Origin of the sequence: Roseofilum capinflatum BLCC-M114 (assembly GCF_030068505.1) — a bacterium.
GTDB classification, from domain to species: Bacteria; Cyanobacteriota; Cyanobacteriia; order Cyanobacteriales; family Desertifilaceae; genus Roseofilum; species Roseofilum capinflatum.
Map to the genome: position 1 here is coordinate 1 of NZ_JAQOSO010000074.1, position 57,671 is coordinate 57,671.

Consider the following 57,671-nt stretch of genomic DNA (forward strand, 5'->3'; position numbering starts at 1 on the left):
GTACATGGCTTTGAGCCTTTAAGACTGTACACCATAACAGCGAAAACTGCTGTATTACTGGAGTGGGAGCGTCTCGCTCCCTAGATTTTTAATTATGCAGACATGATATAATCAGCAACGCTCCTTCTAGCTACACCGTCTCCTGTTGAGCAGTCGCTTTCGGTTGAGTTTGGGGTTGGAACTGGAAGAGGGAATAGACCACATTCCGGCGAATCGAAATCATCATCTCTAAGAACAGCTCATAACCCTCACTCTTGTACTCAATCAGAGGATCTTTTTGCCCATAACCGCGCAACCCAACCGACTCTCTTAAGGCATCCATTTGTTGCAAATGCTCCCGCCAGAGGGTGTCAATTTGCTGGAGAATAAAGAACCGTTCCGCTTGACGCATTAACCCCGGTTGAATTTGGTCAACTTCCGCTTCTTTCAAGTCGTAGGCAATGCGGACTTGTTCGTGCAAGAAGGTTTTCATCTCGCTAAAGCTCAGGTCTTCGAGTTGCTGCGGTTGCAGGTCTCGAAGCAGATACACAAACTCCTGCACCTTACTAACGAGTTGCCCTAAATCCCACTCTTCAGCCGGCAATTCTGGATTCACGTAGGCTTCTACAATATCGTCCATCGTCCGTTCCGCATAGGCAATTACCTGTTCCTTCAAGTCTTGCCCTTCCAAGACGCGGCGACGCTCGGCATAAATGGCGCGGCGTTGGTTATTCATCACCTCGTCATATTCAAAGACCTGCTTACGGATATCGTAGTAGTAAGTCTCAACCTTCTTCTGCGCCCCTTCTAGGGAACGGGTGAGCATACCCGACTCGATGGGCATATCTTCCTCTACGCGGAAGGCATTCATCAGACCGGCGACGCGATCGCCCCCAAAAATTCGCAACAAGTTATCCTGTAAGCTCAGGAAAAACTTCGTCGTTCCAGGGTCACCTTGACGACCGGCCCGACCTCGGAGCTGATTATCAATCCGTCGAGAATCATGACGTTCCGTCCCCACCACAAACAACCCACCAAGGGAAATCACCTCCTCATGTTCTCGGTCAGTCCACTCCTCATACTCCGAGCGAATCAGATTAAACACTTCCCGCAATTTTTGCACCACCGGGTCATTCGTCGGCGCTTTTTCCGCCGCTACCGCCACCTTATCCTCCGCCAACAACTCCGGTAAAGAGCGCTCCCCATACTCAGCCACCGCAAAATCAACCACCTCTTTTAACTTCGCTTCCGTACTCGCCGACAACTGGGTAGGGAAAATCTTGGGCGACACCTTCCAGGTTTTCACCTTCTTATCCAAACTAAACCCTTGGGCCGCCTTCCGTTTAGCCATACCGGGCACTTTAGCCATTTTCATTCCCTCATCATCTTCCGGCTTCACAATTCGGGGCATAAAATATTCCCGCAACTTCAACCGGGCCATATAATCGGCATTTCCACCCAAAATAATATCCGTACCCCGTCCTGCCATGTTCGTGGCAATCGTCACTGCTCCTTTGCGTCCCGCCTGAGCCACAATTTCCGACTCCCGCTCCACATTCTCCGGCTTCGCGTTCAGCAACTGATGGGGCACACTCAACTGACTCAACAGATTCGACAACACTTCCGACTTTTCTACACTCGTTGTTCCCACCAAAATCGGCCGCCCCTGGTGATGGAGTTCGGCACAATCTTGGGCCACCGCTTTCCACTTGGCCTCTTCTGTCTTGTACACCACATCCGCCATATCTTTACGTCCCGTAGGCCGGTTGGTGGGGACAATGGTCACCTCTAAGTTATAGATTTTCTCAAATTCCGCTTCCTCCGTTTTTGCCGTCCCCGTCATTCCCGACAGCTTAGGATAGAGCAAAAAGAAATTTTGATAGGTGATGCTCGCCAAGGTCTGGGTTTCCGGCTGAATTTCTACATGCTCCTTGGCTTCAATGGCCTGATGCAGTCCATCACTCCAGCGACGACCGGGCATGACCCGACCGGTAAACTCATCGACAATGACAATTTCATCCTCGCGGACAATATAGTTAACATCTTTAATAAACAACTCCTTAGCCTTAATCGCATTAAACACAAAATGGGCCCAAGGGTCATCCGGGTTAAACAAGTCGGAAACTTTTAAGAATTCTTCAGAGGCAATATACCCTTCATCGGTTAACAGTACATTGCGAGCTTTTTCATCCACTTCATAATGGCCCTGTCCGCTTTCCTCATCTAAGGCCGTCAAGGTTTGGGCTAGTTGAGCGGCTTTAATATACTTCTCGCTGGGCCTATCCACCTGGCCTGAAATAATCAGAGGGGTTCGCGCTTCATCGACTAAAACCGAATCCACTTCGTCAATAATGCAGAAGTTAAATGGCCGCTGGACGACTTCTGCCATGGAGGAAGCCATATTATCGCGCAGATAATCAAATCCAACTTCGGAGTTAGTGGCGTAGGTAATATCACAGCTATAGTTCTTGCGCCGTTCGGAGGGGGCCATACCTTGCTGAATTAAGCCGACGCTCAAGCCCAGGAAGCGATGAACTTGTCCCATCCATTCCGCGTCCCGACGGGCGAGGTAGTCGTTGACGGTAATAATATGAACCCCTTTGCCGCTCAGAGCGTTCAAGTAAGCAGGAAGTGTTGCCACCAGGGTTTTACCTTCCCCGGTTTTCATTTCGGCAATCTGGCCATCGTGGAGAACCATCCCCCCAATCATTTGTACGTCGTAGTGGCGCATTCCTAGGACGCGCTTGGAGGCTTCGCGGACGACGGCGAAGGCTTCGGGAAGGATTTCATCGAGTAATTCGTTCTGCGCTTGCTCAGAACCGGCTTTTTCTAAGCGCTGCTTAAATTCTCCGGTTTTACCCCGCAACTGGTCATCCGATAGACCTTGGATGTCTTCTTCGTAGAGACTAATTTCAGAAACGAAGGGCTGATATTTTTTGAGTTTGCGGGTGTTGGGGTCACCAAACAGGTTTTTCAGCATAATCGATATAACTCTACCAGACGACGCGCGGTGTAAAAGACTTTCCTTATGGTATCACTTCTAAGATGGGTAATGGGTAATGGGTAATCGCTCAATGGAAAAATCAAAGGTTAAAGATTTGGTATGAGAGATTTGAATAGCATAACTCAATCTACTGTAGAGCAATGGTTAACCGACATTGAACGGCTCGATTTGTCGGGGGAACTGCCCAGTTATATTCCTCAATTGGCTAAAGTCGATCCACAACATATGGGTATTTATATACAAAGTTTAGATCGTCCAGGGTATGGATGGGGGGAAAGGGATGTACCGTTGATGAGTGTGATTAAGCCATTTGTTTTGTTGTATGCTTTAGAACAGATGGGTATGGATAAAATCAAGGCAATTGTGGGTCATCTTCCTTCGGATTTTCCTTATAACTCGGTGGAGCAGTTGCAGCTCGATAAGGGATTTCCCCGAAATCCGATGATTAATAGTGGGGCGATCGCACTCTGTTCCCACTTGCCGGGTCTTACTGGTATAGAAAAATGCCAGAAATTCTGTGATTGGCTCAATGATTATGGTCAAACTGGCTTATTTTTGGATGGGCAACTTTTAGCGTCGGTAGAATCTTTACCCAATCGCATCAATCAGAATTTAACGAAAATGCTGGCACAATCGGGTAATTTGGGGAGTTCTGAAGCGGTGGCTTTAGATACCTATCAACGGGTTTGTTGTCTATCCTCAAGTCTGGCAGATTTAGTCAAATTGGGATTAGGATTAATTGACCCGCAAGCCCGCACGAACTCAGAGCATCAACTCTGGGTAACTGAGTTAATCCAAACCTGTGGATTATATGAATATTCCAGGGAATTTTCTCGTTTGGTGGGATTACCGACAAAATCGGGAGTCAGTGGAGTCTTATTGTCCTTAATTCCCCAGCAGGGGGCGATCGCGATTTATAGTCCTCTTCTTGATTCTACGGGAAATTCGGTTGTAGGCATGGCATTATTAAAACAAATAGCTGCTTATTTGCATGATTAAAACTATATATTTTGGGTGTCAATTAAACTTTGGCAAGATTCCCAAGGAGTCTTGACGGCCGCGACAGATGCGGTGACCTCTTGGGATTCGGGTTGATGAGAAACGAGAAAAACTCGATAGAGCGTGCCTCCAATTTCAATAAATTCCCCCATCATAGGAATGCGACTGACTTCAATGAACGTCGATAGGGGCTGACTTTGGGGAGAGTCCTTAAGATACAGACAGATTTGAATTGTGGTGTGTATAGGTCTGCTGGATTCGCTCGATAGAATGGGGGGAGTTGAGTTAGAGGATGTGGCCATAGCTAGGAAAGATTGAAGATAACAGTCAGAATGGGTGATTATAGGAAGGCCTCAACACTGGAGAGGCTTGATTCCGGTTTCAGTTAGATAAGTTTACACTTGTTGGGTGTTAAACAACACACTTATCATGGAAATCAACGGAACATCAGGATTAAAGAAGTGCAGGAACCCAGATTTGATCGATCGCCTTGAGAGAGGGACTCAACCAGATATAATGGTTAAGAATTATAAACCCCTAATGATCGATAGTGGCTATCTGCTGCCATTTTTCCGCAAGCGGACATGAAAAGGTTAAACCCGAACTCCATCGACTCATTATTCCCAATCCTGACGCTTACCCTGCCCTTGGAGGTTTCGATGCTGCGATTAGAGCATATCAGCAAAATTTATTCGACTGGCCAAGTGCTATATGATATCAACTGGGAAGTAAAACCGGGCGATCGCGTGGGTTTAGTCGGGGTCAATGGGGCAGGAAAATCGACGCAGCTTAAGATTATTGCCGGGGAAATTGAGCCGACTTCTGGGGAGGTGATCCGGCCGTCCAATTTGAAGATCGCCTATTTAACCCAGGAATTTGATGTGAATCCTGGGGATACGGTGCGGGAAGAGTTTTGGAAAGTGTTTCATGAAGCGAACCAGGTTCATCATGCGATCGCCGAAATTCAGCATCAAATGCAAACCGCTACCCCAGAAGAGCTAGACATCTTAATCCATAAGCTGGATAAGCAACAACGGCATTTTGAAGCCCTGGATGGTTATGGGTTAGACGCGCAGATCGAGAAGATGTTACCGGAAATGGGATTTGAACCCGATGATGGCGATCGCCTCGTCAGTGCCTTTTCTGGAGGCTGGCAAATGCGGATTCAACTGGGTAAAATCCTCCTACAATCTCCCGATCTACTCCTCCTGGATGAGCCAACCAACCATTTAGACTTAGAAACCATTGAATGGTTAGAAACCTATCTGAAAACCTCCACCCTGCCCATGGTGATCGTCTCCCATGACCGGGAATTTCTCGATCGCCTCTGCACCCAAATCGTAGAAACCGAGCGCGGAGTTTCCACCACCTACCTCGGCAATTATTCCGCTTATCTGGAACAAAAAGCCGAGCAAAAAGCCGCCCAACAGAGTGCCTACGAAAATCAGCAAAAAGAACTCGAAAAACAACAAGCCTATATCGAACGCTTTCGCGCCAGTGCCACCCGCAGCACCCAAGCCAAAAGTCGCGAGAAACAGCTCGACAAAATAGAACGGATCGAAGCGCCTGTCAGTGACCTCAAAACCCTGCATTTCCGCTTTCCTCCTTCCCCCCGCAGTGGTCGGGATGTGGTCAATATCAAGGATTTGACCTATCTGTATGATGAGAAAATCCTGTTTCTGGGGGCATCTCTGGGGATCGAACGGGGCGATCGCATCGCCATTTTAGGGCCCAATGGTTGCGGAAAATCCACCCTACTTAGATTAATGATGGGCTGGGAACATCCAGTTGAAGGGAGCGTCAGCCTAGGAAAACATAACGTTATTCCCGGCTATTTTGAACAAAACCAAGCGGAAGCCTTAGACCTGAAGAAAACTGTCATGGATACCATTCATGATGAAGTCCCCGATTGGACAAATGAGGAAGTGCGTACCCTCTTAGGTCGCTTCTTATTTAGTGGAGCTATGGTTTATAAACAGGTGCAAGCCCTCAGTGGAGGGGAAAAAGCCCGGTTAGCTCTGGCGAAAATGCTCTTACAACCGGCAAACTTGTTAATCTTAGATGAACCGACCAACCATTTAGATATTCCCGCCAAAGAAATGTTGGAGGAAGCCCTTCAACATTATGATGGCACAGCGATCGTTGTCTCCCACGACCGTTATTTTATTTCTCAAGTCGCTAATAAAATTGTAGAAATTCGCGACGGTGAATTTCAAGTGTATCTGGGGAACTACCATTATTATCTCGATAAAATCGCCGAAGAGAAAGAAAAGGCGAAATTAGCGGAAATTGCCAAAGCTAAGGCGGAAAAAGCGGCCGCTAAACGGGAGAAGCAGAAAGCGAAGCAAAAGGCGAGAAAGCAAGCCAAAGCGAATTAATATCCATTCTGAATTATGTGGAACTTTATACCCTATTTGACGCTCCGAAAAGATCCCTCCCAGCCCTTAAGAAAGGGGGAGTGTGAGAAAAGTCCCCCTTCTCAAGGGGGATTGAGGGGGATCGGGCAGTTCGCAAGACAAACCGATCCCCCCCAACCCCCCTTAGAAAGGGGGGAGAGCAAGAAAAGTCTCTCTTGTCAAGGGAGATTTAGGGGGATATTCATCTCTGGCGCGTGTTTAATTCTACCCTTACTTTGGACTCTCCCTAGCCTCGCCCAAATCCCCACAGACGAGCCATCGTTTATTCCCTTACGACCGAATCCAGAACAACTTTGCCCCAAAGAACCCGCTATAGATCGCTTTATTTATCACATCATTGCTCCGGGAGAAACCTTAAACCAGATTGCCGCCAACCATCAATTAATGCCCTCAACTTTAATGGGTCTCAATCGTTCCCTACGCAACGGAGAAGCCCCCGTAGGCACGCAAATTGTCATTCCGCCCTATGATGGGGTATTGGTACGGATTCCAGTGGGTAAAACTTGGCGAGATGTAGCGGAAGCTTACGGAGTGCCGGCCGATGCCCTGTTTGAGGTGAATGGATGTCAGCAGAACCCAGAAATGGTCTTTGTGCCAGGGGTAAACTGGTCTCCCGGTCGTCCATCCAGGGAAACACGAACCCGGCTCTCGGCCTATCCCCTGCCAGAGATTGCCCCCTTACTCAAGGGCTATGGTTGGTATTTAAATCCACAGACCTCTAAACGAGAATTTAGTAGTGGTGTAGATATTCGCGCTCCTATTGGTACTCCTGTGTCGGCGGTGGGGGATGGTATTGTGGCTTATGCTGGCGATCGCGGTTCCTATGGTCAACTGGTGGTCATTAACCATCCAGGAGGACGACAAACCCGTTACGCTCATCTGCAAACCCTTCAAGTTTCCCCCGGTCAAACCGTCCGTCAAGGAGACCGATTGGGAACTGTGGGAACCACGGGAAATCCGACATTTTCAATTCCCCATCTCCATTTTGAAATGCGCTATCGATCGGCTGTGGGTTGGGTGGCTGAAGATCCGGGGTTATATATTCAGGCTTTAGGTCGAAATCTACGGTACTGAATCAAGGCCTGATGGACTCCATTATGGTGTCTGAAACTCCCCTGCCGATGAAGCAGGGGATTGGGCGGATCGATATAGCGCTTTCTGCTTCGCGGACATGAACGCGCTAGGGAATAGGGAAACCCCCCCTGTGTCCCCCCAAGGGGGGAAGGGAATAGGGAATAGGGTTGTAGTACATGGCTTTGAGCCTTTAAGACTGTACACCATAACAGCGCGAAGCGCTGTAACGGGCAATTAATGTAGAAAATGGCGCATTCCGGTGAACGCCATCACAATGCCTAACTCATTGGCTGCGGCGATCGAATCCTTATCGCGCAGACTGCCCCCAGGCTGGACGATCGCCTCAATACCAGCCGCCGCAGCCGTCCGTACTGAGTCGTCAAAGGGGAAGAACGCATCACTACCGAGTATGGCCCCACGAGCCTTTTCTCCTGCCTGTTCTAGGGCGATTTGCGCCGCCCCTACGCGGTTCATTTGACCCGCACCAATCCCGCAGGTCGTTTGATTTTTCGTCACCACGATCGCATTCGATTTCACATGCTTGACCACCTTCCAAGCAAAAAACAGCTCTTCTAACTGTTCTGGAGTCGGTTGTTTTTCCGTCACCACTTGCCACTGATCCGGGGTGCTAATGGTGCGATCGCTCTGTTGCAACAAAAACCCACCGGCAATACTCTTAATCATCACTTCTGGCCCTTGCATCAGATCCGGTAAAACCAACACCCGTAGCTTCGATTTCTTGTGTAAAATCTCCTCAGCCTCCGGATCGCAACCCGGAGCCACCACACATTCTAGGAACATCTTCTTCAACTCCTGGGCCGTAGCTGCATCCAGGGGTTTATTCAGGGCTACAATCCCCCCAAATGCCGAAGTAGAATCCGCCGCTAACGCCTTCTGATAGGCTTCCAGCAAGGTATCCGCCACCGCCAGACCACAGGGATTCGTATGTTTCAAAATAGCCACGGCTGGCTGATCCGTAAACTCGGTAATAATTTGCCGCGCCGCTTCCAAATCCACCAAATTGTTATAGCTCAGTTCCTTACCTTGCAATTGGGTGGCTCCAGACCATCCCTCTTTTCCCGTCCCTGTCTGATACCAAGCCGCGCTCTGGTGGGGATTTTCCCCATAGCGCATGGTTTGCCGCTTCTGGCCCGATAGGCTAAATTCAGGGGGAAGAAGTTCCTCTTGCTGACCGGTTAAATAGGCAGTAATGGCTCGGTCATAAGCCCCAGTATGGGCAAAGGCTTTAATCGCCCGTTCTTTACGAAATTCTGCGGAGGCTTTGCCCCCTTGCTGACGCAGTTCTGTCAAATAAGCATCATAATCACTCGGATCGCAGAGGACAGTTAAATGGGCATAATTTTTAGCCGAAGCTCGCAGGAGCGTGGGGCCGCCAATATCGATATTTTCGATCGCCTCTTCTAAACTCACATCCGGTTTGGCGATCGTCTGTTCAAACGGGTATAAATTCACCACCACCAAATCAATCGGGCGAATCTCATTATCCGCCAACTCCTGAACGTCACTATGGAGATTTCGCCGCGCTAAAATTCCCCCATGAATGCGAGGATGAAGCGTTTTCACCCGGCCGCCTAAAATTTCCGGCGATCCCGTATAGTCAGAAACCTTAGTTACCGTTAAGCCAGACTCTTGTAGGGTTTTCGCTGTCCCTCCACTACTGACTAAATCAAATCCAAATTCTTCCACCAAACTCCGGGCCAGATCCACCAGTCCCGTTTTATCCGATGTGCTAAGAAGGGCGAGAGGAGCCATAATCTACTTGTTCCATGATTGATGCGCCATGTTTAAGGATACAGCAGGGGTTTATTACCAATTAGAAATTAAACCTTAAAATTCTTGCCAGTTGAGAATGGGTTGGAATTCAGGCATGTTTTGTGTTATGATGCTTTAGGTTAAGGGCACGTAGCTCAGTGGATAGAGCACCAGATTCCGGTTCTGGGTGTCGGGGGTTCAAATCCCTCCGTGCTCGTTATTTGAACCTAAACCGACCCTAACAGCCCAGACGCGGAGAGGACAGTCTCAATCTGCAACCTCCAACCAGCATCAGGAAATGGTAGGGGTCGTAAGGCGCAATTTTCGCACCTCGACCTATTGTTTAGTCCAGGTGCTGTATGGCAGATTCCATAAGGCTTTTGCCCCCAAAATTAGTCTTAGCTGGTGTCCGGAAATTGGGTTAGAGTCCTTTGTCCGCACCAGAAACACCTAACCAGTTGGCTCTTTATCCCGAAAGAGACCGGCTTGGGCTAATATTTAACCTCAAGAGGTAACCGGATAAACCCATCCCAATTACACCCAATTGAGCCGGAAATAGGTTAACCTAATAAGTAATATAAATCATAGGAGTCTTCTCATTCAATATACGGTTTAAACGTATTCATGAGAAACAAAGTATTTCTTTAGTATGGCAAGATTTCCATGCAATGAGGTATGCTTTAGGGCTTGGGGTGCGGAACAATCCAAAAAGGGGCAACTAAGATGGGACCTAGTTTAATGGATGAAAATTATCCACCTTCTGGTTTCAAGATAAAAGAACTCAAGAAAAATCTTGGTCAATACCAAGAAACAATTTATCGTTATTTCTTATCGATTGTCAAACAAGAAAGTCCAGAACAAGTTCTGAAAGAATTTAGGCAGTTATTTATTGCTCACCTAGAAGTTAGCAATAAAGCTGTTAATCAAGCCTTGTTTAATCTTGTCTTTGCCAATCAAGAAGAAGAGTTTACCCATACCTTAAAACGGTGTTGTTATATCTTAATTAATAACTGGGAAGCCAGTAGACATCATGAGGCAGTTCAGGATTTAGTCAACAGTTTTGACGATCAAACAATTGGTCGTCCTAGCCATTCTACACCCATCAAGAGATTGAGGAAGTGGACGCTCAATTTTGTCAAGAGCAGCGACTATGAAGAAATCAAACTCTTTTGTGCTAAGTTCGGTGTAGAAGAGCAGAATTGGAGTAATCGCTACACCTCCTATCTGTTAGTTCCCCAATATATTAATATCAAGAACTCTGCTGAACAACGGCAAGCCGCAAAAGTGAGATCCCGTGAACTCAAAGAAAAGTTTAAATTTGATTTAGCGATGTACACTACCCGGTCTCAGCTTACCCATAAACAGGACAGTGAACCGCCTCAAAATCCCACCCAGTTAGGGGACGAGGTATTACATCTAATTAAAACTATTCTTCTTAGACGCGGGCCATACAATTATCTAAATTTAGCTAATATTTTCCTGCAACAAACTCAGGATATTAGTTATCAAGAATTTAAGCAGGCTCTCCAGCGTTATTTGGTGTTTTCTGTAGATGATACGGCCTTTATCCATTTAATCGAAAACAAATTATCGGTTCAGTTAGATCATCTCTATACTGACTATGACGATCTGCCGGTCAATAAAGCTCTACTGCTGAGAACTTGTAACCGCGTTGTTGAATATCTGACCACGGAAGATCGGAAAACTCCCTCAAATTTATTTGTGCTGTGGGTGGCTCAAAATAATCCTCTGACGTTAGTCACCATGATGCTGAAGTTGATTTTGATCAGTAAACCGACTAGAGTTCACCTGGAAGCCAGAATTGCGGATTTAATTCATTACTACAAAGATTATCCAGAAAATGAATGTAAGTGGCTGATTAATTTTATGGAAGTGTTGAACATTGCTTTTGCGATTTATGCGGATAATGTTCAGTACAACTTGGTTCGCATTGACCAAAAAAGCTTGGGTAGTCAGTCTGCATCAAATTTAGATAAATATCAGATTTTTTCACAATTACATATGGATAAACCTGTGGATTTTCTCCATGAACATCAGGAGGATTTTTTGGAGGAAGAGGAGTAATGAGTAAGGAGTGTTTCAGGAAAAAACAGTTTGCCCGTTGACCCATTAATTCTTACTCATTCCTCATTCCTTAACAGCGCAAAGCGCTGTAAGTGGCTCGCGCTAATTCTAGGGCAGTTTGATAAATTTGTCGCCAGGGTAAGTTGTGTTGGCGGGCAAGTTGGGCGCAGTCTTCATATTCGGGTTGTAGATTGGAGAGTTGTTCCCCTTGCCACGCTAATTTAACCTGAACGGAACCATAGGGCGTTTCTAGAGATCGCAGTTCTCGACGTAAAATAGAACGCTCTTGGAGAGTGCGGCGAATGCCTAATGTAGTGGTTTCGCTAAATAATACGGTTTCACAGGCGGTAATTTGAGCGGGTGGACAAATGACGGTTAAGAGTATCCCTAGGCGGGATTTTTTCATGGTGATGGGTTGGGTAAATACATCTAAGGCTCCGGCAGTAAAGAGTCGATCGCCACAATAAGCGATCGCCTGGGGACTGAGGTCATCGATCTGAGTTTCCAGCACCGCGATCTGTTCTAAACCCTGTTGTTCGGTTGGGGAACCCACCCACAAGCGCAGCAAATTGGGTAGGGGTAACTGGGCCGATCCTGCTCCTAGTCCCACCTTCTCTAACCTCATGGAGGGAACTGAACCGAAACTTGTGGCTAATGTAGTGGCGATCGCCGCCCCCGTAGGGGTCACCAACTCCCGCTCAATGCCATTACTGTACACCGGAACCTGGGCCATTTCCCACAACTTCAGCACGGCTGGCGCAGGAACCGGTAAAATCCCATGGGCCGCCTTGACTGTACCTCCTCCCGTGGGCAAAGCCGAACAAAATAGGCGATCGATCCCTAACCACTCCAACCCCAAACAAGTGCCCACAATATCCACCAAAGCATCGGTCGCCCCCACCTCATGGAAATGCACCCGCTCCGGTTCAATGCCATGAACTGCCGCCTCCGCTAAGGCCAAACGGTGAAAAATAGCTAAACTACGCTCTTCCACCCGTGGCGGAAATTTCGCCCCCTGAATCATGTCCACAATTTCCGGTAAATGGCGGCTTCCGTGGTGATGATCCTGATGGTGATGATCGTGATGATCGTGAGGGGAGTGACTCAGATCCACATGCACTTTAGTGCCGACTTGGCCGTGATGGGTGACCGTTTCCTGGCGTAACTGATACTCATCCTCTATTTGTAAGGATTTTAATTGCTCTTGCAGGTATTCTAGAGGAACTCCTCCATCCACCAAAGCTCCCAAACACATATCACCGGCTAAACCGGTGGGACAATCGAGATACCCTATTTTATTCATTCATCTACCCCCAACTTATGGCAATTCTGTATACCCTGCATCCAGAAACACCGCAACAGCGAACCCTCCAAGAGATCAAAGAGGCTCTTCAAGATGGAGCGGTGATGTTATATCCTACCGATACCGTATATGCGATCGGCTGCGATCTGAGTGTTAAATCAGGTATTGAGCGCGTTAGACGGATTAAACAACTCTCTAATGATAAACCGTTAACCTTCCTCTGTTCCTCCCTGTCCAATGTGGCCAGCTATGCCATCGTCAGCGATGTGGCCTATCGAATTATGAAGCGTTTAATTCCTGGCCCCTATACTTTCTTGCTCCCAGCAACCAAGGCGGTTCCCCGGTTGGTGATGTCTCCCAAACGCCGAACAACCGGGATTCGAGTCCCCAATAATCCCATCTGCTTAGGTCTGTTGGAAGCCTTAGAGAATCCTCTGATCTCCACCTCCGCGCACTTAGTGGGGGATGAGGAAATGTCGGCTAGTCCCAGCGCTCCTGAATATACCTCAACCCAAGAACTATTTGACCGTTTGGATAAGCTAGTCGATATCATTATTGATGATGGTTTACCCGTCCAGTCAGACGTTTCCACCGTTTTGGATTTAACGTCAATGGAACCAAAAGTGGTACGTGAAGGTCTGGGATGGGAAGCAGCATCGGATTGGGTGTCCGAGGCTTCTTAGTCTAGAAGATCATCACCCCTAGGGTTGGATGGTCTTCCTAGAGTGTAGGAATCAGGGAATCTCAGAGGCATCTACCCCACACGAGTTTTTTTAGCCACTCCTGCAATTGTCTACTGAGGCATTCTCTAGGGGGTTTGCTGCTCTACCCCCGAATTAGGGAATTGAAAATGGCTTAAAGTCTAGCGTTGACAACGGTTTGGCCGATCGCCCCTTGGGGTGCGATCGCCAAGTCTTCCCCTGCGCTCTTGTTGTGGGGTGGATCTGCCTGATCAAAGAGTGCCACAGCAGCACCCCTTTATTTTCTGAGGGACACCTACAGTCAGAGTATAGACAGCGCGAAGGATTCCACCCGAAACGGTGTCATCACTGGAGTGCATTCAACCCAAAGGAGATTGAAATTATGAATACTAAGTCCAGCCCTTCTGTTACCCTTAAATCCAACCCTTCTTTAACACCTGTTAACTCTTGTGCAACTGCAAGCGCCCAACTTCCGGAGTCTTCTGAGCCGGTGATGGATGTAGAGGCTCTACGAGAGTTGATTAGCAGAGAGCTTCGCAGTGCAATGCAGATTAACTGTCGCTCCATTCATGGGGTAGCTGAACGGATGGCGCGGGAAGTGGAACGCATTTGCCAAAAGAGCGATCGCATTCAAAAATCAGGAATTATCGAATCTTGGCAACGGACTCTAGCCCATAACCGGATTGAGAAATGCCTACAATACTATAAACTCGGCTCCCGTCAGGGGCGCAGTGAACTCCATAGTAATCTGAGTGTGATGGTTTATCGCCATGTGGCTAAAAGTAGCGCTCGCTTAGGATTTAAGGCTCGCTATAGTTTGATTGAAGACTTCATGCAAGGGTTTTATGTGGAAACGCTGAAAGCGTTCCGGCGGGAAAATGATGTGGCGGAAAATTATAGCCCCCGCACCCGCTTAGAGTTAGCTGAGTATATGGGGTTTACGGAACAATATGCCAAACGACGCATTCATTTACCTGGTGGTATTTCCCAACGGTTAATTGTCCTCAGAGCGCAAGGGTTTTCTCGCCGTCAGCCCCAAGAGATGTCCGTGGATATGGAAATGGCCGTAGAATCGGGTAAGACGGAAGAAGCGCAAATGTACAGCCGCGATCCTGCTCTGCATCAAATTCGGGAGAAAATGGTGGCTGGTGCGATCGATCCTTCGGAGTCGGTACTGCGCGATCGCGTGATTCGGGAATTAACTGAATATCTCCAATCTCAGGAACAATTTGATTGTATCGATTACCTGAATCTCAAACTGCAAGATTTTTCTGCTACCGAAATTGATGAAACTTTGGGCTTAACCCCTCGCGAACGGGACTATCTCCAACAACGGTTTAAGTACCATGTAGAGAAATTTTCCCGCTTCCATAACTGGCATTTGGTTCACCAATGGCTGGGAGCGGATCTCGATCAAAATCTGGGGATGGCTCCAGCTCAATGGGAAGATTTCTTTAATCAATTGGCTCCTGAGCAGCAGCAACTGTTCCAACTCAAGCAAGCTGGAGTTGAGGATGCTGAAATTGCTACTGCGATCGGCTGTACTCCCAAACAATTACAAAAGCGCTGGAATAAATTGCTGGAATTGGCTTGGAAGGCTCGTAATCAGGCTAACGCCTAATGGGAACAGCAGGGTCAGGAGATGAGAAAGGGGATCTTGATTTCAGACTGTTCACCTCGAACACTATCCCCTCCCCTTTTTCTCTATGGTAGTATTGAGGATTAAATCTTTATGCATACCATCAACCCACCCTTTTGTTTTATCCCCTTCACACCCGCTCATGGCAGGGAAACTAAAAAATCCTTTATTTCCAGAATCTAAACAAGTACCGCTTGGTTGGGTTCTGATTGTTCCGTTTCTGATCCAGATTTTCGCCGCAGTGGGTTTAACCGGTTGGTTTTCTCTGCGTAATGGTCAAACGGCGGTAGAACAGGTGACGACGCAACTGCGAAATGAACTGACTGCTCGCATTGAGCAACATTTGGACACTTATCTGCAAACGCCTGCTCTGATTAATCAGATTAATGCACAGGCGATCGCCAGCGATCAATTAGCCCTTGGCGATCGAGATGCGGTTCGGACTCATTTATGGCAGCAAATTCAACTGTTTCCTAATATCGCTCAAATTGGATTTTTGACTCCCGGTGGTTCTTTTCAAGCCGTTCAACAGACCTTTACTCCACCAGGGTTTCAGTGGATCGTCAGCGATCCCAATACTCCCGAATCCTTAATACTTTATACTCTAGATTCCCAAGGAAATCCTCAGCAGTCCTCCACTCTGTCATCTTCCGGCGATCCTCGTCAGTCAGAATGGTATCAAGAAGCACTTAAAAAGGACACTCTGGTTTGGACACAGCAGCAAACGTTCGATCCCAGTCAGTCCCCAGAATTAATCCTCAATGCTAGTGAGCCTTTAGATCTCCGGGATCGGGAAATTACAGCCGTTCTAAAAACGAGTCTGAGTCTATCTCGAATTAGCGAGTTTTTACAAGGGCTACAAATTGGGCGATCGGGACAAACCTTTATTATGGATAGTCAAGGCTATTTAATTGCCAGCTCCTTATCAGAGCGATCGCCCCAAAATCCTACCGAAACCCCCTTTCCCATTCCCGCACAACAGAGTCCCAATGCTCTAATTCGATTAACCACCCAATCCCTACACTCTGAATTTGGGAATATTGAAAGCCTCAATCAATCTCAGCAACTCAGTTTTTTATTTAAACATCAACGGCACTTTGTCCAAGTGACTCCCATCGAGCAAAACCAAGGACTCGATTGGTTTATTGTCGTAATCATCCCCGATTCAGACTTTATGGGGGTCATCTATGAAAATATCCGCAATACCATTTTACTCTGTTTTGTTGCTCTGCTAGTGGCCGCTATTTTAGGATTAGTTACAGCTCGTTGGATCTCTAAACCCATTCTCAAATTAATTCAAGCCTTAGAGTCCATTTCTGCCGGGAACTTAGATCAAACCCTCGATTGGCAAGAATCACGGTTACCTAAAATTTATGAACTGGAAATTTTATCCCGCTCCTTTAATCAAATGGCAGCTCGGTTTCAGCGCTCCTATGAAGAACTAGAAATTCGGGTAGAATTGCGGACATTTGAACTCAAAGAAGCCAAAGAAGCCGCCGATGCTGCCAACTCGGCCAAAAGCGAATTTTTAGCCAACATGAGCCATGAGTTACGCACCCCCCTAAATGGAATTCTCGGATATACTCAAATCCTCAAACGATCCCAAAACATCCCTGAAAAAGAACAAGATGGAATTGCAATTATTCATCAATGTGCAACACACTTACTTACCCTGATTAATGATATTTTAGATCTGTCTAAAATTGAAGCTAGAAAACTAGAAATTCATCCCTCTGACATGAATTTTAGGACATTTCTAGAAGGAGTCGCTGAAATTTGTCGAATTCGGGCCGATCAAAAAGGAATTCACTTCAACTATATTCCCGATCCCGATTTACCCAATAGCATCCATGGAGATGAAAAACGTATTCGGCAAGTTTTAATTAATTTATTGGGCAATGGGATTAAGTTTACGGATACAGGAGAAGTCTCATTTGAAATAAAAAGTATAGAAAAGATCCAGCAAGGAGAGCAGACCCTTCATAAAATTCGCTTTAAAATTCAAGATAGTGGCATCGGTATTCCCTCAGAAAAACTCGATGCAATTTTCCTTCCCTTTGAACAAGTAGGAGAAGTTTCTAGACAGGCGGCTGGAACAGGTTTAGGATTAGCCATTAGTCAAAAAATTGTGGCTATGATGGGCAGTGAAATTCAAGTAGAGAGTGAAGTCGGTCAAGGGAGTTTATTCTTTTTTGATTTAGAGTTACCAGAGGTGTTACAATACCAAGAAGAAACAATGACTCTGCCCACTGAAGAAATCATTGGCTTTGAAGGACTAGAAAGTGCAAAAATCATGGTTGTTGACGATCATTGGGAAAATCCATCCATCATTAAAAATCTTCTAGAACCGATGGGATTTACAGTCGCACAAGCCAATCAGGGTCAAGAAGCTCTAGACTTACTGCCTGTATTTACCCCAGATTTGATCATTACAGATTTAGAAATGCCGATCATGGATGGTATTGAGTTAATCAAAGCTGTGAGATCCCATCAAGAGTGGCAACATTTACCCATTATTGTTTCTTCTGGGCGCGTTTTTGAAGCCGATCGCAACCGCTCTTTAGAAGTGGGAGCCAATGCATTTTTACCCAAACCATTAGATACGAATCGTCTCCTAGAACAAATTCAAATTTGCTTAAATCTGCAATGGATTACACAACAGTCATCAGTAGAAAATCTGGCCGTTCCTATTGCTTCGGATGCTTCTGAAACTCTGTTAGTCCCCGATCGGGAAAACTTGGCTGAATTATATCGCTTGGCAATGGAAGGAAATTTGAAAAAAATCCAAAAGAAAGTCAACTCACTGGCCGAAGCCGATCCAAATCTTAGTCCATTCTCCGAGCAAGTGAATCGACTGGCAAAAAGTTTTAAGGAAAAAGAACTGCTGGAATTAATTGAAACTCATTATCAGAGCCTCAGAGGAGAAAACCATGAGCTATAGCGATCCTGAATCGAATGTTATTTTAATTGTTGATGATAATCCCAACAACTTAGCAGTCTTATCCGATTTTTTGGATGAATCTGGATTTGAAGTGAGGGTAGCTAGAGACGGAGAAAGTGCTTTAGAAAAGGTCAACTATGCTCCTCCGGATTTAATCTTGTTAGATGTGATGATGCCAGGAATTGATGGATTTGAAGCTTGCAAACGTCTGAAGTCGAATCCAGATACTGAAGAAATTCCGATTATTTTCATGACGGCTTTATCTGACACCGTGGATAAAGTTAAAGGTCTGGAATTGGGGGCAGTCGATTATATTACTAAGCCCTTTTCCCAAGAAGAGGTTCTCGCTAGGGTTAGGCTACATTTGAGGCTGAGAAAGATGGCTAAAAAGTTAGCGAAACAAAACCAGATTCTTAAGCAAGAAATAGAAGAAAAGAATCGAGCTGAGGCAGCCTTACAAGCCTTGACTCAAGAATTAGAACAACGGGTGAGCGATCGCACGGCTGAGTTGCAACAGGCAATGACGGATTTACAAGATACTCAGGTGCAGTTGGTACAAAATGAGAAAATGTCTACGTTGGGTCAATTGGTGGCGGGTGTAGCCCATGAAATCAATAATCCGGTGGGATTTATTATGGGAAATTTAAGCCATGCACAGGAGTATATTCAGGATATTATTGAACATCTGAGCTTGTATCAAACCCATTATCCGGAACCCGATCCCGAAATTCAGGATCATTATGAAGATATCGAACTGGATTTTTTGCTCAAGGATTTGCCGGATTTAATTTCGTCGATGCACGAAGGGACGGATCGGATTCGGAATATTAGTCAGTCTTTGCGGACATTTTCGCGATCGGATACAACCAGTAAGGTGAACAGTAATATTCATGAGGGGATTGATAGCACGCTGCTGATTCTCAAACATCGATTAAAAGCGACGGAGGAGCGCCCGGCGATCGCCATCATCAAAGAATATGGAGAGATCCCCGAAATTCCCTGCTATCCGGGGCAACTGAACCAGGTGTTTATGAATTTGCTGGCTAATGCCATTGATGCCTTAGACGAGTCAAATCAGGGGCGCAGTTTCCAGGAGATTGAAGCCCATCCCAACCAAATTACCATCAAAACTGAATTGTCCCCTGCCCAAACGGAAGCGATCATTAGCATTGCCGATAATGGTAAAGGGATTCCTGAAGACATCCAAAGTAAAATCTTCGACCATCTCTATACGACCAAAGCCTCTGGACATGGCACGGGTTTAGGGCTATCGATTAGTCGGCAGATTGTGGAAGAAAAGCATGGGGGTAAAATTAGTTGCCATTCAGGGAGCGCGACGGAGTTTGATTGTGGCTCGGTCTTTACGATTACTTTACCCCTCAAGTAAACGGATGCCTTGGCTAACGCAATGTCATGTAGAATTAGAATACTTATAGTGAATTTTGTCTTAATTAGATTATTAGATTAATAAAGTTGTGTGTTTCGTCATTGACAAATTTTGCAATCTGTTGGTAAAAAATCGTGATTGAACAGCAGTTATATCAAGACGGGATCAAAAAAGCGAGTCAAAAAGATTATGAGGGAGCGATCGCCGCTTTCACTGAAGTGATCGCTCTCAATCCAGATTGGTCTGATCCTTACTACCAAAGGGGTTTAGCCTACTTCGACCTGGGGCAAATCTATCCAGCTATCTCCGATTATAGCCAAGCTCTAGAGCGCGATCGCTACCATAGTCAAGCCTACTATGCCCGCGCCCTAGCCCGAATCAGCCTCAAAAACCTCCCTGGAACCCTAGAAGACATCAATTGGGTGATTCAGCTCAAACCCGAATTTGCGGCTGCCTATCAACTGCGAGGCACTGTAGAGCGCAAACGGGGTAACCTGCAAAGTGCGATCGCCAACTTCAAACAAGCCGCCCACCTGTATTTAGACCAAAAAGACAAAGAAAACGCCAGTCGTTGTCTCGATCTAATTCAACAACTCAAACCCAAAGACCACACCCCAAAACCTACCACCCCATCGCCATCTTTAATTACTCAATCTGACTTTTACCAAAACCTAATTAACAAAGCCCAACAGGGAAAACCCCAAGAAGCCAAAGAAGAATTAAACTGGATCTTAAAAACCGATCCAAATGACGCTCGCGCCTATGGTTGTCGTGGAATTATTGAGTGTCAACTAGGCAACTATCAAAACGCCATATCTGATTTTAACCGCGCTCTTTCCCTAAACTTCAAAGACCCTATTATTTACCGCAACCGAGGCAGAGCGCGTGCCCAAATTAGCGATCATTTAGGAGCCATTGAAGACTTTAATCAAGCCTTAAATAATGAAAGCAACGATCCCCTCATTTACCTCGCCAGAGGAGACGCTTATCGCCTCACCAGTAACTACGCCCAAGCCATCCAAGACTATACCACTGCCCTCAAACTTGACCCCAACAATGGCACAGCCTATTATAGCCGAGGTCTTACCCATGCTTGCTTAGAAGAAATGAAAGAAGCCATTGAGGACTATCAACGGGCAGCCAGTAAATTTTGTGAACAAGAAAAATGGTCAGACTACAATCAGGCGATCTCCCAATTGAAGAAACTGCAAAAAGCCGTCCCCCAAAGTAACACCATTCAACTCGAATCCCTATTACGTCAGCGACTTTTACGCCTCGTCGGAGGACATTGGGAAATCGCCCAACGGTTGATCGATCAAGCCAAACAAGACTATCCCGGAATGGCTCAAGAATGGTATCTCGAAAAAGTCATTACCGATTTAGAACAAAGGTGATACAGCGCTACGCGCTATATTGTGCCCTGTTCCTGCCCACCTTACTGCTTCTTTTGAAATCTTCTAGGACAAGTTGATATTTTCGTTCATTCTCTCACCCACACTTGAACCGGTAATCACTTCGTGAACCTGTAACTGCCCCAGTAAACCCATTGCTTGTTCTAGAGCTTTTCCACGGGTTTCTGGTTGATGTTCAGCCGGAATTCGCTCCAGTAACTTCAAGCGTTGTAGCCGTTGTTTCACATCTCCTGTCGCGCCTACCACAAACACCCAACGGCGTTGATTTAAAGTCTCATTGACCATATTTTCGATCGCCAAAGAAGCGGTAACTCCTAACAACGGCACATCCTCTAGATCCAAAATTAATACATCATAGTCTTCTACCATTCCCATTCGTTGGGAAATGGACTTAGCCGCCCCAAAACTCATCGGCCCCCCTAAACGCAATAACAGAATTCTGCCCTGTGCATCCTGTAATACTTTCCGTTCCCACTCCGTTAATGGTAAATGATGATTGCCATGATGTCCGGTAGTAGCTTGCACATCCTGTTGTTGCAAATCGCTTAACTTTTTCACCGTTAATAGATTAGCGACAAATACCCCGACTGCTACGGCCGTAATCAGATCGACAAAGACTGTTAGAAACAGCACGATATACATTAAACCCGTGGCTTTAACCGATAATTTATGGGCCCGTTTGAGAAAACTCCAATCAATAATGTCAATGCCCACCTTAATTAAAATTCCTGCCAAGACTGTATGGGGAATCGTTGCGGTTAAGGGCCCTGCACCAAACAAAATCACCATTAACACTAACCCATGGATAATGCCAGAAAGGGGGGTTTTTCCTCCCGCTTGTACATTAATCACGGTTCGCATAGTAGCCCCAGCACCGGGTAAACCCCCCAAAAATCCGGAGGCCATGTTGCCAATCCCTTGACCGATTAACTCGCGATCGGAATCATGTTCAGTACGGGTAATATTATCGGCTACCAAAGAAGTGAGCAAAGAATCAATCGATCCGAGTGTGGCTAAAATTAGCCCATAACCCACCATATCCTTTAAGTCTTGCAAGCGAAAGTGGGGAAAATGAAGGCTAGGTAGTCCGCTCGGAATTTCGCCAATACGAGGAATCTGAGTTCCTTCTGGGAAAAAGAGGGACACTGAAGTACACACAATTAAGGCGAGTAGGGGAGAGGGAATGACTCGATTAACTCGCTTAGGATTTAAAAATACGATCGCCAAGGTGAGTAATCCTAACCCTGTGGCTTCTGGATCGGCATTTTGGAAGAAATACCCAAAGTTTTCCACCGCTTCAATCACGTTGGCTGAATTGGGATGACCCAATAGGGGGCCGACTTCAATCAGGATAATGATTACCCCAATACCAGACATGAAGCCAGAGATCACCGTGTAGGGAATCAAGGTGATATATTGTCCCAGTTTCAGCACTCCAAACAGGATTTGTAAGGCTCCACCGAGCATAATGACGGTAAAGCTCATGGCTAGACCGGTGTCTGGATATTTGGCAATCAGTGCTGTAAATACACTGGCCATGACTACGGTCATTGGCCCCGTGGGGCCCGAAATTTGTGAGGGAGTCCCCCCACACAGGGCTGCCAACAGGCCGATGCAAACTGCACCATAGAGACCGGCGATCGCCCCTGCACCAGAGGAGACCCCAAAGGCTAGAGCCAGAGGAAGGGCAACAATGGCGGCCGTAATCCCGCCAAAGAGGTCACCTCGCAGGTTCTTAAACGTAATCTGATTAATCAGTTGCATAGCTTAGGTTGGAGACAATAGGGAAAATTGGCGATCTATATAGTTAATGGGTAATAGTTAATGGGTAATGGGTAATGGGTAATGGGTAATGGGTAATAATAACCAGTTACAGTTATACAGAAAGTTGGCTTTGCTATGAGTGAATTATGAGCGTCAGGAGCGATCTTATCCATTAAATAAACATTAAAAATACCCCCAATAAGTAAATACTTTGGGGGAGAGGTTAATAGATATTTGATCCTAGGCTCTTGAAAAATTACTGAGTGGGAAAGACTCCTGGACGAACAGTTAACGGCAAGGACTGGTCTCCCCGACGAATTAATACCTTCAAAGGACTACCCACCTGGGTATTTTGTACTGCTTCTTGAATTTCTGTGGCTTCTTTCATCGGTTTGCCATCAATCTCGATAATCACATCTCCAGCCCGAAGTCCAGCTTGGGCCGCTGGAGATTGGGGCATCACTTGCACAATTAAAACGCCCTGATCTGCGGAGAGATTAAAGCCACTGTTGGGATTTTGATTAATATCTTTCTGTAGATCGGAGGTTAAGGTGACCATCTGAATGCCGAGGAATGGATGGTCTACTTGTCCTTTGGTGACGAGTTGATCGGCAATATTTTGGGCTGTATTGATGGGAATAGAAAAGCCTAAACCTTGGGCCCCTTGAATGATAGCGGTATTGATGCCAATCACTTCCCCATTTTGGTTGAGGAGGGGGCCGCCGGAATTACCGGGGTTAATAGCGGCATCGGTTTGAATAAAGCTGACTCGTTTATCGGGAATCCCTACTTGGGCGCTAGAGCGACCGGTGGCGCTGATAATGCCTACGGTAACAGTGTTGTCTAAACCGAGGGGGTTGCCAATAGCGATCGCCCATTCACCCGGTTGTAAGGTATCGGAATTTCCCAATCTTACCGTGGGCAGATTTTCCCCGTCAATCTTAACCACTGCCACATCGGTTACCGGATCTGTGCCTAAAACTTTTCCTTCTAACGTGCGGCCATCTTTCAGGGTCACATCTACGGTATCTGTGCCCTCAATGACATGGGCATTGGTTAAAATTACACCCTCTTTATTAATGATAAATCCAGAACCCGACCCCTTAACTTCTCGCTCTTGGGGCATGGGGGTAGCGCCACCAAAGAAGCGCCGGAAAAAGGGATCGTTGAACACATCTGGCACTTGTTGGGTGACAATTCGGGAAGCATCAATGCGAACCACAGCCGGCCCCACATTTTGCACCACCTGACTGACAAAACTCCCCTCACTGGAGGGGACTAGGGGCGCAGTTGGAGTTGAAGGGAGCGCCGAGATGGTATTAGAAGCTTGTTGAGTCGCAGGAGATGAATGGGGCGATCGCGATAAAACCTGAGTCCCTGCTAAGGTTAGGGTACTGCCAAAGAGCATCAGGGTGATATAGATCAGGGGTTGTTTCCAGGGGGCTGGAGTGACAGGCTTATCGGATGGATGGGAATTGGTCATGGGTTACACTCTGGCGATATCAGGTTAAGTCAATGCTGACTGTTTAGATTCATATTATCTGTTATTAGATTAGCGATTTTTTCAGTCGATTGGCTGTTTCGGTTAACCGCACTGAATGGGGAATGGGGGATAGGGAATGGGGAATGGGGAATGGGGAATAGATAATTACAAGGGCCAAAAGCCTTCATCGGTTTCATCGGATGAAGAATTATCGCCACTTTCCCTATTCAAGGAAGCAATCTGACGTTGATAATGATTGGCATCGAGGCCGTCACCGATGGTGGCAAATTCGGGATCGATCGCCTGCTCTAAAGCCTGAATGCGATCTTTAGTATGGGGATGGGTGCTGAGAAATGTGGGCATAGAGCGCGATCGCACTAATTTTTTCATGAAGTCTACCATACCGATTTGGGCATAGCCGGCCGCTGTCATCATGTTCAGTCCTACCTGATCCGCTTCATATTCGGCTTCCCTAGAATGGGGTAAACGTAGGGCAATTTCTACACCGATTTGTACAATTTGGCTTTCATCGACTCCCGCAGCAGTGGCTAACCCATTGGTTAAAGCCATCCGACGCATCTGATTAATGGCATGACGTTCGGCAATATGGGCAATTTCATGGCCGACGACGCTGGCGAGTTCGGCTTCGTTTTCAGCTTCTTTAATCAGTCCGGTGTGGATATAGACAAAGCCACCGAGGGTAGCAAAGGCATTCACGGAATCATCATCAACGACTTGGAATGTGTACTGATAATCAGAGGTGGGGGGACGATAACTTTCTTGTGCCAGTCGTTGACCGATGCGATCGATGTAATCCGTTAATTCTGGATCGTCATCAATTCTTACTTCCTGGCTGATCAGTTGCTGGTTGATTTGTTTGCCTAGGGCCATTTCTTGGCGATCGCCTAAACTCGCCAATTGCACATATTGAATCACATCTGGCAAAATATCCCAAATCGAAAACCCTTGGCTCACTTGGGGACTGCCCACCCAAAGTCCGAGGGCAACCCACAGGGAAATGAGGGGATAGATCCATCGCCGAAACTGCGATCGCTTCATAAGGTTTAACATGATGCTCATTCATCGTCACACAAATAGAGTTGACGCACCCACAGCCTTAAAAGTTGCTTCAGCTTCTACTAGAGACTCTCCACAGAGCCAAAGTAGGGGCAAATAGATTGCCCCTACTTTGATTAGGATTAATTTAGCCATATTGCATACAAATCTTGAACATTGAGGTTGAGCTAAAGACGATTGTTGATATCCTCACCGCTCTGAGTCCGCCTCTAAAGCCTGTTCTACAGGAGAAACAATCCCCAATGCTAAGAACAGAACTCCCACAGTCGTTACTCCCAATAGGAGCAGAAAAATTAGACTTTTGACCCATCCAAGCCAGCCCCAATCAACAGAAGTCATCGTCTCTAAGGCATTGTGTTCAGCTTGCAGATCTGGTACACCCGCAGAAGCCACAGGTGTCGGGGTGAAATAGGATAATTCTCTCATAGCAGTTTTACCGAAACTAAAGGGAATAAAATGATGAATGATGCGTTTTATTCCTGACTAACTGATTGTTGTTCTCTCTTTTATCTTATGGTATCACTTTCCGGAAAAATTTTCCATCGGGATTTCTACTATTTTGATAAAAAACATTTATTATTAAGCTAGGATTACAGGAAAAACAACTTTATATATATTATAACAATACTCTTTTAATATGGGGATCAATTTTCACAATTCTCAAACTAACGATCGATATCGGGTAACGATCAAGCCGTATAGCCGTCCATTTAAGCAGCCCTTGCAGACCCATCATGGACTGTGGCGCGATCGCCAAGGAATTTGGATTCAGTTGCATCCGATGGCAGCATCAGACGCTAGAGAGTGTGGCTGGGGAGAAATTGCCCCCTTACCTGAGTTTGGTTCAGAACACTTAACAGAAGCCTTACAATTTTGTCAGTCCTTGAGGGGTGAGATTTCCCGTAAAGAGATTGACTCAATCCCCGATCGCTTCCCCGCTTGTCAATTTGGTTTTGAATCAGCTTTAATCGATCTGCACACTTTAGACGATCCCCCCCATTTCAAGAACATTTGTGGATTATTACCTACAGGAAAATCCGCCCTCGACCCCCAATTGCCCATTTGGAATCAAGACTATCCAACCCTGAAATGGAAAATAGCAGTAGCCGAGATTTCCCAAGAATTAGCCCTGTTTCAAGACCTGTTATCGATGCTCCCAGAAGGGGTACAACTGCGCCTCGATGCCAATGGGGGACTGACAGAAACTGAGACCCATCAATGGTTACAAGCGTGCGAACGTCAGCCGGTGGAATTTTTAGAGCAACCCCTAGGGAAATCTGAATTTGAGGCGATGTTAGACCTCTTTCAACAGTATCAAACCCCTTTAGCTCTCGATGAGTCGATCGCCACCTGGAACCAGTTCCTACACTGTTATCACGCCGGATGGCCGGGAATTATGGTGATTAAACCCGCAATTTTCGGCTTTCCCTCCCGGTTAATCGACTTTTGCCAAGCTCATTCGGTGGATCTGGTACTCTCTTCCGTCTTTGAAACGGCGATCGCCCGTAACATGCTCCTCAGATTAGCCAACACTCTCCCGAACCTCAATCGTGCCCTAGGATTCGGAACCGATCGCTGGTTTGAGGTTGGGGAAATGAGAGAATAGGGAGATAGGGAGATAGGCTTATTACCCATTCTCAAAGGGTCAGTAGACGAGCAGAGTCTGAGGGTAAGCGGTGTAGAATTTGCTTGAACACCATCGCTGTCCAATCCACATCTGCTGCTGTCGTTTGTTTACCCAACGTAAAGCGAATCCCGCCGATCGCCTCTTCATCTGAATATCCCATGGCCCTTAAAATCGGACTGGGAGAGAGCTTCCCACTATGACAAGCTGAACCGGCACTCATACCAATTCCGGCTAAATTCAGTTGTCTTACCAAAGTTTTGCCCGTAATCTTCTCGGTATCTTGCCAACACAAGCTTACATGATGGGGCAAACGATGGAGGCGATCGCCCGTCGGAACCAAGCCCTCAATATCGACTAATTGCTCAAACAGGCGATCTCGCAACCCCCTTAAGCGCAGCCGTTCCTCCGGTAACTCCTCCATAGCCAACTCCGCAGCCACTCCAAAACCGGCGATCGCCACGGTTGCCTCAGTTCCCGAACGCAGTCCCCGCTCTTGTCCCCCTCCACCGATCAACGGATGTAACTCAACCCCAGGCCGCACATACAACGCCCCCGCCCCTTGGGGGCCATAAATTTTATGACTCGACAACGACAGCAAATCCACAGGTAAACTGTCCACATCTACCGGCAACCGTCCCGCCACCTGTACCGCATCCGTATGAAACACAATGCCACGGGCCCGAGCAATTTTGCCCAACTCCTCAATCGGTTGTAGAGTTCCCACCTCACTTTGACCATAAATGATCGAAATTAACACCGTATCAGCAGCAATAGCCTGCTCTAGATCCGCCGGATTCACCCGTCCCTGGCGATTCACCGGTAAACGGGTGACTCTCCATCCTTGTTGCTCTAAAAATTGGGCCGGTTGTGCAACAGCCGAATGCTCCACACTAGAAATAATTAAATGTTGGGGTCGAGTGTATTGCCGAGCAATCCCCATCAGGGCTAAATTATCCGCCTCTGTACCACCAGAGGTAAAAACAATCGACTCGCTAGAAGTCGCTCCAATTAAACCCGCCACCTGCATTCTGGCTAATTCTAATACCGTTGCCGCCCGTTGCCCCCAACTGTGTAAACTCGACGGATTACCCCATTGATGGAGCAAAATATCCTGCATCGCTGCGATCGCCTCTGGGCGCGTCGGGGTAGTAGCACTATAATCCAGATAAATTTGCATAGGTGGGGTTTAGTTGCATGGGGATCTCCTTTTTTCAGCTTAGTATGGTTTGACCGCTCTGTGTCAATTGGCATCTTCCCCCAGAGATTGGATACACTAAGCAAGGCGATCGTCATACTGGACTAAGATCACCTTAGTCCCAACATTGAGGCGACAGGGAGCATTATCGCCAATTGATCTACCATACTTAATTCATGATGGAAATTTTGGCTAAACAACAGCATAAACAGGGAATTCGCTGGTTGATGGGATCGGGGGCGATCGCCACCATTTCTGTTTTTAGCCTTCTGGGTTATACCTGGATGGCTCAACGTAGCCCTGCACCCGTAAAAGTGACCACGACGGCGATCGAATTAGAGTCAGTAAAAACGACCATTAATGAAAGTGGGATCTTAGAATTAGCCGATCAGCAAACCCTGAAAGCCCCCAATGATAGCACCGTCGAGCAAGTGTTAGTGACCGTGGGTCAACGGGTACAGGCGGGAGAAGAGGTGATTCGTCTACGCAATCCCGAACGGGAAACTCGTCTGCAAGAGCAACTGACTCAGATCGAAGAAACCATGGTTCAATTGGCTCACCATCAACAGAGGGTACAAACCGCCCAAGAGCAATTAGAGACTGCCCAACGACAACTTCAGATTCACACTTTGGAATTGGAAGAAAAACAGTTAAGACTAGAGCGATCTCGGCAAGAGGTACAGGAAAAACAAGCGAATTTAGAGGATGCCCAGGAAGAGTTAGAGAATATCCTGGAATTAGAAGAGAAGGGATTTATTTCTGGGGATCAATTGCGAAGCCAGCGCCAAGAGGTGCGAAATGCCGAAATTGCCGTGCGCGATGCCCAATTAACAGTCGAAACAGAAACGTTAAGCTTAGAACGGGACAGATTACAAAAATCGAATCAACAGCAAACGGCGATCGCGAACGCCACTTCTGAGCTGCACAATGCCCAACTCAATGTCAACAGGACGCAACTGCAACTGCAACGGCAAGAGCTAGAACTCCGCAAAATTGAACAAGAACTACAAGATACTCTGATTATGGCTCCCCTTGATGGGGTGATATTAGGGGTGAATGTGAATAATGGTGAGGGGATTGCACGGGGACACGACTTATTGACCCTCGGAGACCCCACCCAGGAATATGTACGGCTGAGTTTATCGACCCTGAATGCGGCAAAAGTGCGCTTGAATCAACTGGCTCGGATCACGATTATTGGCCCCGATTCTCCGGTTTATGAGGGTCACGTGGTGGCCTTATCTCCCCAGGCAACAGCTCCTTCGGAAAGTGAGGGGAGTGGACTGGCTACGGTTTCGGCGATCGTTCAACTCGATCAGCCCACAGGAACCTTGATTCCTGGAAGTCAGGTGAATGTGGAAATTATCCTCGATCAGCGTCAAGATGTGGTAGGGGTCAGTTTAGAAGCCCTACAAAGGTCAGGTAAAACCCCCTTTGTTTGGGTTAAAGATGAGCAGGGATTAGCCCAAAAACGAGAGGTTACCCTAGGCTTAGAGGGGTTGGCCACGGTTGAGGTACTTTCAGGATTAGAAATCGGAGATCGAGTGGTTATACCGACTCCCGATCTGAATTTGGAACCGGGAATGCCCTTAGAAAGCGAAACCCCTTAGACAAGGCATCGAGTTCAAAGGAGTAACTTAAGAATCGGTGAGTGAGGTATGTTGAAGAACTCGATACAGTAGCCATAGCGTAACCATTAAGCCAACCAGTTCGGCGGCGATCGTATTGATCATCGCTTGCAGGGCAATCATATTCATAGGCACAATGATCGAGCCAGGATTAACCACGGCTGCTCCTGGAACAGGAGTATAAATAGTGGAGGCTCCAGGGGGTAAGGATAACATCCGAAATAATAGGGTTCCCACTCGCCAAAGAGCCACAATTAAGGCACAGCTCATGCCACACAAATTCACCAAAATGCCAATCCATAAGCTACGCCTAATTTCTGCTTTGGAAGGGCGAGTGTCTGGATTGCTGAGTCGATCCGACAGTTGAGTATAATGAAAACACCAATAAATCGTAAAAATTAAGGTTAATAAACATCCATAGGCTAAAATTGTCCCAAGCCAAGCATTCCCAGCTTGTGAAGCATTCGGCGTGTTATCAAATAACAAGACAAACAGCAAAATCAGAATCGGGATAATGCCTAAACCGAGTTGTACCCAAAAGCCCATCCATCCCCATCGATGGAACGCTCTGGCAATTTGGTGGACGTTAAGATTGGGGTTGGGTATCGGATCAAACATAAATTAGGGAATTTAGGGGTTATGATCGATAGTGTACAGGGAAGAGGAAGATAAGGAGTATGGCATCTCTTGTTTTAGAGAATTGGTTTATCCTAAAAACAACTATGTCAGGATGCATCTAGGGACATCATAACTGTAATGAGGCAGTCCACAGTGAGCTTAAATACTCATCCTTATCTTGTCCTTAAAACCCAGTCATCAATTCGCCATTTTTCGTTAACGGGGAATCAGTGTTGGACAATTGGACGAACTCAGGACAATACGGTGGTATTGCCTGACCCGTGGATTTCGCGAAACCATGCCATGATTCAACATACAGATACGGGATCGGTTTACTTGATCGATCTGGGAAGTCGTAACGGAACGTTTGTGAATGGCCGTCGGGTGAATGTGCCGGTGACTCTACAGGATGGGGATCATTTAATGTTTGGCCAAACGGAGGCCCATTTTCACGATCCTTCGGCGGCTCCAGACGCAACTTTGGACTTGGAAGAGACGGAGGATAATTCCCATGTGACGGCTGCTTTGCATGTGCGGCGGTTGATTTCGGTGATGGTGGTGGATATTCGCAATTTTACGGGTCTGACTCAACAGATGGATGATGTGACCTTATCGACGATGATGGGGAATTGGTTTCGGAATGTGGGCAAGATTCTCCGCAAGTACGATAGCTGGGTGGATAAGTATATTGGGGATGCGGTGATGGCGGTTTGGTTCCATGGAACGGAGGGGGTGAATCAAACGGAGGTGATGAAAATCCTCTATGCTCTCCATCAATTGCATCAGATGACTGAGGCGTTAGCTCAAGAGTATCCTTTACCGTCACCGATGCGGATTGGGGCCGGGGTAAATACGGGCCATGCAATGGTGGGAAATACGGGAAGTGGCGATCGCCCCGATTATACAGCTTTGGGCGATACGGTGAATGCGGCCTTTCGACTAGAATCTTGTACGAAGCAAATTCAGAAGGATATTGCTTTAGGTAAAACAACTTATCAATATCTATTTAGTGTGGGAACGAATCCTAACCTATTTGAAAAACATATGGTGCAACTGAAAGGGTATGAACATCCGGCGGTGACCTATGGCTGTTCCTTTCGTCAACTCCAGGCATTTTTACTTAAATCGGCTAAATTTCACTGATGCATGGTATCAATGGGCCAAATCAGTCCCATAATAGGAAGGATGGCTGTGTCATGGTTTAGTAATAACTGATTAACAAAGGAGGAATGATACCCATGAAACGATTGCTGTGCCTGTTCTCTGCTTTCGTGATTTTGATTGCCACTCTGATGACCCTGAATACAGTGCCTGCTACGGCTGGGTCTTTGCAGGTTTTGAGTGGACAGCCGATCTTGGCCGAGGCGGATGTCCGCAATAAGGCAGATGATAAACTGGCAGAAATTGGCGATCGCATTGATTTGAATAACTCAAGTGTCCGCTCCTTTCTAGACCTGAAAGGATTTTATCCAGTCTTGGCCACCAAAATTGTCAACAATGGGCCTTATGAGAAGGTTGAAGATGTTCTGAACATTCCTGGACTGAGCGATCGCCAAAAAGCTAGACTTGAGGCCAACTTAGATAACTTTACCGTTACTGAACCCACAGAAGCTTTTGTCTATGGACAAAATAATGTGAACAATGGTAACTATGACTAGACCCAATGGGTGACTGACGGTTAGGGATCATCTCAGATGATTCTCCTTCAGACTCCGGCTCAGTTTTAAGTTAACGTTAAGTTAAAGTTTTGTATCCCAGTCCCTTACTCTATTCATGGAAAGAGACTGGGATTTTTTATCGACTTTGTTGTGGTTGCCTGATTGAGAAGGTGTTATACTGAAGGAGATGGATAAGTTATCGAACTTCATAACAATTAAAAACGCCCAGAACTGTGAACCATCTGTTACCAAGATTACTGAATGATCCAACCCCCCTAAGCTACAGTAGGAGGTTGTGGAGTCCATATCTTCGTCGAGCAGGTTCGATCGAGTTGCGACTCACCCAGATAAAAGTTCACTTCAAAAGCGGACACACAAAACAGCCGGGTTAACTTATCCCCGTTGTCCTTTTGGTTTTGGCTTCCTGAATATTAACGCTCCATTAATCTAATGGTCTAAGCCTCTTTAGAGATCGCCTTAGCGACCTCCCGTATCTCCAGTTCGCTCAGGAGACCCGTTATCAGGAGGTTCGTACCCTTTGAGCAGTTGGATTATATTTTGATGGGTTGGGTCAACCCTCTCAATCGAGGTGTGTCCCCAACTTGGTTGTGAACAGGTGGCGATCGCTAATGCTCCAGCGAATAGGATTGCTGTGTGTTTTTCAAGTCTTAACTGTGTTCCCATACCCAATAGCCCTAGTCAACGCGAGACTTACTTTCCATTATACCGGCAATTTTACTGGCAGTTTTACTCAATTTAACAATTATTGTCAATTCGTCAAATCTGGAGATTCCGTAAATATACGGTTTTTTCTTCAGAGGTTTCACGATACAGCCCCGTACTGCCTTCCAGCAATTAATCTGGAAATTTACGGAACCTTATTCTTCTATTCTTACTACGAAATATTAAAACCGGAAGAAAAAGCCCAGAATTTATAAAGATTTCATAAAGTCCCCTACTGAGGACAAGAAGCAAGAAGATAGCGATTCTTTCCCTGTAACTTGGCTTGGTACATCGCTTGATCGGCCGATTTAATTAGCTCCTCAAGAGTCTTGCCATCTTGAGGATAGACACTAATCCCCAAACTTAAAGTAATCTTAAGATTCTCTCCTCCGTTGAGCATCAGGGGTTGAGTGACAGCCAAGATGATTTTTTCGGCGACGCGAATAGCTATAGATGGATTGGGAATTTGAGGCAACAGAACCGTAAATTCATCTCCTCCAAGTCGAGCAACCGTATCGCTACCGCGCAAACAATGGGTGAGCCGTTGAGCAACTTCCTTAATCACCAAATCTCCCATATCATGGCCAAACGTATCGTTAATCTGCTTAAAGCCGTCTAAGTCGAGAAAGAAAGTGGCCAGCATGGTTTCATTGGCTTGGGCATAAACGAGGGCTTCTTGCAGTTTTTCTTCAAATAACTTGCGATTGGCTAAACCCGTGAGGACATCATGATTAGCCATATGGCGCATCTGGTCTTCCGAGAGTTTCAGTTCCGCATTGTGGCGTTTGAGATCTTCAGCTAACCGTTGCAGTTCAGCTTCCCGTTCTTTCTGCTGGGTAATATCTCGGATCACACCCACCAAAAATAGATTCCCCCCAGAATCGCGATGGAGCGATCGCTTGGTCTCAATCACTCGGTGAATTCCCCCAGCATCCGTAAATTCTTCTTCCTGCTGGGTGCTTTCCTGAGTCAGAAACAAGTTCTCATCTTGCTGCCAAAATTGTTCGGCTTCTTCAGGAGCAAACAAATCATAATCCGATTTGTCCATGAGCATTTCTAAAGGATAGCCGATTAACTGGGAGTAGGCTTGGTTTAAGACAATCCACCGATGGTTTTGATCTTTAACAAAAATCGGATCGGGAATGCTATTAATAATGCCCTGGAGCAATTCTGTAGAGCGTTTGAATTCTCCTTCTTGATGGGCAAAGTGAATTAAAATCATCAGGGCCGAGCCAGTAAATCCGAATATAGGAGGAATTAGGGGAAACCACCAGCGAGAGATAAACAGGACATAGCTGGTTAGACCTAAGCTTCCTAGGGTAATTCCTGAACTGACGATTAACTGGGAGGGGTCTCTTAACTTCCAAGCGAGAATGGAGCCTAATGCTGACCAAGCGAAAGTCCAGAGTGCTTCAATGGGATCGGGCAAGGTTTTGATCGGGGTTTGTTCCCCAATGGCCAGATCTAAAATAAAGCTAATTAAATTGGCTTGAGCTTCAACGCCGGGAACCTCATCGGGATTGCTGTAAGGAATGGGTACAAAGTCTTTGAGGCTAACAGCCGTTAAACCAATTAAAACAATGCGATCGCGAAATAAATTGGGGTCAACCCCTCCATTCAAAACCTCAGAAACAGAAACCGTGGTGAAGGTATCGCGAGGGCCGCGAAAATCGGCTAAAAAAGGGTATCCACTGGCATCTGCATTCACATAGGCTCCATCATTGGGCTGAAAAGGATAGAAGACTGCTTTGCCGAGTTGTAAGTATTTGGGATTAACAGATGCTTCTTCTTCTTCAATGTCGAACTGGTCTAGGTACTTCAGAGCCAGTTGTAGGGCAAAACTTTTGTGAGGGGTGTCTGTATGTACATAGAGTAACCCTCGACGCACTGTCCCATCTACATCTAAGAGAACATTATTGAACCCAACTTGGGTTTGAGGATCTAAAGCTGGAGGAGGGGGAATATTCGGTACAGTTTTATCGGCGACTCGCTCAATCCCTACCAGGTTCGGTAATTCTTGCATGACCTGTTGTAAGTGTTCGTAACCGGGATTGACGGGTAAATCTCGATATAAATCTAATCCAATTGCTTGAGGTTGGCTCTGGGCAATCGTTTCTAGGAGAGTCGCCAAGGTGCGATCGGGGATCGGCCATCCTAGGTTTTGCAAATCTGGCTCATCAATGCCTACAATGATAATCCGGTCATCTTTGGGTAAGGGCGGTCGAAGACGAACCAGGGTATCAAGGGCGATTAATTCGATCGCCTGTAAGAGACCGAAAAAGCGTAGGGTCAGGATTGCTAGAGTAATCGCGGAAGCGGTAAAAACCACTCGATTTTGATGGAAAAAGCGTCGGGTGAGCCGATGCCAAAAAGCCTGTATGGAAGTTGGATATGACACGGATCGGGTTTTTGGTTAGGAGAAAGCAGAGTAACCACACAAAGAGGATGGCATATCCTGTTCTTGATCGGAAAAAATAGATGCACAGAACTTAAGTTGAGAAATCAGACTGCAAAATTCTTCACAGAAGGGGGGTGAGGGTCATGTGAATTTATGAATGGGTGTTGACCTTCTCAATGGATAGGTTTGGATCGAAGTCCTGATTGAAGGGCTGATCGAGATGAGCGATCGCGCTCAGACCTATAGTTAAGGCGATCGCTTGCACAAAAATCCATCCCTTAAATTGTAAACGCATGATCCTCGACCCTCCTAACACTACAGGATTCTTTTATAGAAGGTTTTGCCTTGTAGGAGTGTGATGGTTTACCCATGGGTTGAGTGATTTACATCACTGTTGCCCAAAGTCACGGGGCCCCTGATAATCGGATAGATCGGCTAATTCGTTGAGCGATCGCACTCCAGCATAGAGTTGACCGTTTATTTCCCAACTGGGAAAGGCTTGAACTCCAGCCGCTTTACATTGTTCAACTTGGGCATTTACGCCATCAGCAGCACATTCAACATAGTCAATGTTAGAGGCTGCCTCTTGACCAAACAACTCCTTCTGTTCATGGCAGTGGGGACACCAATACGCGCCATAATATTTAGCTCCCATGTCATTCAGGTGTTCAACTAAGGCCACTTCAGCCGGGCCAGAAGTTGTAGTCACTGGAGGAGGTGTTCCTGGGGTAGCTTGGGGATTATTCACATTGCCATAGACTCCGAGGGTCGCCACTAAGGTAACCATGGCCACGGTTAACCCGGTAAAGGCTAATTGGCCGATATCTTCCCAAGCATGGCCGATGAGGGTAACCACAAATAGGGAGAGGGACAAGAAAGCCGAAAGCACGCAGTAGGGACAAAATGCGCCAATGGTGAAGGCCATGATGTACATCAAATAGGCACTGCCCACGACCATTACCGTACTGGTAACGAACATCAGGAAACGAGTCCACTGGTCTAGGGTGGTTCGCAGTTCCTTGTTTTGATCGGGATTAATTAATAAGGGGGCGATGGCCAACATCAGCATTCCGGCATAGCCAAAAAAGCCAAACAGAGTTAGAGGTAGCCCAAACACGGTTGCATAGGGACTGCCCAAGACCTCTTTACAGCCACTGGTTGGGCAAACCGCTTCTGCACTACCCATGACCTCGACCACAGTTAAAAATGCTGTTTCGATCGCTCCCAGGGTCGCGATGCCAGCAGTTATGGGTCGAGACCAACGATGAATCCAGGGACTAGAACGCCTACGCCTCATAGCTTTAATTTAGTAATAAACGATAGGGATATTTTTGATTGCAGCATAAAACTCTTCGGCTTGCCACCTGAACTCGATTCAGGTCAAGCCTATTTTTTGCGCGTTAAAACTCTTGTGAGCCTTGATATCCAGAGACTTCCGCCAACTGCTGCAAGGGCAAATTGCCTTCATATTTTTCCCCATCAATCACCCAAGTTGGATAAGCGCTAATTCCTGCCTGTTGGCAGACTTCGGCTTGGGGAGCTGTTCGCCCTTCTGGAGAACATTCGATATAAACCGGCTCTCTTTCGGCCAGCATCACTTGAGCCACTGCTTGTTCGCCAAACCGTTCTTTTTGGGAATGACAATGGGGACACCAGTAAGCCCCATACATTTTAGCGCCAATGTTCTGGAGATGTTGGGCTAGGGCTAAACTCGCTGGAGTTGAAGCCGTTTCGATAGGGGGACTTTGGGAGGGGGAAACTTGAGCTTGAGCGCGAGTGTTGATAGGGGAAGGATTCAGATTTCCGAGGAAGAATAATCCTCCTGTGCCTAATCCTAGCCAGAAGAGGGAAAGGGTCAACTTTTTGGCAATCGGTTTTAGGGAAGAGTTCACAGATTTTCCTCCATTAATTAGGGTTTAGATAGCTCTAGGCCATGGACTGGGATTGAATCGGGGAAGTTTCCTTAAGCTGGTTTAGTTGGGGGTTAAACTCCGTTGAGTGGCTTCCACAAACTGGCTCACGCGGTTGGGATCGATGGGTTGTTCAATTTGGCCATGGCGTTTAAGGGTACTGGCAACAATGATGCCATCGGCATGGGGGAGCAGGTTACTGATATTGTGCCAATTGGCTCCACTGCCTATAAATACGGGGGTTTCTGGGGCCAGTTGGCTGGCCAATTTCAGGTCTTCGATATCGGGGGGCGTGCCGGTGGTTGGCCCAGATAGGATGATGGCATCAGCCAGACCTCGTTCTATGGTGTCTTTAATGGTAGCCGCCAGGGGTTGATGCCCTAGGGGGTGTGCATGTTTGACGAGAACATCTGCGAGGATTTTTACGTCTGCGCCGAGTTCGCGCCGATAGCGTAAAAGTTCATGCGCTTTGCCTTCGATTAAGCCTTGATCGGTGGCCATTACGCCTGTGAGGACGTTGACGCGAATAAATGCCGATTCGGTGCAGGAGGCGATCGCCAAGGCACTGTGGGCATCGTTGCGTAGGACATTGACCCCAATGGGTAAGGTCACGAGATTTTTTAGGCGATCGATAATTAAGCTCATGGCACTCACTACGGCCGGATCGACCCGATCTTTCGTGAAGGGAGCATCAAAGAAGTTTTCTACCATGATGCCATGGACTCCGCCCGACGCTAGGGCCGTGGCTTCTCGTTCGGCCCTAGCAATGACGGTTTGCAGGTTCGATCCCCACCGCGATGACGTGGGTAGGGGGAGAAGATGAACCACACCAATAATGGGGTTTGAGGTTTGAAAAATCTTAGTTAAGTCCACCCGTTTTCTCTTTCCGGACTCATCAACAACAACTCCAGATGGGCTTCTCCGATGGGGTTCGTGCAACCGGGGTAAACGTTATGGGTTAGGAATCGCTTTTTCATAGGTTTAGGCCTGCTTACAGGAACACATAGAAGGATCAGCCGAGATTTCCTCTCTAGTCAGATTGACTTTATGGAGTTGCTTTTTGCCTGTGTTGGTAAGACAACACCGTATGATAATACCATAGGCTTGATCGGTGAGATTTAATCACGCAAGGGGATAGCCATATGCTCAGTTATCTGAGGGGAACTGTTGCCCAGGTTCAGAAGCGATCGCCCAATCGCGTCACCCTGGTGTTGGAGGTTCAGGGTCTCGGTTATGAGATTCAAGTGACTCGTCAATTCGGAGAAGCGGTTTCGGAGCATCAGGACACTCAGGTGCAAGTGTTTACTCATTTGATGATGCGGGAGGAGCAACCTCTGTTGTATGGTTTTGCGTCCTCAGCAGAGCGGGATCTATTTCGCCAGTTGGTAGCAGTCAGTGGCATTGGAGCGCAGTTGGCGATCGCTCTTTTGGATACCCTGGGCCTGTCGGATTTGGTTCAGGCGATCGTTACCGGTAATATTAAACAACTGGTTCGCACACCTGGCGTGGGCAGTAAAACCGCCGAACGCATTGCCTTAGAATTAAGAACTAAGTTATCCCAATGGCGAGATACCTCTGGCGTTGCTCTACCCGTGTCTAGTACCCTTCCTTCTGCTTTACAAGAAGATGTGGAAATGACCCTTCTGGCTTTAGGATATAATCAGCAAGAAATTGCCCAAGCTTTGGGTGCATTGAGTCAGAAGCCTAATCTCATGAAAACAAAAGATCCGGAAGATTGGATCAGGGAAGCGATTAGTTGGTTAAGTTGAAATTAATTTTTTAAGAGGTAATTCCATGAATTCATCTGTTAAGTTACCTAATTTTTTGATCATCGGTGTTCAGAAATCAGGCACAACTTCAATCTATCATTATTTAAAAGAACATCCTCAAGTCTACATGAGTCCTCGGAAAGAAACGAATTTTCTGTCTAAAGATCCGAATAAAGACCCCAAAGACAGACCGCCTTTACCCTCCCAGAAGAAACGAATTGATACATTTGAAAAGTATTCTGAGCTATTCCAAGATGTAACGGATGAAATAGCTATTGGTGAAGCGTCTCCCAACTATATGGCTAACTATGAAATCGCAACCCAACAGATTAAGCGTTATGTGCCGGATGCCAAGTTAATCGCTATTTTGAGAAATCCAGCCGATCGCGCCTATTCCGATTATCTGATGCATGTTCGCGATGCGATTGGCAAACCGAGAAAGTTGTCCGAACAGATCGTTAAAAAAGGCAAGCAATCAGCCACTTTAAAAAAAGGGTTTTATGGAGAACATTTGAGCTATTTTTATGAAAATTTTGATCGGAACCAAATTCAGGTTTTTCTGTATGACGATTTACGCAAGAATTCCCAAGAATTAATGAGAAATATTTATCAATTTATTGGAGTAGATGAAACGTATCAACCCGATACTTCTAAACGATCGCAAGTGGCTAAATTACCAAAAAACAAAAGCCTAAATCAAATCCTCAATACTCATAACCCCTTGCGAGAAACAACAGCTAAGATTTTAAATAGTCTATTTCCAGCAAGTGTTGTCCAATCCTTTCGCCAAAAGCTCATGGACTTAAACCAATCCCAGGAAAAGATCCCCCCTCTGTCAGATGAAGAGCGTCAACAGTTAATTGAGTTCTATCGTGAAGATATCCTCAAGCTGCAAGAGTTGATTAACCGTGACCTTTCCCATTGGCTCCTGTAGCTGGCTGATTTAGCCTGAAGCTTGGTTTCAAATCGAAATTCGTGTTATAGTGTAAAATTGCTGAATTTTGATGAATTACACCAAACGAATCCCCTATGAGTCTCACACAAACCCAAAAACATCAAATTATGGCTGAGTACCAGGTTCACGAAACGGACACGGGTTCAGCCGATTTGCAAGTTGCTGTTTTAACTGAACGGATTAACCGTTTAAGCGCGCACTTAAAATCGAATAAGAAGGATTACGCTTCTCAGCGAGGTCTGATGAAAATGATTGGCCAGCGCAAGCGCTTGTTAAGTTATATTAACAAACAAGACAAGGATCGCTACAAAGCGTTAATTAGTCGTTTGAGTATTCGAGGCTAGAGAATTGCCCATGTCCCCTGAACCAGATCAAAAGGGTGGATCGGCTTCTAAGGAACGGTTACCTTTCGAGCCAAAAACCAGTCGAAAAAAAAATAGCCCTACCCCTTCATCCTCCTCTGCAAAGGAGCCGAAGTCCTCTAAAGGGTCGAAGAAGCGAACCCCCATTCGTAAAGAAGACCGGGTGATTCCTGATGCAGTGAGTAAGCGGATGATTAGGCGTATGGCTTTGTTGTCTGGTATACCGACTGCCCTAGGTGTGTTAACGTTTGCGGCCAGTTATTGGATTTTGACCCAAACGGAGTTCGATTTACCCCATATTGCTGTGGTGTTGGTGAGTATGGGTTTTTTTGGACTGGGTGTCCTCGGTTTAAGTTATGGGGTACTCTCGGCCTCCTGGGATGAAAATCGGGTAGGGACGTTGCTCGGTTGGCAAGACTTTACCCAAAATTTAGGTAGAACGATCGCCGCGTGGCGATCGGTCAAACAAGATTAAGTATTTCAAAATAACCCTATCGAATCAGGATAATCAACCATGATTGTAGTAATGAAAAGCGGTACACCGACCGCAGAGATTGACCGAGTAAGTGGTGAACTGGGCACTTGGGGCCTGACACCGGAGAAAATTGTCGGCCAGCACAAGGTCGTGATTGGTTTAGTTGGGGATACGGCAGATTTAGACCGGGAAAGAATTCAAGAATTGAGTCCTTGGATTGAATTAGTATTGCGCGTTGAACAACCCTTTAAGCGGGCTAGTCGTGAATATCGTCATGGTCAAGCCTCGGATGTGATTGTTTCCACACCTCAAGGGGATGTTCCCTTTGGCGAAAGTCATCCTCTGGTCGTGGTGGCCGGCCCTTGTTCAGTAGAGACGGAGGAGATGATTACCGAAACGGCCCTGCGGGTGAAAGCGGCTGGGGCGAAGTTCCTCCGGGGGGGCGCTTATAAACCCAGAACCTCTCCCTATTCCTTCCAAGGTCATGGGGAAAGTGCCCTAGAACTGCTGGCGGCCGCACGAGAAAAGAGCGGCTTGGGAATTATTACGGAAATTATGGATACGGCGGATCTCGATGCGGTGGCCGAAGTGGCTGACGTGATTCAGATTGGAGCCAGAAATATGCAAAATTTCGCTCTGCTGAAGAAAGTGGGAGCGCAGGATAAGCCGGTTTTACTGAAGCGGGGGATGGCAGCCACGATTGAGGATTGGTTGATGGCGGCTGAGTATATTTTGGCGGCAGGAAATGCCCAGGTGATTTTGTGTGAGCGGGGAATTCGCACGTTTGACCGTAAGTATACGCGCAATACATTAGATCTGTCGGTGGTTCCGGTGTTGCGGACGTTGACCCATTTACCGGTGATGATCGACCCGTCCCATGGTACGGGATGGTCTCAGTATGTGCCGGCGATGGCGAAGGGGGCGATCGCCGTGGGAGCCGATTCTTTGATGATCGAAGTTCATCCCACCCCCTCGAAAGCGCTCTCAGATGGGCCCCAGTCCCTCACCCCCGATCAATTTGATGAATTGATGAAAGAATTGGCGGTGATCGGTAAAACAGTCGATCGCTGGCCTGTCCCGGAAACTGTTCTCGCTTAAGCGCTTTAGGCGTTATTCGCACTCCATAATTTGGGTAGGGTGGTTTTCCACTCTACCCTTTTTAGTGAAATAAACTATAATTAAAATTGAAAGTAATAATAGTTTGGGTTATTATTCACCTTGTTTACTGCCGTCCCGTCCCCCAATCGCTTCTCGGAAGTGCCTGACGATCTCTTTGAGGCGATCGCCACTCTCAAACGAGAACTGAACGCCATAGTCCTCGCTCACTACTACCAAGACCCCGATATCCAGGACATTGCCGACTATATCGGCGACTCCCTCGGTTTATCCCGCAAAGCCGCCCATACCGATGCGGAAGTCATTGTCTTTGCTGGCGTTCACTTTATGGCCGAAACTGCCAAAATTCTTAATCCTGATAAATTGGTACTTTTACCAGATCTCGATGCCGGTTGCTCCCTCGCTGAGAGTTGTCCACCAGATGCTTTCGCTGCGTTTAAGGCTCAACATCCCGATCACTTGGTCATTTCCTACATTAACTGCACGGCCGAAATTAAGGCCATGAGCGACATTATCTGCACCAGCTCCAACGCTGTTCAAATTGTCCAGCAAATTCCCGCTAACCAACCCATTATTTTTGCTCCAGATCGCAACTTGGGACGCTATGTCATGGAACAAACGGGGCGGGATCTGCTCCTCTGGGATGGCAGTTGCATCGTTCATGAAACCTTTTCGGAAAAGAAACTGGTGCAATTGAAAGTCCAGCATCCCGAAGCCGAAATCATTGCCCATCCCGAATGCGAACCCCCCGTACTGCGCCATGCCGATCATATCGGTTCCACCACTGCTCTACTCAACTATGCCCAAACCAGTCACAGTCCCGCCTTCATTGTCGCCACTGAACCGGGAATCATCCATCAAATGCAGAAGGAAGCGCCCCACAAACAATTTATTCCTGCTCCCCCGATGAATAACTGCGCTTGTAATGAATGTCCCCATATGCGGCTCAATACCTTAGAAAAACTCTACTTAGCCATGAAAAACAGGACTCCAGAAATTACTCTACCCCAAGAGATTCAGGTCGCCGCTTTACGTCCCATTCAACGGATGCTGGAGATGACTTAAAGGATATAGGACTGGAGCTAGAACAACATTCAGCCTAGGGTTGTGTATCTCCTCCTGGTGTAGAGAGCATTTGTTGCCACTCGGAGGCTTCCGTTTCTGAAGATTGGGTTGGGCGTTCTATGGGAGTGGATTCCATGGGAGCCATTTTTATGGGTTCTTCTGGCGACATAGAATCGACTAAATTGGGTAACTCGATTGCCTTTGGCTCTTCTTCTAACTCTTCTGGAGTCTCGACTTCTTCTTCTACAACTTCGGGTTCAAGATCCTGGGGTTCTTGAGCTTCAACTTCTTCTTCTAAGGGTTCTGGTTCAGAGGGAGATTGAATGGGTTCTTCAACAACTGCAGGTTCTGGGGCAGTGTCTAGAGTCTCTTCTGTCTCTACAGCCTGATTACCAAAGGGATTAATCGAATCAAAATCTAATTGATTCCATTTGGATTGCAAATCTAATTGATTCCATTTGGATTTTAGGCGATCGCGCCATTGATTCAGATTCAGTTGCTTACGCCATGCTGGAGGTTCACTCACTACTGGTTCAGTTTCCTCTTCCACTGCTGAAGGTTCGGGCGCAATGTCTTCTGGCTCAACAGTTTCCATCGGTTCTGACTCTGGCGTTTCCGAAACCTGTTCCTCTACCTCTGGCGTTTCAGGAACGGCTTCTTCTTCTACCTCTGGCATTTCAGGAACTACTTCTTCTTCTACCTCTGGCATTTCAGGAACGGCTTCTTCCTCTACCTCTGGCATTTCAGGAACTACTTCTTCCTCTACCTCTGGCATTTCAGGAACTGCTTCTTCCTCTACCTCTAGGATTTCTTCAACTTCTACCGGTTCTTCCTGGGGTTCTACAACTTCCGTCTCAGTTTCGGTTTCAGGTGTAGCAGTAGACGGAGCAATATAGTCTGGATCGACAATTGCTTGGGCAACTTCAGCGCTAATTTCACCCCGGATCAGTTGAGATAGGGGATCGGTAGCTTGAGGATCGTAAGTCACCAAGCGAGCAGTGGTATTGAAAATATTGTTAATCGGGTTACCCAGCTCGTCTAAGATTTCCAGTTTCACCCAGTTATTGCCTCGATCAAATCCTTGTAAATAGAGCGGTTCCCATTGATCGAGGATAAATTCTTCACCGTTAACAGATGCCCGAATCCGCCAATCTAGGATGTTGTCGTCTGGGTTTTCTTGGGCGACGACATGCAGGGGCGCATTACTGAGATAGAAGTCTAGGAGGATCGGTTGTGCGCCATATGTGCCGATGGGATTGCTATAGGTGAGTAGGGGAAGGTCAGGATTGGGGATTTGGTCTTCGGTTTTCGTAAAGATATGAAACGTCGTTTGCGCGTAAGCGCCTTCATTTTTGAAGCTCTCTCCCCAGGGAGTGGTAGCGAATACTCTTAGGGTATGGGTTCCGGGATTGAGATTTGTAAAGGTAACGGGTTGGGAGAGGTCGTAAAGGCTGGTGTAGGCTTCGTTATCGAGGATAACTTCTAGGTGAGGGCCCAGGTCTAGGTTGGGGTCTTGATAGATGGGTAGGTCTTGAACGTCAAGTTGGACGGTCAGGGTTGTGTCTTGGAGGGTTTGGTTGGGTCGGGGATTGAGTATTGTGACCTGGGGTTGGTAGGTTTCCAGAATTGGCCGCAGTTTTTGGATCGCTTCTGGGGGCGATACTTCGCTGATTTTGGGTTTGGCTTTTCGCTTGAGGGGATTGGAGATCCCAGAGCTAGGATTGGGGATATTGAGGCGATCGCCTCCCTGATTCCCACAACCGACCATGCCCAGGGACAGACCCAGCACTAAGATCAGTCCCAACAGGCTGATTCTGATCCTTTTTCTGATTCCTTGACTCAACACCAACATCCTTCAATCCCTTGCACGTTAAAGTACAGCGCTATTTTATCACCAACCTGGAAAGGTCTAAACAGCTCTTGTTTATTTATATTGACTTTTGTAAATATTATTCATAGATTATTGACTTTTGTTCTCTTTTTTGAACAAAAAGCCATCTTGGATTGAACCCCAGAGTTGATGAAAGCAAATTTGAATTATTGTTAAGGAGCTTCCTCAAACGGAAGACAAGTCCTATAATTCACATTCAGTACACTACTTAAAAGCGGTGACCTTCTGGATCTCCGGATCTTCGTGAAACCTTCGGAGTATTGGGGTCTACAGAGAAAGGGCTACCCAAAAGCGGTGTTCTGAGAGAGGACATAAAATTTCCTCAAATTCAGTAACAAAGCTTTACATTGCCCTAAATCTGGAAAAAAAACTGATCTTGAACATCAAGAACTCTAATCTTGAGCATCAAGAGATAACAATAGATCTCCATCCGACCTCGAAGGAACTCACAGAAATAACCTAAATTAATGTAGTGCCTGGCGTTCTGTAATGACGCTACTTGTCTAAAGAGAGGAGAGTCTCAATGACAACTACCCCAAAGGAGCAAAAAGCAAAGGCGAGGGTGGTCGTCGATAAAGATCCAGTCCCCACTTCATTTGAAAAATGGGGCAAGCCGGGTCATTTTGACAGAACCCTAGCTAGAGGACCCAAAACCACAACCTGGATTTGGAATCTTCACGCCGATGCTCACGATTTCGATAGTCATACCAGTGATCTAGAAGACGTATCTAGAAAAATCTTTAGTGCCCATTTCGGTCACCTAGCCGTTGTATTTGTCTGGCTAAGTGGCGCTTACTTCCATGGTGCTAAATTCTCAAACTACGAAGCTTGGTTGAGCGACCCCCTAGGGATTAAACCGAGCGCCCAAGTCGTTTGGCCCATCGTCGGGCAAGATATTCTGAACGGCGATGTTGGTGGCGGATTCCACGGAATCCAAATTACCTCCGGATTATTCCAACTCTGGAGAGCCTCCGGATTTACGAACTCTTACCAACTCTATTGCACCGCAATTGGTGGGTTGGTGATGGCTGGCTTAATGTTATTTGCCGGTTGGTTCCACTATCACAAAGCAGCTCCCAAACTGGAATGGTTCCAGAATGTGGAGTCGATGATGAACCATCATCTCGCCGTGCTTTTTGGTTGTGGTTCCCTCGGTTGGGCTGGTCACCAAATCCACGTTTCCTTACCCATCAATAAGCTTTTGGATTCAGGAGTGGCGGTCAAGGATATTCCTTTGCCCCATGAATTTATTCTCAATCCCAGCTTGATGACGGAATTATATCCTGGTGTAGAGTGGGGAGGTCTTAGTGGAATCCAGCCTTTCTTTACCCTGAATTGGGGGGCTTACACTGACTTCTTAACCTTCAAAGGTGGACTGAATCCGGTAACCGGTGGATTGTGGCTCTCTGATACAGCCCATCACCACCTGGCGATCGCGGTACTGTTCATTATCGCTGGACACTTCTACCGGACAAACTGGGGGATTGGTCATAGCTTTAAGGAAGTCCTAGAAGCTCATAAAGGACCCTTCACTGGTGAAGGTCACAAGGGAATGTATGAAGTATTTACCACTTCATGGCATGCTCAACTTTCATGGAATTTAGTTTGGGTGGGATCTCTGTCGATTTTAGTCGCCCACCATATGTATGCGATGCCACCGTATCCATACATCGCAACAGACTATCCAACTCAGCTATCCTTGTTTACTCACCATATGTGGATTGGAGGCTTCCTAATTGTAGGAGCTGGCGCTCATGCTGCCATCTTTATGGTGCGTGATTACGATCCAGCCGTGCATGTGGATAACCTACTTGACCGGGTGATTAGACATAGAGACGCTATTATTTCCCATCTGAATTGGGTTTGCATATGGCTAGGCTTCCACAGCTTTGGCTTGTATGTTCATAACGACACCATGCGTGCGTTAGGTCGTACCCAAGATATGTTCTCGGATACGGCGATTCAACTCCAACCGATCTTTGCCCAGTGGGTACAGAATCTACATAATCTTGCTCCTGGAAACACAGCTCCCAATGCGTTGGCGAGTGTCAGTCCTGCCTTTGGTGGTGATGTTGTAGCGGTTGGTGGAAAAGTAGCTATGATGCCGATCGCGCTGGGAACAGCCGATTTCATGGTTCACCACATCCATGCCTTTACCATCCACGTTACGGTACTGATCCTGCTCAAAGGTGTTCTCTATGCCCGTAGCTCTCGTCTAATTCCTGACAAGGGCAATCTGGGCTTCCGCTTCCCCTGCGATGGTCCGGGTCGGGGCGGTACTTGTCAAGTCTCAGGATGGGATCATGTCTTCCTGGGTCTATTCTGGATGTACAACTCCTTGTCCATTGTGATTTTCCACTTTAGCTGGAAGATGCAATCGGATGTCTGGGGTACTGTATCCTCTGACGGAACCGTTTCCCATATCACCAATGGTAATTTTGCCCAAAGCTCAATTACTATCAATGGTTGGTTACGTGATTTCTTGTGGGCGCAAGCTTCTCAAGTGATTACGTCCTACGGGTCTGCTTTGTCCGCCTATGGCATTATGTTCCTAGCCGGTCACTTCATCTTTGCTTTTAGTCTCATGTTCCTCTTTAGTGGTCGTGGCTACTGGCAAGAGTTGATTGAATCGATTGTTTGGGCCCATAATAAACTCAAAGTCGCACCCGCGATTCAGCCTCGTGCCTTGAGTATTATTCAAGGTCGCGCTGTAGGGGTAGCCCACTACCTCTTGGGAGGAATTGTCACTACTTGGGCATTCTTCCTGGCTCGAATTATTGCAGTAGGATGAGGTCGAGAAGGACTTAAACATGGCAACTAAATTCCCCAAGTTTAGCCAAGACCTCGCACAAGATCCCACAACTCGTCGGATCTGGTACGGGATAGCTACCGCCCACGATTTTGAAACCCATGATGGAATGACGGAAGAAAATCTTTACCAAAAGATTTTTGCTTCCCACTTCGGTCACCTGGCAATCATCTTCCTGTGGACCTCTGGCAACCTGTTCCACGTAGCTTGGCAAGGTAACTTTGAACAGTGGATCAAAGATCCTCTCAATGTCCGTCCCATTGCTCACGCGATTTGGGACCCACAGTTTGGACAAGCGGCGATCGATGCTTACACTCAAGCCGGTGCGTCTAGTCCAGTAAACATTGCTTATTCTGGTGTCTACCACTGGTGGTACACCATCGGAATGCGGACGAATGGCGATTTATATCAAGGGGCTATTTTCCTGTTGATCTTAGCTTCGTTGATGCTGTTCGCTGGCTGGTTACACCTCCAGCCGAGCTTCCGTCCTAGCTTGTCTTGGTTCAAGAATGCTGAATCCCGTATGAATCACCACTTGGCTGGTTTGTTCGGTGTTAGCTCTTTGGCTTGGACAGGTCACTTAGTTCACGTTGCGATTCCCGAATCTCGCGGACAGCACGTGGGCTGGGATAACTTCCTTAGCACTTTGCCTCACCCGGCTGGTTTGGTTCCCTTCTTCACAGGGAACTGGGGCGTATATGCCCAAAATCCAGATACGGCAGGTCATGTGTTTGGCACATCTGAAGGTGCAGGGACTGCAATTCTAACCTTCTTAGGTGGTTTCCATCCCCAAACTGAGTCTCTGTGGCTCACGGATATGGCTCATCACCATTTGGCGATCGCAGTTCTCTTCATCGTTGCTGGACATATGTACCGCACGAACTGGGGCATTGGCCACAGCATGAAGGAAATCATGGAAGCCCATAATCCTCCCAAAGGAACCCCCTTTGGAGGCATGATCGGTGACGGTCATAAAGGAATGTACGATACCTACAACGAATCGTTACACTTCCAGTTGGGATGGCACTTGGCTTGTCTGGGTGTTGTGACTTCCTTAGTCGCCCAACATATGTATTCCATGCCTCCTTATGCTTTCATGGCTAAGGACTACACCACCATGGCAGCTCTATACACCCATCACCAGTACATCGCTGGATTCCTGATGGTTGGAGCTTTCGCTCACGGTGCGATCTTCTTAGTTCGGGACTACGATCCAGAAGCCAACAAAAACAACGTATTGGCTCGGATGCTTGAACACAAAGAAGCTCTCATCTCTCACCTGAGCTGGGTTTCCTTGTTCCTCGGTTTCCATACCCTGGGACTGTATGTTCACAACGATGTTGTGGTTGCCTTTGGTACTCCTGAGAAGCAAATCTTGATTGAACCGGTTTTTGCCCAGTTCATCCAGGCTTCTCACGGTAAGTTAATGTACGGAATGGATATTCTACTGTCCAATCCCGATAGCGTTGCTTATACCGCATTCCCCAATCACGCCAACTTCTGGCTACCCGGATGGTTAGATGCCATTAATAGCACCTCTAACTCTCTGTTCCTACCCATTGGCCCTGGTGATTTCTTGGTTCACCATGCGATCGCCCTCGGCCTGCACACCACCACCTTAATCCTCGTGAAAGGTGCGTTGGATGCACGGGGTTCCAAGCTGATGCCCGACAAAAAAGACTTCGGTTACAGCTTCCCCTGCGATGGCCCCGGTCGTGGCGGTACTTGCGACATCTCTGCTTGGGATGCCTTCTACCTCGCCATGTTCTGGATGCTGAATACCCTAGGCTGGTTAACCTTCTACTGGCACTGGAAGCATTTGGCCATCTGGCAAGGAAATGTGGCTCAGTTCAATGAGTCCTCTACCCACCTGATGGGTTGGTTCCGCGATTACCTGTGGTTAAACTCCTCTCAGTTGATCAACGGATATAATCCCTACGGCATGAATAACCTGGCTGTTTGGGCTTGGATGTTCCTCTTCGGACACCTGGTCTGGGCAACTGGCTTCATGTTCCTGATTAGCTGGCGGGGTTACTGGCAAGAGTTGATTGAAACGATTGTTTGGGCCCACGAGCGCACTCCTCTGGCGAACCTGGTTCGTTGGAAAGATAAGCCCGTTGCTCTATCTATCGTTCAAGCTCGTGTAGTTGGTCTAGCTCACTTCACCGTTGGCTATGTCCTCACCTACGCGGCCTTCTTAATTGCCTCCACTGCGGGTAAGTTCGGTTAAATCCTAGCTGGACTGATTCTTAAGTGATAAAAACCCCTCACCTTCGGGTGGGGGGTTTGTTGTTGGATATCGTAGGGAAAATTTAAGGATTTGATATCAGCCCCGATATCAGTGGTTTCTCAAACCTAGTTCGATCGCCTCAATCACCGACTCTAAGACCTTCACTCGCGCATAGAGCTTATTATTGCCCGCGACCACTGTCCAAGGAGCATTGGGGGTATGGGTGCGGCCAATAGCCTGATTCACGGCGACCTCGTATAAGCCCCATTTTTCCCGGTTTCGCCAATCTTCATCGGTTAACTTATAGCGCTTAAAGGGATCGTTCTGACGGGACTCAAATCGCTCTAACTGTTCCTCTGGACTCACATGGAGCCAAAACTTAACTAAAACATACCCGGCATGGGTTAACATGGCTTCAAATTCATTAATCTCGCGATAGGCTCGCCGCCATTGGATATCGGTGGCAAAGCCTTCAATGCGTTCGACTAAGACCCGACCATACCAGGTGCGGTCAAAAATGCCAATTTTGCCGGCCGTGGGTAAATCCCGCCAAAACCGCCATAGGTAATGATGCATTTTTTCCTCAGAAGTGGGCGCGGAAAATGCTCTCACTTCATAACTGCGAGGGTCTAGATTATTGGTTAAGCGCTTAATGGCTCCTCCTTTTCCGGCAGCATCCCATCCTTCAAATAGGGCCAATACGGGCAATTTCTCCTTAAAAATCTTCAGTTGTAATTCCTGTAGTCTTACCTGGGCTTTTTTCAGCCGTTTTTTATATTCTTTCTTCGATAAGGAAGCACCCAGATCCACCCGTGCCAGAAAGTCGGGTTCTGTAGGTTCTAATTGCTCTTGGGGAGGTAAAGGAGCAGGAATGAGTTGACTTTGGCGACGGTCTAGGGCTTCTCGCAGGGTAGCGGCGACGGTTTGCAAGACTTTCACTTGGGCCCAGCGCTGACAGTTGCCTTCCACTAATGTCCAGGGGGCAAACCCGGTACTGGTTTGGATAATCATTTCTTCTGCCAGCATCCGATAGTCATGATACCGTTTGACTTGTTGCCAATCTTCGTCCCGGACTCGCCAAGCATTGAGCCGGTCTTTGGCGTAGGCTTTGAGCCGTTGCTTGAGTTCTTTTTTACTCACATGAATCCAAAATTTGGCGATCGCACAGCCATCATCGCTCATTTGCCGTTCAAAGGCATTAATATGGCGCATCAGGGCGGGAACTTGGGATTCTTGGACGCGATCGAAGAGCCGGTCTTCGAGAACATGGGTATACCAGCTATGGTAAAATAGCCCGATGCTGCCGTAGTGGGGAATTTTGTGCCAAAAGCGCCAGAGGAAAGGATAGTTTTTTTCTTCGGCATTGGGCGGCCAAATGGGATGGACGGCAAATCCCCTAGGGTCCATATAACCAATGACATTTTTGACCAGAGCGCCTTTACCGGCTGCTGCCCACCCTTCAAGCACGATAATCATGGGTAATTTTTTCTCCCAACAGGCATGTTGAAGCGATCGCAACTGTTGCATCAGATCTTCTATTTCTGTTTTGTAGCGGTGCTTGTCGAGAGAACGATCCAAATTCAGTTGCTTGAGCATTCGGGTATATGTCCTTGTATGGTGGTTCTGATATGATCGGCGATCGCCTCCTAATTTTACCAATCCTTTGGTTTATTTTTAACTTTGAATCCTCCCTTCTATCCTTTCCTCTCCATTTGATATACTGAAGGGATAACAACTGAGGAGATCCCATCATGGAAACTCACTCCGATAACGATCTTTCCCTAATCTCGGTTATCCCTTCCGCGTGCCTCTCCCCGATTTTCTCCACAAGTCTCAGACTTATTTTAAGGGAGGTTGTAGGGCTTTTGAAATGGATTCTAGAGGGCGGATTATTGCTGGTCTTGATCGGGGGAGCGACTCTGTTTGGGTCTCCAGAATTGAGTTATATCCTGGTCTGTGGACTTGTTTTTTTAATTTTTATGGCTGTGATTATTCAACTCCTGAAAGTTAAAGTAATTTCTTAAACCATTCTTTTATCATAGAAATGGGTTGAAAACCCCGTCCTTCAGGACGGCTTTTCTTGCTTTCTAATATACCAGTTTCTTCTGTGTTACAATATTTGTGATATAATGTAAGAGAAGTCAAAACTAAGCTTTACTTCATGGAAAAAGCACAAAATTACCGATTTTACCCAACACCTGAACAAGAGTCGCTATTACGACGAACTTTAGGATGTGTAAGATTTGTTTACAACAAAGCTCTCCATGAAAGAACTCAAGCTTGGTATGAACGGCAAGAAAGAGTGGGTTACAGCGAAACTTCTTTTATGCTAACTCTTTGGAAGAAGGAAGACGACTTAAGTTTTCTTAATGAAGTTAGTAGCGTTCCATTACAGCAAGGGTTAAGACATTTACAAACTGCTTTTGCCAACTTTTTTACTAAACGGGCAAAATATCCCAATTTCAAGAAAAAACATCAGGGCGGTAGCGCCGAATTCACTAAAGCTGCTTTTAAGTTCAAAGATGGTGAAATCTATTTAGCCAAATGTAAAGAACCTTTACCCATTCGATGGTCTCGTCAAATTCCTGAAGGATGTCAGCCAACTTCGGTAACAGTGAAGCTCCATCCGTCAGGGCGTTGGCACATTTCCATCCAGCTTGATGATCCGACTATCAAGCCTTTACCTGCGAATAATAAAGCAGTAGGGATTGACTTAGGTCTGAGTAGTTTGGTAATTACCAGTGATGGGGAAAAATTTCCTAACCCTAAGCACTTAAAAAAACACTACCGTAAACTCAGAAGACTTCAAAAAATTCTATCCCGTAAACAGAAAGGATCTAATAATCGGTATAAAGCCAGGGTCAAATTAGCTAAAGCTCACCTAAAAATTACCGACACACGAAAAGACCATTTACACAAAATAACTACTCAACTAATTCGTGTTCATGTCCGCTTTGCGGAAAAATCAAACGATTGGTGTTGAAGACTTAGCTGTGAAAAATATGGTCAAAAACCGAAAACTGTCTCAAGCAATATCTGATGCAAGTTGGGGAGAGTTGACCCGTCAGTTGGAATATAAGTGCCAATGGTACGGTAGAAACTATATGGAAATTGATCGATGGTTCCCTAGTTCTAAGCGATGCAGTAATTGTGGACATATTGAAGAAAGAATGCCGTTAAATATTCGGGAATGGGATTGTCCTAAATGTGGAACACACCACGACCGAGATATTAACGCATCAAAAAATATTTTGGCGGCAGGGCTTGCCGTGTCAGTCTGTGGAGCGAGTGTAAGACCTGATCTGAGTAAATCAGTGAAGGCAACTGCTATGAAACAGAAACCTAAAGCCTCCTGCGGAGGAGCTTCGCTAACGTGAGGTTTAGGAATCCCCTCGCCTTCAGGCAGGGGTTGGATGTCAATCACTTAACGCTTCAGTTAAGTTCTGAGCATTGTTTTCCATGATTCTTAAATAAGCCGTTGGTTCACTCCTGGTTGTGTCTCCTGTCGCGATCGGATCGAACATGCTCACTTCAATGTTCAGGTCTTGAGCTAAGGTTTCAAAGGCTTTAGTGCCGACTCCTGGTTCTTCTAGCAAGGCTTGAATTTGTTCTGCTTGCACAATTTCGATCAAACGGCGCACGTCTTCAGGAGAGGGGTTTTCTTCGGGGATGTCCACTAAAAATTCAGATCTCAGACCATAACTCTGGGCGAAATAATTGGCGAAATCATGAAAGGTGATAAAGGTTTGTCCTGCGTAAGGTTGCAGTTTTTCGGTGATTTGAGCATCTAAGGCTTTGAGTTCTTCGATAAAGACCGCCGCATTTTGGGTGTAAATTTCTTGTCCTTCTGGGTCGGCGGCAATGAAAGCATCACGGATATTTTCGACTTGCTGAATGGCTCGTTTGGGATCGAGCCAAATGTGGGGGTCGAATTCTCCATGATGGTGATGACCATGGTCGTGGTCGTGGTCGTGGTCATGGTCATGGTCATGGTCATGGTCGTGGTCGTGGTCATGATCGTGGTCATCATGGCCATGGTCTTTTTCTGCAACCCTCAAGAGTTCAATGCCGGAACTCGAATCAACGATGATTAAATCGCTATTCTCGGCATTGTTGATCATGTCATCCAAGAAAAACTCTAGTTCTAAGCCATTTTTGACTAAGATATCTGCTTGGGCGATCGCCTGAACATCCGCAGGTTTGGCTTGGTAATCGTGGGGGCCAACATTGGTCGGTAGTAATTGGACAACTTCTGCGCGATCGCCTACCACTGCCTTGGTAAATTGAGTCATGGGCAAAAATGTGGTCACCACCTCCAACTCGTCCTGCTCTTCTACAACGGCTGTATTTTCTTCGGTGGTGGATTCAATACTGGAGTTAGAAGCACAACTGACCACAGAGAGCGCGGTGACAACGGCGATCGCCAACTGACTGACCCTTTTTCCTAGAAGCATGATCGACTAAACATAGAATGATTATCATTTTTTATTTTACCCCTCTTGTGTCAAACTGTGTGAATCCTGTTCGAGAATCCAACCGTTACGGACTCTGGAAGATTTATACTGCTTCTGCTAACCCTCGGCAGGGGGTTGGTAAATGACAGTTTCGCTCCCTTCCTCCTCTTCTGCATCTAGTTCAGGGGGTGGGGTATATAAAACCGTTTCACTATCATCATCATCGTCTTCTTCCGAATCATCGCCGCCATCAGGAATTTGATCGGGCATATAGGCAGCCGTCAGCATATCCTCCGCCTCTTCCGGAGTTTCCATATCCTCAATCGTGGATTGATCCGAGTGGTCTGACCGATTGAAATAAGATCCCGGTTCAAAGGCAACGGTTTCGTCTTCAGCGATTTCAATCAGGGGGAAGAAGTCGCCATCAGGAGGCACTGGGGTCATATTGGGTTCACTTTCATCATCAGTCCAACTGGCTTCTTGGTAAGCGCAATATTGTTCCCAAGTCCAAAAAACTCCTTGGGACTGGATAAAGTTTTGGTGCTGGGGATCGATGAGAGCTTGATAGAGACAAGAATTCGTAAAGTTAGCCGAGTCTAAACGAGCGCCTTGTAATTTAGCTCCGGTGAGGTTGGCGAGGCTGAGATTGGCTCCGGATAAGTCAGCCCCGGATAAGTCAGCCCCGGATAAGTCAGCTCCCGATAGGTTGACTTCTTGGAGTTGGGCCCCACTCAGGGTTGCTCCAGTCAGGTTTGCCCCTTGGAGGTTAGTATTTTGCAGGAGACTTTTGGGTAGGATGGCGTGTTGTAAGTTGACCCAAGGCAGTTCCAGGTCATGGAAATCTCGCCCCAGACGTTGCCAAAAGGTAAGGGGAGCAAGAATGGAGGCTCGCCCGGCTAGGGTGAGGAGTTGATTGGGGTTGTAGGGCAGCCATCGACCCAGGGTGGGGGCTTGCAAATTGGGATCGGTGGCTGTGGAGGGTTCAGAGGAGATGAGGAGATCGGGAATACCACAGGGATAGAAGGGGATGGAGGTAGCGCGGGCAAGGGCTGCGAGGAGGAGGAGAAGGTTAACACCAAGGACGGCATCGACTTGTAGGAGGTTGATGGGATTACCCAGGGATTGGAAGCGAGCGTGGGCTTGTTTGGCGATGGGGGTGTCGATCCATTGTCCTTGGCAGTAACTAGCCCAGAAGCGATCCAGGCGATCGCAGAGGGTGGTTAAATTGAAGGATTGGGGATAGTTTTTCTGATCCCGTTGCAGTCGCTCTAGGAGTAGGTCTTCACTGTTGTAAGGCAGGAGACCAAATCCGAGTAGAGGATAGAGAATTTGGGCAATGGTTTGCAGGTCAATTTCTTGGCTCGGATCGAGGAGGGGTTGGAGTTGTTTGGCGATCGCCTCAGTCGCCAAGTATTCACCGAAACTGCGATGGGTAAATTGATATTCAATCCTTTGAGGGTGTAGTTTCGGAGTCACCTGAAATAAAAATGAAGGTAAATCTAGGGGTTCAGATTCCGGAATGTTCAGTTGGGTGTGCAGGTGGGTACTGTTGAGGGTATCTTGTCCACTTTGGAGTAAAGTCAGGGCAGCATTTTGGCAGAGGATACGCAGGTTTAAGGGAGAGCGACCTTTGAGGAAGCGGGATATGGTTTCTTGCGATCGCCCCGCATGGCCAAGTCCAATCCGAATCAGCTTTTGAGTTTGTCTTCCCCGCAGTCGTCCCGTCGTAATTTCACCGAGTAGCCAGGTCATCATGCGATCGTAGAGTTCTAATTTTACCCCTGGAAACGGAATTTCAATTAAATCTTTCTCGAAAAACCCATCCCGATGCAAAACCCCCAGTAGATAGAGGATTAAGGGTTGCCGCACCATGGCAGCTAATTCTTTAGCTCCTGTTTTCCCACTAAATAATCCAGCTTGCTTCAGAAAGTCAAAATAGGACTTTGCAATTTCTCGACTTTGCAATTTTGACCAATTCTTAAACCATTCTTGCACCGATTCCAAGTCCATCGCTTCTATCTTAAATCGGGCAATTTTGAGAGGAAATCTAGTTTTCAAGACCCCAGAGAGCAAACCCACATCAGAATCGGGTTTTCGATCTCCACTCTTTTGTAGTTTTTGTTCTAAGGCTAAACGGGAGCGAAAATCAGAACGACTGGTTAAGACAATTTTATGGCGAGGCCATCCTCTGGGATCGCGGTGTTTTTGTTGAAATTGGGCAATTTGTTCCAGCAGTTTCTGATAAGGGTCATCTCCGACACAAGAATAAGGCAGAGAATCTAGACTATCCAAAATTAATAAACAAGGGGGTAATCCTGGCTTTAACCAACCATCATTTCGAGTAAACTCAGCTTTCTTAAACGCCGAATCCAAAGTTTCTTCTAAGGAATTTCCTAACTGAATGGAACCCAAATAAATCACAATCGGCATCCATTGAGGATAGATGTTTTGAGCAATTTCGGCTGCCCACCATTGACAAAAGCGAGTTTTTCCTAACCCTGATGGCCCTTCAATCAGGGCTAAACTGTGGGAATCTGCAAGCTGTTCGTTGGCCCAATCGAGTAAGGATATACTTTTCTCAGATTCTGCATGATTGGCAGGCAATCCTTTAGGAATGACATATAGTTGTGACCAAGAAAACGATTCTTCAAAACAGGGTAAACCTAGATTAATTTGCAGATCCGATCGATAAAATTCTCTGGGTAAATCAATCACGGCTCGTGCCCCTGGTGAGGCCGGTTCTAAGAGTTCATAATCTCCTGAACCAACTCCATAAAATCCCTGGCTAGAATCGCCAATCCGAACAAATTTTTGCAGTTGAGGCAAATAAATATGATATTCGGAAACCGTTTTGAGCAGTTGTCCTAATAAGGCTTGATGGAGCCGTTGCACTAAGAGTTGACTTTCTCGCTCTTCAGCGCCATTGGCTACTAACCAAGCTTGGATCACTTGATGAATGTGGCCAATAATAGGAGAATGAGTCAAATTGGAAAGGAGTTTTTCGGTTTCTAAATCGGTGATCCGTTTACGGTGAATCGCTTCAAGCTGAGAAACCCAGGGGGTAGAGTCCGTTTCCGTAGAGGAAGAAGAGGGAAATTGGGTAATCCAACTGCGATTTAACCAGGGTTTACAGAGGGTTTCTTCTTGAATTAAGAGGCTTTCTAAAGCATCTAAATAGGCAATTTCTAGGGCTAACCAGGTGCTATGGTTGCGAGGCATCGGTTTATACTGACTCTCTACCTGGATCATGGCTCCAGTCAGTTGGCTTAAGGGGCGAAGATGCGATCGCCCCTTGGAGAGGGGTCTTTCGAGAAATTCCGCCAGAATATTGGTGTGGAAACTGGTTAATTGTTGCTCATGTAGGGTTTGCACCAACCGAAACGCTACCCCGACTAAATCAGCTTGGCTTAACTGCATCAGGTTAATTGTACCGGGGGCATCCTTGACTCGATCGGATGTAGAGGCAGATTGTATCAGGGACAGACTTGGCTGAACCGAGCCAAGGCCAATCTGGGATGCTTGAAGCCAATCATAAATCTTGAAGTTCATTCTACAGGTTCCGGATCGCGAATAGTCTGGCGGCTAGTTTTAGAGAGGACAAGAAACAAGGCGTTCGTTAACCCTTACAATTTCCAAGTTAACAATCAGAAGATACCCATGGCATCGGATGAGGCTCCTGAATTGGGTAAGGCACTTCCGAATAAGAGAAGTTGAGGACAATAGCCAAGAGCAGCTAGGATCGATCGGGTC

Annotated in this window: 41 protein-coding genes, 1 tRNA gene and 1 pseudogene; 23 read left to right on the plus strand and 20 right to left on the minus strand. The window is 46.8% G+C overall.

What is annotated here, in order from left to right; translation table 11 throughout:
- Nucleotides 1–130 precede the first annotated feature (130 nt).
- Nucleotides 131–2,959: a preprotein translocase subunit SecA gene (gene secA / locus PMG25_RS12360; RefSeq protein WP_283767210.1), complete on the minus strand. Its 2,829-nt coding sequence runs from the start codon at nt 2,957–2,959 to the stop codon at nt 131–133.
- Nucleotides 2,960–3,082: 123 nt separating this feature from the next.
- Between secA and PMG25_RS12365 the strand changes: the two genes are divergently transcribed.
- On the plus strand, nt 3,083–3,982 hold the full coding sequence (locus tag PMG25_RS12365; RefSeq protein ID WP_283767211.1) for a glutaminase: 900 nt from the start codon (nt 3,083–3,085) through the stop codon (nt 3,980–3,982).
- A gap of 2 nt (nt 3,983–3,984) precedes the next feature.
- Here PMG25_RS12365 and PMG25_RS12370 read toward each other — a convergent pair whose 3' ends face one another.
- Nucleotides 3,985–4,284: a hypothetical protein gene (locus tag PMG25_RS12370; protein WP_283767212.1), complete on the minus strand. Its 300-nt coding sequence runs from the start codon at nt 4,282–4,284 to the stop codon at nt 3,985–3,987.
- Nucleotides 4,285–4,641: 357 nt separating this feature from the next.
- Here PMG25_RS12370 and PMG25_RS12375 point away from each other — a divergent pair, with 357 nt between their 5' ends.
- Nucleotides 4,642–6,360, plus strand: coding sequence for an ABC-F family ATP-binding cassette domain-containing protein (locus PMG25_RS12375; protein WP_283767213.1), 1,719 nt, complete (start codon nt 4,642–4,644; stop codon nt 6,358–6,360).
- A gap of 15 nt (nt 6,361–6,375) precedes the next feature.
- Nucleotides 6,376–7,473: a peptidoglycan DD-metalloendopeptidase family protein gene (locus PMG25_RS12380; protein ID WP_283767214.1), complete on the plus strand. Its 1,098-nt coding sequence runs from the start codon at nt 6,376–6,378 to the stop codon at nt 7,471–7,473.
- A 234-nt stretch (nt 7,474–7,707) separates the two neighbouring features.
- Here PMG25_RS12380 and purH read toward each other — a convergent pair whose 3' ends face one another.
- On the minus strand, nt 7,708–9,246 hold the full coding sequence (purH, locus tag PMG25_RS12385) for a bifunctional phosphoribosylaminoimidazolecarboxamide formyltransferase/IMP cyclohydrolase (RefSeq protein ID WP_283767215.1): 1,539 nt from the start codon (nt 9,244–9,246) through the stop codon (nt 7,708–7,710).
- A gap of 144 nt (nt 9,247–9,390) precedes the next feature.
- Here purH and PMG25_RS12390 point away from each other — a divergent pair.
- Nucleotides 9,391–9,463, plus strand: a tRNA-Arg gene (locus PMG25_RS12390).
- A gap of 506 nt (nt 9,464–9,969) precedes the next feature.
- On the plus strand, nt 9,970–11,331 hold the full coding sequence (locus PMG25_RS12395; protein ID WP_283767216.1) for a hypothetical protein: 1,362 nt from the start codon (nt 9,970–9,972) through the stop codon (nt 11,329–11,331).
- Nucleotides 11,332–11,401: 70 nt separating this feature from the next.
- Here PMG25_RS12395 and larC read toward each other — a convergent pair whose 3' ends face one another.
- Complete coding sequence (gene larC, locus PMG25_RS12400) at nt 11,402–12,634, minus strand: nickel pincer cofactor biosynthesis protein LarC (RefSeq protein ID WP_283767217.1); 1,233 nt, start codon at nt 12,632–12,634, stop codon at nt 11,402–11,404.
- Between the two features lie 17 nt (nt 12,635–12,651).
- Here larC and PMG25_RS12405 point away from each other — a divergent pair, with 17 nt between their 5' ends.
- From PMG25_RS12405 to PMG25_RS12425, 5 genes are all read left to right on the plus strand, one after another.
- Nucleotides 12,652–13,317 (plus strand): L-threonylcarbamoyladenylate synthase, encoded by a 666-nt coding sequence (locus tag PMG25_RS12405; protein WP_283767218.1) that lies wholly within the window; start codon nt 12,652–12,654, stop codon nt 13,315–13,317.
- A gap of 400 nt (nt 13,318–13,717) precedes the next feature.
- Complete coding sequence (locus tag PMG25_RS12410; RefSeq protein ID WP_283767219.1) at nt 13,718–14,956, plus strand: HetZ-related protein; 1,239 nt, start codon at nt 13,718–13,720, stop codon at nt 14,954–14,956.
- A 160-nt stretch (nt 14,957–15,116) separates the two neighbouring features.
- Entirely contained in the window at nt 15,117–17,915 is a 2,799-nt protein-coding gene (locus PMG25_RS12415; RefSeq protein WP_283767220.1) for a hybrid sensor histidine kinase/response regulator, read from the plus strand.
- Complete coding sequence (locus tag PMG25_RS12420; RefSeq protein ID WP_283767221.1) at nt 17,905–19,302, plus strand: hybrid sensor histidine kinase/response regulator; 1,398 nt, start codon at nt 17,905–17,907, stop codon at nt 19,300–19,302. Before PMG25_RS12415 ends, PMG25_RS12420 begins: the two co-directional genes overlap by 11 nt.
- Before the next feature lie 134 nt (nt 19,303–19,436).
- Entirely contained in the window at nt 19,437–20,696 is a 1,260-nt protein-coding gene (locus tag PMG25_RS12425; protein WP_283767222.1) for a tetratricopeptide repeat protein, read from the plus strand.
- 63 nt (nt 20,697–20,759) lie between these two features.
- On the opposite strand, the gene PMG25_RS12430 is transcribed toward PMG25_RS12425, so the two are convergent.
- From PMG25_RS12430 to PMG25_RS12445, 4 genes are all read right to left on the minus strand, one after another.
- Complete coding sequence (locus PMG25_RS12430) at nt 20,760–22,478, minus strand: SulP family inorganic anion transporter (protein ID WP_283767223.1); 1,719 nt, start codon at nt 22,476–22,478, stop codon at nt 20,760–20,762.
- A 256-nt stretch (nt 22,479–22,734) separates the two neighbouring features.
- Nucleotides 22,735–23,961 (minus strand): HhoA/HhoB/HtrA family serine endopeptidase, encoded by a 1,227-nt coding sequence (locus PMG25_RS12435; protein WP_283767224.1) that lies wholly within the window; start codon nt 23,959–23,961, stop codon nt 22,735–22,737.
- Nucleotides 23,962–24,126: 165 nt separating this feature from the next.
- Nucleotides 24,127–25,032: a M48 family metallopeptidase gene (locus PMG25_RS12440; protein ID WP_283767225.1), complete on the minus strand. Its 906-nt coding sequence runs from the start codon at nt 25,030–25,032 to the stop codon at nt 24,127–24,129.
- 195 nt (nt 25,033–25,227) lie between these two features.
- Nucleotides 25,228–25,464, minus strand: a complete 237-nt coding sequence (locus tag PMG25_RS12445) for a hypothetical protein (protein ID WP_283767226.1) — start codon at nt 25,462–25,464, stop codon at nt 25,228–25,230.
- A gap of 211 nt (nt 25,465–25,675) precedes the next feature.
- Here PMG25_RS12445 and PMG25_RS12450 point away from each other — a divergent pair, with 211 nt between their 5' ends.
- On the plus strand, nt 25,676–26,644 hold the full coding sequence (locus PMG25_RS12450; RefSeq protein WP_283767227.1) for an o-succinylbenzoate synthase: 969 nt from the start codon (nt 25,676–25,678) through the stop codon (nt 26,642–26,644).
- 31 nt (nt 26,645–26,675) lie between these two features.
- On the opposite strand, the gene PMG25_RS12455 is transcribed toward PMG25_RS12450, so the two are convergent.
- Entirely contained in the window at nt 26,676–27,842 is a 1,167-nt protein-coding gene (locus tag PMG25_RS12455; protein ID WP_283767228.1) for a cysteine desulfurase family protein, read from the minus strand.
- Nucleotides 27,843–28,036: 194 nt separating this feature from the next.
- Here PMG25_RS12455 and PMG25_RS12460 point away from each other — a divergent pair, with 194 nt between their 5' ends.
- A complete protein-coding gene (locus PMG25_RS12460; RefSeq protein ID WP_283767229.1) occupies nt 28,037–29,470 on the plus strand; it encodes an efflux RND transporter periplasmic adaptor subunit in 1,434 nt (477 codons plus the stop codon).
- A gap of 27 nt (nt 29,471–29,497) precedes the next feature.
- Here the strand turns inward: PMG25_RS12460 and PMG25_RS12465 are convergent, their stop codons facing one another.
- Nucleotides 29,498–30,106, minus strand: a complete 609-nt coding sequence (locus PMG25_RS12465; protein WP_283767230.1) for a DUF3611 family protein — start codon at nt 30,104–30,106, stop codon at nt 29,498–29,500.
- 138 nt (nt 30,107–30,244) lie between these two features.
- On the opposite strand from PMG25_RS12465, the gene PMG25_RS12470 reads away from it, so the two are divergent.
- Nucleotides 30,245–31,249, plus strand: a complete 1,005-nt coding sequence (locus tag PMG25_RS12470) for an adenylate/guanylate cyclase domain-containing protein (RefSeq protein ID WP_283767231.1) — start codon at nt 30,245–30,247, stop codon at nt 31,247–31,249.
- A gap of 95 nt (nt 31,250–31,344) precedes the next feature.
- Nucleotides 31,345–31,764, plus strand: coding sequence for a photosystem II complex extrinsic protein PsbU (psbU, locus tag PMG25_RS12475; RefSeq protein ID WP_283767232.1), 420 nt, complete (start codon nt 31,345–31,347; stop codon nt 31,762–31,764).
- A 477-nt stretch (nt 31,765–32,241) separates the two neighbouring features.
- Here psbU and PMG25_RS12480 read toward each other — a convergent pair whose 3' ends face one another.
- From PMG25_RS12480 to btpA, 6 genes are all read right to left on the minus strand, one after another.
- Nucleotides 32,242–32,448, minus strand: a complete 207-nt coding sequence (locus PMG25_RS12480; RefSeq protein ID WP_283767233.1) for a hypothetical protein — start codon at nt 32,446–32,448, stop codon at nt 32,242–32,244.
- A 271-nt stretch (nt 32,449–32,719) separates the two neighbouring features.
- Nucleotides 32,720–34,885: a CHASE2 domain-containing protein gene (locus tag PMG25_RS12485; protein WP_283767234.1), complete on the minus strand. Its 2,166-nt coding sequence runs from the start codon at nt 34,883–34,885 to the stop codon at nt 32,720–32,722.
- Nucleotides 34,886–35,036: 151 nt separating this feature from the next.
- Nucleotides 35,037–35,180 (minus strand): hypothetical protein, encoded by a 144-nt coding sequence (locus PMG25_RS12490; protein ID WP_283767235.1) that lies wholly within the window; start codon nt 35,178–35,180, stop codon nt 35,037–35,039.
- Nucleotides 35,181–35,273: 93 nt separating this feature from the next.
- The gene (locus tag PMG25_RS12495; RefSeq protein ID WP_283767236.1) at nt 35,274–36,182 is read right to left on the minus strand and encodes a vitamin K epoxide reductase family protein; all 909 of its coding nucleotides are present in this window, start codon (nt 36,180–36,182) and stop codon (nt 35,274–35,276) included.
- Nucleotides 36,183–36,285: 103 nt separating this feature from the next.
- Complete coding sequence (locus PMG25_RS12500) at nt 36,286–36,777, minus strand: glutaredoxin family protein (protein ID WP_283767237.1); 492 nt, start codon at nt 36,775–36,777, stop codon at nt 36,286–36,288.
- An 81-nt stretch (nt 36,778–36,858) separates the two neighbouring features.
- On the minus strand, nt 36,859–37,668 hold the full coding sequence (gene btpA / locus PMG25_RS12505) for a photosystem I biogenesis protein BtpA (RefSeq protein WP_283767238.1): 810 nt from the start codon (nt 37,666–37,668) through the stop codon (nt 36,859–36,861).
- 269 nt (nt 37,669–37,937) lie between these two features.
- Here btpA and ruvA point away from each other — a divergent pair, with 269 nt between their 5' ends.
- The 6 genes from ruvA (at nt 37,938) to nadA (ending at nt 42,537) form a co-directional block, all read left to right on the plus strand.
- Nucleotides 37,938–38,564, plus strand: coding sequence for a Holliday junction branch migration protein RuvA (ruvA, locus tag PMG25_RS12510; RefSeq protein ID WP_283767239.1), 627 nt, complete (start codon nt 37,938–37,940; stop codon nt 38,562–38,564).
- 25 nt (nt 38,565–38,589) lie between these two features.
- The gene (locus PMG25_RS12515; RefSeq protein WP_283767240.1) at nt 38,590–39,498 is read left to right on the plus strand and encodes a sulfotransferase family protein; all 909 of its coding nucleotides are present in this window, start codon (nt 38,590–38,592) and stop codon (nt 39,496–39,498) included.
- A gap of 95 nt (nt 39,499–39,593) precedes the next feature.
- The gene (gene rpsO / locus PMG25_RS12520; protein ID WP_283763461.1) at nt 39,594–39,863 is read left to right on the plus strand and encodes a 30S ribosomal protein S15; all 270 of its coding nucleotides are present in this window, start codon (nt 39,594–39,596) and stop codon (nt 39,861–39,863) included.
- Nucleotides 39,864–39,873: 10 nt separating this feature from the next.
- Entirely contained in the window at nt 39,874–40,356 is a 483-nt protein-coding gene (locus PMG25_RS12525; protein ID WP_283767241.1) for a PAM68 family protein, read from the plus strand.
- 39 nt (nt 40,357–40,395) lie between these two features.
- Entirely contained in the window at nt 40,396–41,454 is a 1,059-nt protein-coding gene (gene aroF, locus PMG25_RS12530) for a 3-deoxy-7-phosphoheptulonate synthase (protein ID WP_283767242.1), read from the plus strand.
- A gap of 120 nt (nt 41,455–41,574) precedes the next feature.
- Nucleotides 41,575–42,537 carry a quinolinate synthase NadA gene (gene nadA / locus PMG25_RS12535; RefSeq protein ID WP_283767243.1) on the plus strand — a complete coding sequence of 321 codons (963 nt, stop codon included), beginning with the start codon at nt 41,575–41,577 and terminating at the stop codon, nt 42,535–42,537.
- Between the two features lie 34 nt (nt 42,538–42,571).
- Here nadA and PMG25_RS12540 read toward each other — a convergent pair whose 3' ends face one another.
- Nucleotides 42,572–44,341 carry a hypothetical protein gene (locus tag PMG25_RS12540; protein WP_283767244.1) on the minus strand — a complete coding sequence of 590 codons (1,770 nt, stop codon included), beginning with the start codon at nt 44,339–44,341 and terminating at the stop codon, nt 42,572–42,574.
- Nucleotides 44,342–44,951: 610 nt separating this feature from the next.
- Here PMG25_RS12540 and psaA point away from each other — a divergent pair.
- Both psaA and psaB read left to right on the plus strand, forming a co-directional pair.
- Complete coding sequence (gene psaA / locus PMG25_RS12545) at nt 44,952–47,219, plus strand: photosystem I core protein PsaA (protein ID WP_283767245.1); 2,268 nt, start codon at nt 44,952–44,954, stop codon at nt 47,217–47,219.
- A gap of 19 nt (nt 47,220–47,238) precedes the next feature.
- Nucleotides 47,239–49,467, plus strand: coding sequence for a photosystem I core protein PsaB (gene psaB / locus PMG25_RS12550; RefSeq protein WP_283767246.1), 2,229 nt, complete (start codon nt 47,239–47,241; stop codon nt 49,465–49,467).
- A 108-nt stretch (nt 49,468–49,575) separates the two neighbouring features.
- On the opposite strand, the gene pap is transcribed toward psaB, so the two are convergent.
- A complete protein-coding gene (pap, locus tag PMG25_RS12555) occupies nt 49,576–51,063 on the minus strand; it encodes a polyphosphate:AMP phosphotransferase (RefSeq protein WP_283767247.1) in 1,488 nt (495 codons plus the stop codon).
- Between the two features lie 565 nt (nt 51,064–51,628).
- On the opposite strand from pap, the pseudogene PMG25_RS12560 reads away from it, so the two are divergent.
- Nucleotides 51,629–52,844: pseudogene (locus PMG25_RS12560) on the plus strand (RNA-guided endonuclease InsQ/TnpB family protein).
- Between the two features lie 39 nt (nt 52,845–52,883).
- On the opposite strand, the gene PMG25_RS12570 reads toward PMG25_RS12560, so the two are convergent.
- Nucleotides 52,884–53,921, minus strand: a complete 1,038-nt coding sequence (locus PMG25_RS12570; RefSeq protein WP_283767250.1) for a metal ABC transporter solute-binding protein, Zn/Mn family — start codon at nt 53,919–53,921, stop codon at nt 52,884–52,886.
- 117 nt (nt 53,922–54,038) lie between these two features.
- Nucleotides 54,039–57,470, minus strand: a complete 3,432-nt coding sequence (locus PMG25_RS12575) for a pentapeptide repeat-containing protein (RefSeq protein WP_283767251.1) — start codon at nt 57,468–57,470, stop codon at nt 54,039–54,041.
- Nucleotides 57,471–57,671 lie beyond the last annotated feature (201 nt).

Excerpts from the sequence above, each read along its gene's own strand:
- PMG25_RS12435 (WP_283767224.1), bottom strand. The coding sequence starts at position 23,961 with ATGACCAATTCCCATCCATCCGATAAGCCTGTCACTCCAGCCCCCTGG.
- secA (WP_283767210.1), bottom strand. The coding sequence starts at position 2,959 with ATGCTGAAAAACCTGTTTGGTGACCCCAACACCCGCAAACTCAAAAAA.
- PMG25_RS12455 (WP_283767228.1), bottom strand. The coding sequence starts at position 27,842 with ATGCAAATTTATCTGGATTATAGTGCTACTACCCCGACGCGCCCAGAG.
- PMG25_RS12570 (WP_283767250.1), bottom strand. The coding sequence starts at position 53,921 with ATGCTTCTAGGAAAAAGGGTCAGTCAGTTGGCGATCGCCGTTGTCACC.
- PMG25_RS12460 (WP_283767229.1), top strand. The coding sequence starts at position 28,037 with ATGATGGAAATTTTGGCTAAACAACAGCATAAACAGGGAATTCGCTGG.
- purH (WP_283767215.1), bottom strand. The coding sequence starts at position 9,246 with ATGGCTCCTCTCGCCCTTCTTAGCACATCGGATAAAACGGGACTGGTG.
- PMG25_RS12470 (WP_283767231.1), top strand. The coding sequence starts at position 30,245 with ATGAGGCAGTCCACAGTGAGCTTAAATACTCATCCTTATCTTGTCCTT.
- aroF (WP_283767242.1), top strand. The coding sequence starts at position 40,396 with ATGATTGTAGTAATGAAAAGCGGTACACCGACCGCAGAGATTGACCGA.
- PMG25_RS12465 (WP_283767230.1), bottom strand. The coding sequence starts at position 30,106 with ATGTTTGATCCGATACCCAACCCCAATCTTAACGTCCACCAAATTGCC.
- PMG25_RS12445 (WP_283767226.1), bottom strand. The coding sequence starts at position 25,464 with ATGAGAGAATTATCCTATTTCACCCCGACACCTGTGGCTTCTGCGGGT.
- PMG25_RS12440 (WP_283767225.1), bottom strand. The coding sequence starts at position 25,032 with ATGTTAAACCTTATGAAGCGATCGCAGTTTCGGCGATGGATCTATCCC.
- larC (WP_283767217.1), bottom strand. The coding sequence starts at position 12,634 with ATGAATAAAATAGGGTATCTCGATTGTCCCACCGGTTTAGCCGGTGAT.
- pap (WP_283767247.1), bottom strand. The coding sequence starts at position 51,063 with ATGCTCAAGCAACTGAATTTGGATCGTTCTCTCGACAAGCACCGCTAC.
- PMG25_RS12495 (WP_283767236.1), bottom strand. The coding sequence starts at position 36,182 with ATGAGGCGTAGGCGTTCTAGTCCCTGGATTCATCGTTGGTCTCGACCC.
- PMG25_RS12405 (WP_283767218.1), top strand. The coding sequence starts at position 12,652 with ATGGCAATTCTGTATACCCTGCATCCAGAAACACCGCAACAGCGAACC.
- rpsO (WP_283763461.1), top strand. The coding sequence starts at position 39,594 with ATGAGTCTCACACAAACCCAAAAACATCAAATTATGGCTGAGTACCAG.
- PMG25_RS12515 (WP_283767240.1), top strand. The coding sequence starts at position 38,590 with ATGAATTCATCTGTTAAGTTACCTAATTTTTTGATCATCGGTGTTCAG.
- PMG25_RS12490 (WP_283767235.1), bottom strand. The coding sequence starts at position 35,180 with ATGCGTTTACAATTTAAGGGATGGATTTTTGTGCAAGCGATCGCCTTA.
- PMG25_RS12395 (WP_283767216.1), top strand. The coding sequence starts at position 9,970 with ATGGGACCTAGTTTAATGGATGAAAATTATCCACCTTCTGGTTTCAAG.
- psbU (WP_283767232.1), top strand. The coding sequence starts at position 31,345 with ATGAAACGATTGCTGTGCCTGTTCTCTGCTTTCGTGATTTTGATTGCC.
- PMG25_RS12375 (WP_283767213.1), top strand. The coding sequence starts at position 4,642 with ATGCTGCGATTAGAGCATATCAGCAAAATTTATTCGACTGGCCAAGTG.
- psaA (WP_283767245.1), top strand. The coding sequence starts at position 44,952 with ATGACAACTACCCCAAAGGAGCAAAAAGCAAAGGCGAGGGTGGTCGTC.
- PMG25_RS12480 (WP_283767233.1), bottom strand. The coding sequence starts at position 32,448 with ATGGGAACACAGTTAAGACTTGAAAAACACACAGCAATCCTATTCGCT.
- psaB (WP_283767246.1), top strand. The coding sequence starts at position 47,239 with ATGGCAACTAAATTCCCCAAGTTTAGCCAAGACCTCGCACAAGATCCC.
- PMG25_RS12575 (WP_283767251.1), bottom strand. The coding sequence starts at position 57,470 with ATGAACTTCAAGATTTATGATTGGCTTCAAGCATCCCAGATTGGCCTT.
- PMG25_RS12525 (WP_283767241.1), top strand. The coding sequence starts at position 39,874 with ATGTCCCCTGAACCAGATCAAAAGGGTGGATCGGCTTCTAAGGAACGG.
- PMG25_RS12370 (WP_283767212.1), bottom strand. The coding sequence starts at position 4,284 with ATGGCCACATCCTCTAACTCAACTCCCCCCATTCTATCGAGCGAATCC.
- PMG25_RS12430 (WP_283767223.1), bottom strand. The coding sequence starts at position 22,478 with ATGCAACTGATTAATCAGATTACGTTTAAGAACCTGCGAGGTGACCTC.
- PMG25_RS12420 (WP_283767221.1), top strand. The coding sequence starts at position 17,905 with ATGAGCTATAGCGATCCTGAATCGAATGTTATTTTAATTGTTGATGAT.
- PMG25_RS12365 (WP_283767211.1), top strand. The coding sequence starts at position 3,083 with ATGAGAGATTTGAATAGCATAACTCAATCTACTGTAGAGCAATGGTTA.
- PMG25_RS12450 (WP_283767227.1), top strand. The coding sequence starts at position 25,676 with ATGGGGATCAATTTTCACAATTCTCAAACTAACGATCGATATCGGGTA.
- PMG25_RS12380 (WP_283767214.1), top strand. The coding sequence starts at position 6,376 with ATGTGGAACTTTATACCCTATTTGACGCTCCGAAAAGATCCCTCCCAG.
- PMG25_RS12415 (WP_283767220.1), top strand. The coding sequence starts at position 15,117 with ATGGCAGGGAAACTAAAAAATCCTTTATTTCCAGAATCTAAACAAGTA.
- ruvA (WP_283767239.1), top strand. The coding sequence starts at position 37,938 with ATGCTCAGTTATCTGAGGGGAACTGTTGCCCAGGTTCAGAAGCGATCG.
- PMG25_RS12410 (WP_283767219.1), top strand. The coding sequence starts at position 13,718 with ATGAATACTAAGTCCAGCCCTTCTGTTACCCTTAAATCCAACCCTTCT.